Origin of the sequence: Pseudopedobacter beijingensis (assembly GCF_042678145.1) — a bacterium.
Classification (GTDB): Bacteria; Bacteroidota; Bacteroidia; order Sphingobacteriales; family Sphingobacteriaceae; genus Pseudopedobacter; species Pseudopedobacter beijingensis.
Genome location: NZ_JBHUDG010000015.1, coordinates 230,686 through 288,356, shown reverse-complemented (window position 1 = coordinate 288,356; position 57,671 = coordinate 230,686). Strand labels below are relative to the sequence as shown.

Annotated in this window: 41 protein-coding genes and 1 tRNA gene (2 of these 42 only partly in view); 26 read left to right on the top strand and 16 right to left on the bottom strand. The window is 36.4% G+C overall.

The features are described from left to right. Positions 1 to 366: the 5' end (the start) of a hypothetical protein gene (locus ACFSAH_RS10660; RefSeq protein WP_379662717.1), read on the bottom strand. 639 nt of this gene lie to the left of the window's left edge; 366 of the gene's 1,005 nt are visible here — the first part of the coding sequence; it begins with the start codon at positions 364 to 366; the stop codon falls past the left edge of the window. Positions 367 to 703: 337 nt separating this feature from the next. On the opposite strand from ACFSAH_RS10660, the gene ACFSAH_RS10655 reads away from it, so the two are divergent. After that, on the top strand, positions 704 to 1,921 hold the full coding sequence (locus ACFSAH_RS10655; RefSeq protein WP_379662716.1) for a helix-turn-helix domain-containing protein: 1,218 nt from the start codon (positions 704 to 706) through the stop codon (positions 1,919 to 1,921). A gap of 289 nt (positions 1,922 to 2,210) precedes the next feature. Here the strand turns inward: ACFSAH_RS10655 and rpsA are convergent, their stop codons facing one another. From rpsA to ACFSAH_RS10635, 4 genes are all read right to left on the bottom strand, one after another. Next, positions 2,211 to 4,124 carry a 30S ribosomal protein S1 gene (rpsA, locus tag ACFSAH_RS10650; RefSeq protein WP_379662715.1) on the bottom strand — a complete coding sequence of 638 codons (1,914 nt, stop codon included), beginning with the start codon at positions 4,122 to 4,124 and terminating at the stop codon, positions 2,211 to 2,213. A 299-nt stretch (positions 4,125 to 4,423) separates the two neighbouring features. Then, positions 4,424 to 5,101, bottom strand: coding sequence for a (d)CMP kinase (cmk, locus tag ACFSAH_RS10645; RefSeq protein WP_379662714.1), 678 nt, complete (start codon positions 5,099 to 5,101; stop codon positions 4,424 to 4,426). A 66-nt stretch (positions 5,102 to 5,167) separates the two neighbouring features. Then, positions 5,168 to 6,145, bottom strand: a complete 978-nt coding sequence (locus tag ACFSAH_RS10640) for a lipid A deacylase LpxR family protein (protein WP_379662713.1) — start codon at positions 6,143 to 6,145, stop codon at positions 5,168 to 5,170. A 203-nt stretch (positions 6,146 to 6,348) separates the two neighbouring features. Next, the gene (locus ACFSAH_RS10635; RefSeq protein ID WP_379662712.1) at positions 6,349 to 7,182 is read right to left on the bottom strand and encodes a universal stress protein; all 834 of its coding nucleotides are present in this window, start codon (positions 7,180 to 7,182) and stop codon (positions 6,349 to 6,351) included. 401 nt (positions 7,183 to 7,583) lie between these two features. Here ACFSAH_RS10635 and ACFSAH_RS10630 point away from each other — a divergent pair, with 401 nt between their 5' ends. Both ACFSAH_RS10630 and ACFSAH_RS10625 read left to right on the top strand, forming a co-directional pair. Continuing rightward, positions 7,584 to 9,161, top strand: a complete 1,578-nt coding sequence (locus ACFSAH_RS10630) for a hypothetical protein (protein WP_379662711.1) — start codon at positions 7,584 to 7,586, stop codon at positions 9,159 to 9,161. Positions 9,162 to 9,240: 79 nt separating this feature from the next. Next, positions 9,241 to 10,059, top strand: coding sequence for a helix-turn-helix domain-containing protein (locus ACFSAH_RS10625; protein ID WP_379662710.1), 819 nt, complete (start codon positions 9,241 to 9,243; stop codon positions 10,057 to 10,059). 114 nt (positions 10,060 to 10,173) lie between these two features. On the opposite strand, the gene lon is transcribed toward ACFSAH_RS10625, so the two are convergent. Next, positions 10,174 to 12,645, bottom strand: a complete 2,472-nt coding sequence (lon, locus tag ACFSAH_RS10620) for an endopeptidase La (RefSeq protein WP_379662709.1) — start codon at positions 12,643 to 12,645, stop codon at positions 10,174 to 10,176. A 268-nt stretch (positions 12,646 to 12,913) separates the two neighbouring features. On the opposite strand from lon, the gene ACFSAH_RS10615 reads away from it, so the two are divergent. Then, positions 12,914 to 13,534 carry a tetratricopeptide repeat protein gene (locus ACFSAH_RS10615; RefSeq protein ID WP_379662708.1) on the top strand — a complete coding sequence of 207 codons (621 nt, stop codon included), beginning with the start codon at positions 12,914 to 12,916 and terminating at the stop codon, positions 13,532 to 13,534. 73 nt (positions 13,535 to 13,607) lie between these two features. On the opposite strand, the gene ACFSAH_RS10610 is transcribed toward ACFSAH_RS10615, so the two are convergent. Further along, a complete protein-coding gene (locus ACFSAH_RS10610) occupies positions 13,608 to 14,162 on the bottom strand; it encodes a sugar O-acetyltransferase (RefSeq protein ID WP_379662707.1) in 555 nt (184 codons plus the stop codon). A 178-nt stretch (positions 14,163 to 14,340) separates the two neighbouring features. Between ACFSAH_RS10610 and ACFSAH_RS10605 the strand changes: the two genes are divergently transcribed. From ACFSAH_RS10605 to ACFSAH_RS10510, 20 genes are all read left to right on the top strand, one after another. Further along, complete coding sequence (locus ACFSAH_RS10605; protein ID WP_379662706.1) at positions 14,341 to 14,664, top strand: DUF493 domain-containing protein; 324 nt, start codon at positions 14,341 to 14,343, stop codon at positions 14,662 to 14,664. Positions 14,665 to 15,385: 721 nt separating this feature from the next. Further along, positions 15,386 to 15,793: an EVE domain-containing protein gene (locus ACFSAH_RS10600; protein ID WP_379662705.1), complete on the top strand. Its 408-nt coding sequence runs from the start codon at positions 15,386 to 15,388 to the stop codon at positions 15,791 to 15,793. Positions 15,794 to 15,946: 153 nt separating this feature from the next. Beyond that, positions 15,947 to 16,031, top strand: a tRNA-Leu gene (locus ACFSAH_RS10595). A gap of 79 nt (positions 16,032 to 16,110) precedes the next feature. After that, positions 16,111 to 17,457, top strand: a complete 1,347-nt coding sequence (gene tig, locus ACFSAH_RS10590) for a trigger factor (RefSeq protein WP_379662704.1) — start codon at positions 16,111 to 16,113, stop codon at positions 17,455 to 17,457. Positions 17,458 to 17,708: 251 nt separating this feature from the next. Further along, the gene (locus ACFSAH_RS10585; protein WP_379662703.1) at positions 17,709 to 18,416 is read left to right on the top strand and encodes an ATP-dependent Clp protease proteolytic subunit; all 708 of its coding nucleotides are present in this window, start codon (positions 17,709 to 17,711) and stop codon (positions 18,414 to 18,416) included. Continuing rightward, positions 18,409 to 19,650 carry an ATP-dependent Clp protease ATP-binding subunit ClpX gene (clpX, locus tag ACFSAH_RS10580; protein ID WP_379662702.1) on the top strand — a complete coding sequence of 414 codons (1,242 nt, stop codon included), beginning with the start codon at positions 18,409 to 18,411 and terminating at the stop codon, positions 19,648 to 19,650. Before ACFSAH_RS10585 ends, clpX begins: the two co-directional genes overlap by 8 nt. Before the next feature lie 55 nt (positions 19,651 to 19,705). After that, a complete protein-coding gene (locus tag ACFSAH_RS10575) occupies positions 19,706 to 20,560 on the top strand; it encodes an AMP nucleosidase (protein ID WP_379662701.1) in 855 nt (284 codons plus the stop codon). Positions 20,561 to 20,815: 255 nt separating this feature from the next. Continuing rightward, positions 20,816 to 23,167: a family 10 glycosylhydrolase gene (locus ACFSAH_RS10570; RefSeq protein ID WP_379662700.1), complete on the top strand. Its 2,352-nt coding sequence runs from the start codon at positions 20,816 to 20,818 to the stop codon at positions 23,165 to 23,167. Between the two features lie 54 nt (positions 23,168 to 23,221). Beyond that, positions 23,222 to 24,796: a T9SS type A sorting domain-containing protein gene (locus ACFSAH_RS10565; protein WP_379662699.1), complete on the top strand. Its 1,575-nt coding sequence runs from the start codon at positions 23,222 to 23,224 to the stop codon at positions 24,794 to 24,796. Between the two features lie 238 nt (positions 24,797 to 25,034). Beyond that, the gene (locus tag ACFSAH_RS10560; RefSeq protein WP_379662698.1) at positions 25,035 to 28,061 is read left to right on the top strand and encodes a SusC/RagA family TonB-linked outer membrane protein; all 3,027 of its coding nucleotides are present in this window, start codon (positions 25,035 to 25,037) and stop codon (positions 28,059 to 28,061) included. 11 nt (positions 28,062 to 28,072) lie between these two features. Then, positions 28,073 to 29,593 carry a SusD/RagB family nutrient-binding outer membrane lipoprotein gene (locus ACFSAH_RS10555; protein ID WP_379662697.1) on the top strand — a complete coding sequence of 507 codons (1,521 nt, stop codon included), beginning with the start codon at positions 28,073 to 28,075 and terminating at the stop codon, positions 29,591 to 29,593. A gap of 4 nt (positions 29,594 to 29,597) precedes the next feature. Next, complete coding sequence (locus ACFSAH_RS10550) at positions 29,598 to 30,371, top strand: hypothetical protein (protein ID WP_379662696.1); 774 nt, start codon at positions 29,598 to 29,600, stop codon at positions 30,369 to 30,371. Between the two features lie 3 nt (positions 30,372 to 30,374). Further along, positions 30,375 to 31,985 carry a PKD domain-containing protein gene (locus ACFSAH_RS10545; RefSeq protein WP_379662695.1) on the top strand — a complete coding sequence of 537 codons (1,611 nt, stop codon included), beginning with the start codon at positions 30,375 to 30,377 and terminating at the stop codon, positions 31,983 to 31,985. A gap of 55 nt (positions 31,986 to 32,040) precedes the next feature. Continuing rightward, a complete protein-coding gene (locus ACFSAH_RS10540; RefSeq protein ID WP_379662694.1) occupies positions 32,041 to 33,069 on the top strand; it encodes a glycosyl hydrolase family 18 protein in 1,029 nt (342 codons plus the stop codon). Positions 33,070 to 33,151: 82 nt separating this feature from the next. After that, entirely contained in the window at positions 33,152 to 34,669 is a 1,518-nt protein-coding gene (locus ACFSAH_RS10535) for a glycoside hydrolase family 10-like protein (RefSeq protein WP_379662693.1), read from the top strand. A 116-nt stretch (positions 34,670 to 34,785) separates the two neighbouring features. Further along, positions 34,786 to 36,630, top strand: a complete 1,845-nt coding sequence (locus ACFSAH_RS10530) for an outer membrane protein assembly factor BamB family protein (protein ID WP_379662692.1) — start codon at positions 34,786 to 34,788, stop codon at positions 36,628 to 36,630. 237 nt (positions 36,631 to 36,867) lie between these two features. Next, on the top strand, positions 36,868 to 38,568 hold the full coding sequence (locus ACFSAH_RS10525) for a glycoside hydrolase family 3 protein (protein WP_379662691.1): 1,701 nt from the start codon (positions 36,868 to 36,870) through the stop codon (positions 38,566 to 38,568). 33 nt (positions 38,569 to 38,601) lie between these two features. Then, on the top strand, positions 38,602 to 39,411 hold the full coding sequence (gene murQ / locus ACFSAH_RS10520; RefSeq protein WP_379662690.1) for an N-acetylmuramic acid 6-phosphate etherase: 810 nt from the start codon (positions 38,602 to 38,604) through the stop codon (positions 39,409 to 39,411). Between the two features lie 149 nt (positions 39,412 to 39,560). Further along, entirely contained in the window at positions 39,561 to 41,024 is a 1,464-nt protein-coding gene (locus ACFSAH_RS10515) for a sodium:solute symporter (protein WP_379662689.1), read from the top strand. A gap of 199 nt (positions 41,025 to 41,223) precedes the next feature. Further along, positions 41,224 to 44,046 (top strand): FAD-binding and (Fe-S)-binding domain-containing protein, encoded by a 2,823-nt coding sequence (locus ACFSAH_RS10510; RefSeq protein ID WP_379662688.1) that lies wholly within the window; start codon positions 41,224 to 41,226, stop codon positions 44,044 to 44,046. A gap of 228 nt (positions 44,047 to 44,274) precedes the next feature. Here ACFSAH_RS10510 and ACFSAH_RS10505 read toward each other — a convergent pair whose 3' ends face one another. Together ACFSAH_RS10505 and ACFSAH_RS10500 are read right to left on the bottom strand one after the other, a co-directional pair. Continuing rightward, positions 44,275 to 44,601, bottom strand: coding sequence for a DMT family transporter (locus tag ACFSAH_RS10505; RefSeq protein ID WP_379662687.1), 327 nt, complete (start codon positions 44,599 to 44,601; stop codon positions 44,275 to 44,277). Between the two features lie 134 nt (positions 44,602 to 44,735). After that, positions 44,736 to 45,302, bottom strand: coding sequence for a Crp/Fnr family transcriptional regulator (locus tag ACFSAH_RS10500; protein WP_379662686.1), 567 nt, complete (start codon positions 45,300 to 45,302; stop codon positions 44,736 to 44,738). A 198-nt stretch (positions 45,303 to 45,500) separates the two neighbouring features. On the opposite strand from ACFSAH_RS10500, the gene ACFSAH_RS10495 reads away from it, so the two are divergent. Next, the gene (locus ACFSAH_RS10495) at positions 45,501 to 46,445 is read left to right on the top strand and encodes an aldo/keto reductase (RefSeq protein ID WP_379662685.1); all 945 of its coding nucleotides are present in this window, start codon (positions 45,501 to 45,503) and stop codon (positions 46,443 to 46,445) included. A 133-nt stretch (positions 46,446 to 46,578) separates the two neighbouring features. On the opposite strand, the gene ACFSAH_RS10490 is transcribed toward ACFSAH_RS10495, so the two are convergent. From ACFSAH_RS10490 to ACFSAH_RS10465, 6 genes are all read right to left on the bottom strand, one after another. Next, on the bottom strand, positions 46,579 to 47,667 hold the full coding sequence (locus tag ACFSAH_RS10490; RefSeq protein ID WP_379662684.1) for a family 16 glycosylhydrolase: 1,089 nt from the start codon (positions 47,665 to 47,667) through the stop codon (positions 46,579 to 46,581). 65 nt (positions 47,668 to 47,732) lie between these two features. Continuing rightward, positions 47,733 to 49,601 (bottom strand): hypothetical protein, encoded by a 1,869-nt coding sequence (locus ACFSAH_RS10485; RefSeq protein WP_379662683.1) that lies wholly within the window; start codon positions 49,599 to 49,601, stop codon positions 47,733 to 47,735. 19 nt (positions 49,602 to 49,620) lie between these two features. Beyond that, complete coding sequence (locus tag ACFSAH_RS10480; protein ID WP_379662682.1) at positions 49,621 to 51,138, bottom strand: RagB/SusD family nutrient uptake outer membrane protein; 1,518 nt, start codon at positions 51,136 to 51,138, stop codon at positions 49,621 to 49,623. Between the two features lie 20 nt (positions 51,139 to 51,158). Next, on the bottom strand, positions 51,159 to 54,455 hold the full coding sequence (locus ACFSAH_RS10475; protein ID WP_379662681.1) for a TonB-dependent receptor: 3,297 nt from the start codon (positions 54,453 to 54,455) through the stop codon (positions 51,159 to 51,161). 396 nt (positions 54,456 to 54,851) lie between these two features. Further along, positions 54,852 to 55,949 carry a FecR family protein gene (locus ACFSAH_RS10470; RefSeq protein ID WP_379662680.1) on the bottom strand — a complete coding sequence of 366 codons (1,098 nt, stop codon included), beginning with the start codon at positions 55,947 to 55,949 and terminating at the stop codon, positions 54,852 to 54,854. A 231-nt stretch (positions 55,950 to 56,180) separates the two neighbouring features. Beyond that, positions 56,181 to 56,783: an RNA polymerase sigma factor gene (locus ACFSAH_RS10465; RefSeq protein ID WP_379662679.1), complete on the bottom strand. Its 603-nt coding sequence runs from the start codon at positions 56,781 to 56,783 to the stop codon at positions 56,181 to 56,183. Positions 56,784 to 57,225: 442 nt separating this feature from the next. Here ACFSAH_RS10465 and ACFSAH_RS10460 point away from each other — a divergent pair, with 442 nt between their 5' ends. Further along, complete coding sequence (locus ACFSAH_RS10460) at positions 57,226 to 57,408, top strand: aldo/keto reductase (protein WP_379662678.1); 183 nt, start codon at positions 57,226 to 57,228, stop codon at positions 57,406 to 57,408. 100 nt (positions 57,409 to 57,508) lie between these two features. On the opposite strand, the gene ACFSAH_RS10455 is transcribed toward ACFSAH_RS10460, so the two are convergent. Continuing rightward, positions 57,509 to 57,671 carry the end of a DUF4139 domain-containing protein gene (locus ACFSAH_RS10455; RefSeq protein WP_379662677.1) on the bottom strand. 1,736 nt of this gene lie beyond the right edge of the window, so the window shows 163 of its 1,899 coding nt (coding positions 1,737-1,899); the start codon falls outside the window, past its right edge — the gene reads right to left on this strand; it ends in the stop codon at positions 57,509 to 57,511.

Sequence of the window (57,671 nt, the reverse complement as noted above, 5' to 3'; positions counted from 1 at the left end):
ATACTGGTCGGTGTTTTTGTATTCATCGCTTAGAGAAATACCATTTGCTTTCAGTTTTTCTGCTAACAACTTGTAGTATTCGTCTGTAATTTCCTGCATCAAATTGTCTTCAATACCTTCTAGAAAGCCCCAGGTAATAACATTACCTACACCGCGTTTTTCTTGTTCCTGTCTGGTGGCTAGTTTAAACTGGATATTTACGCTGGTAAGACATGCTTCATTTGCTTTCTTAAAAGGGGCCTTATATGTCCCTTTAGGTGCAAAAGCTTTTTTGATTTCTTTCTCGTCTGGTTGCTGTGCATATACATTGAAACAAATAAACATTGTAAGCAGTATAGTGGCTGTCTGTTTTGAAAAAATATTCATATCGTTTTTTAAATTATTGATTATACAGATTTGTTTTTTTGAGATATGTTTTATGTCTCAAAGAACTATTAAATCCAATTAAAGAACCAGAAAAAGTAGGTGTATATGGTCTCAACTTCTAAATAAAGTAGTCTCAATTTACTTTTTTGTTTTATTTAATATTTTGTAAATGAGTTGTTTGTGTGTGTTTTTTGATGCTAGAGGAGGATGGGTTGATTATGAGGAATTGAAAAAGAATATTTTTAAATATTGCATTGCAGCAACTTTGAGACTTTTAGTATTATTGTATTTTTAAATTAAATACTTATACCTTTTATAACCTCCAGAGATAGATGTTATGTATATATCAGACTCGTTTATTTTGCAGTTAAATCTGTTAGCAATTATTGTATTACTTACTATAGTGTGCAGTCTGTTATTCAGAAAAAATAATGCAAAAGCGAATATTTTTCTTGGTATTCTGGTGTTGTATCCTGTTTCTACTATTGCCCATAATGTGGTTTCTATTTTTTTAGGTAAGCCAGAACTCTTATTTCTAAATCCAATTAATGGCGGAATTAACTTTACGTTTGGACCTGTATTACTGGTTTATTTATCGTTGATACAAGGTAAAAGTATTAAATCCGCACTCAATAGTTTTTGGCATTTTGTACCGTCTGTACTAACTTTTTTGAGTACTATATATTATATTCTGATTCCATATACAGAAAAAGTAATAGTAATGGAGAAGGTACAGTCAGGAGAGGAGCCCTTTTTCAATATAATGTCTTTGTTACTGCTGCTTCATCTTTGTTATTATCTGTATTTAGGGAAGAAAAGGATCGACCTGTATAAAGAGAAAGCTATGGATTTGGGAATGTATGAGGCAGAGATTTCTGTGAAATGGCAAAGAGCATTTTTGTTATGTCTTCTTTCGTTAAACGGATTTTTATTCGTGGCTTACTTTACACCGATACTTATTATAGGAAAATCACATATTTATCTGGATCTGATAGCGGTACCTGTAGCCTCTTTACTTATGTATGCTTTTATGATATATAAAGGTTTGTCTTACCATGTTATATTTAACAAGCCGGAATATCAGGCCTTTGCCAAATCCGTTGCGCCACTCAACCATTTTATGGAAGAGATCGAAATCCTTCAAAAAGAAAAAGCATTATATAAAGATGAGTTTAATAGAGAAAGTAATCTGAAGAAGGAGTTAGAACAGCTTTTTACAGTTGAAAAAATACACACTAAACCAGGTTTGAAATTGTATGACGTAGCAGAGCTTTTGAATGTTCGCCCGGCAGTATTGTCTACTTTTATCAATACCTATTTAAAGATGTCTTTTTTTGAAATGTTAAATAGGTACCGGGTAGAAGAAGCTAAAAATATGCTGATAAATGAGGATTATGAACGTTACAAAATAGAATATATTGGCGAAATATCAGGCTTTAATTCCCGGGCATCCTTTTTTAGAGTATTTAAAAAATATTTGGGTAAAACTCCACAGGATTTTAGAGATGAGTATTTTATAATGGATAAAAAAGAGACCGTACAAATTCGGGAGTAATATAATAACTTTCGTATTGGTTTTATACTTCTTTGCTTTTTGAAGTCATAGAGTCTCTTAAGCTGATAAAACCACATCGTTTCTGAAAGAACAACGGCCATAGAATCATTGATAAAGGGCGTACTAAGTTAAGAGTGTTGTTGCTTTATTGTGCTTCCATATTTAAGATGAAACGTTCCTTGTGGAAGATATTGCAGAGAAAGGGAGAAGAACTTCATCTTTAAAAAGTCATAAAAAAACCTCTCCGGAATTCCGGAGAGGTTTTATATAATCATAAAATTAATTCAGATTATTTTTTAGCTTCCAAATCAGCTTTTAATTGAGCTAATACATCTAAGTCGCCTAAAGTAGATTTCTCAACAGAATCTTTTACTTTTTTCACTGCGTTATCTGCAGCTTTAGCTTCTTTTTTCTTAGTAGCTCTTTCTTCAGCAACTGCTTCAGCTTTAGCTTCTTCCCAGATGCGAGCGTGAGAAACAACGATTCTTTTTGAATCTTTGTTGAATTCAATGATTCTGAACTCAGCAACATCGTCAACTTTTAAGCTAGTACCATCTTCTTTAGCCAAATGTTTTGTAGGAACAAAACCTTCAACACCGTAAGGTAGAGCTACCAAAGCACCTTTGTCGGTTACTTTAGTTACAGTTCCTTCGTGTATAGAATCTAAAGTGAAGATAGTTTCAAAAGTATCCCAAGGATTTTCTTCTAATTGTTTGTGACCTAAGCTTAGTTTTCTGTTTTCTGCATCAAGTTCTAAAACAATTACGTCTAATTCTTCACCAACTTTAGTGAATTCGTTAGGATGGTTGATTTTTTTAGACCAAGAAAGATCAGAAATATGGATTAAGCCGTCGATACCTTCTTCGATTTCAACAAATACACCAAAGTTAGTCATGTTTTTAACAACCGCTTTGTGTTTGCTGCCAACAGGGTATTTCTCAGCCGCTTTTTCCCAAGGATCAGGAGTTAATTGTTTAATGCCTAAAGACATTTTACGCTCTTCTCTGTCAAGAGTTAAAACAACAGCTTCAACTTCGTCACCAATTTTCATAAACTCTTGTGGGTTACGCAAGTTTTGAGACCATGACATTTCAGAAACGTGGATTAAACCTTCAACACCAGGGATGATTTCTAAGAAAGCACCGTAATCAGCAACTGTTACGATTTTTCCTTTTACTTTAGAACCGATAGCTAGTTCAGTATCTAAAGATTCCCAAGGATGAGCAGTTAATTGTTTTAGACCTAAAGCGATACGTTTTTTCTCGTCATCAAAGTCAAGAACAACAACGTTAACTTTTTCATCTAAAGAAAGAACCTCTTTCGGATGCTCGATACGGCCCCAAGAGATGTCAGTAATGTGAAGTAAACCGTCTACACCACCTAAGTCGATGAACACACCGAAATCAGTAATGTTTTTAACAGTACCTTCTAGTACTTGTCCTTTTTCTAGTTTAGAAACGATTTCAACTTTTTGTGATTCTAAGTCGTCCTCGATCAATACTTTATGAGATACTACAACGTTTTTGAATTCGTGGTTGATTTTAACAACTTTGAACTCCATTGTTTTACCTACGTAAATATCGTAATCACGGATAGGTTTGATGTCGATTTGAGATCCTGGAAGGAACGCCTCAACACCCATAATATCAACGATTAAACCACCTTTAGTTCTGCTCTTAACAAAACCATTGATAATTGTGTCGTTTTCTAGGGCTTCGTTGATCATCTCCCAAGAGCGTTGAGTTTTTGCTCTTTTACGAGATAGAACCAACTGACCGTTAGCATCTTCTCTTTGTTCTACGAATACATCAACAACATCGCCTTTTTTAAGTTCTGGCATGTCGCGGAATTCGTTTAATGGTACAAGTCCATCAGATTTAAAACCGATGTTTAATACCACGTCTTTGTTGTTAATAGTAACAACAGTACCAGCAATAATTTCGCCTTTTTCAACAGAGTTGAAAGTTCCAGCGTACAATTGCTCTAGTTTTTCTCTTTCGGCTTGGCTGTAGTTGCCAAAAATTTTGTCATCAGCATCCCAGTCAAAATCTGCAGGATCCGCCTGACGGCTAGATGATTTGATTTCGTCGATAGACAATGAATCAGCCTCTGATTCGAATGTCTCCTTAACTCGACCTTTGGTGTCTTGAAGTTCTGCTTCTTTCGCTTTTAACTCCTTTTCTGCTACTTGTTTTTTTGCCATTAAATAATTTATCTCCTTTTTCCCCGCTTTGGGGATGGCAAAGGTAAGAATATATATTCTTAAATAGAAAATAAATTTGATTGATTTTGAGAGGATTGTATGTTTTTTATGTTGGTAGTTAGAACTACCTGGGTACAGTTTAGTCTGTTTTTTATTGATAAACTGTTTTGTTCTCCTGTTAATGCTAGTATAATTATTGTTCAAAAATACCGACCCTGGAGGAGTAAATAGCATATAAATAGCTCTAGTTCGCTATCAAAATATTAAAAGTTAACAGACAGATGTTTGGTAGTATTTTATTATGCCATTTTAAGAAAAGGAGTAACCTTCTCAACTGCAAAATTTAACTGTTCTGCCTCTGTTAAGTTTGTATTGTCTAAAATAATGGCATCTTCAGCTCTGGTTAAAGGGCTTTCTTCTCTGGTAGTGTCCAGGTAATCGCGATGAGCCAGATTGTCAAATACTTCCTCCAGACTTACTTTTTCGCCTTTACCCAATAGCTCTTTGTATCTTCTCTCTGCTCTGATTTTAGGATCAGCAGTCATAAAAAGCTTTATTTGGGCATGAGGAAATACCGTAGTGCCTATATCTCTGCCGTCCATCACTATATTTTTTAACTGCCCCAGTTTTTGCTGTTGTTTTACCATGGCAGTTCTTACTTGTTTGAGTGCAGATACGGGACTTACCTGCTCTGAAATATGCATCTGTCTTATCTCTTCAGATACATCTTCTCCATTTAACAATACATGAGAATTATAGTCTTTTGCATCAAAACTAATATCTATGTGTTCTAATGCGTTTCTAACCTCGGTATCATTCGTCAGGGCTACCTGATGGCGTAAAAAATATACCGTTACAGCCCTGTACATGGCTCCGCTATCAATATATATGAAGTTTAGTTTTTTTGCCAGCGCTTTAGCTAATGTACTTTTTCCACAAGAAGAGTATCCGTCTATTGCAATTACTATGTTTTCCATGCCGGAGCAAAGTTATAACTATTGATGGTAACTTTAGCCTTGTTTTTTTATTTACTGCAGCCAGATTTAGTTAAATTGGTAACCAAGGGTTATTGATCCGTACTGATGTGGTTTAGCTGTACTTTCTATTTCTTTAGTTTTAAATAATAGGGCAAATCCCAGGTTTATTCTGTTTTTGGAAAAGGCAAAACCTACTTCGTTCGATAAAACAAGTGGAGTGCTGTCAAAAGTAACTTCCTTTTTGTCGCTGCCCATTAAGCTTCCCGATATAGTAGAATCATAAGCCACCGCATCAATTGCAGGTTTCATATAGAAAAAAAACTCGTGATTAACCGTTTTATTCGTGTTTAAATAAGATAAATTGCTTTTGGTAGCTATAGAGTTATTTAGTTTGTTAATTTTTCCCCATCTAAAAAGTAAAGCTGCATTTGTACCAGTGAAAAAATTACCCAATCTGATAGATAAAGGCATGCTTAGATCTATATTTTGTGCTTTATTTCTGAAAATTTTATGCTGATAAGATGTAACGACATTTATCCCAAAATTATCGTGTATCTGGTATTTCCAGCCATTTATTTCATAAAACCTAAAGGTCTTATGAATGAATTTTTGCCCTTGTTCGCCCAAAGAATACTTACCAATGGTGCCCATCTGTATTTCTACTTGTAAGCTGCTTTCATTTTTGTAAAGCCATTGGTGGTTATAAGAACCAAAAAGATAACCTGCAAAAGGTCGGTCTATAGCTCCTTTATATGGTATAAAACCAGAATAAGGATTAAACATCTTTTGCCCTATGCTTATTCCCCATATTTTCTTTAATACTTTGTTACCATTGGTCGCAACAGGATTTTGTTTTGCTTTTCTAAAAGACAAAAATAGACCGTTGGTATAATATCTGTCCTGTGCTATAGCCAGATAAGCATCGTTATCACTTATAAGGTTAATTTCATTTCGGAAACCCTGTGCCTGTGCAGAGAGGTTGGCAAAGAAAAGAATGAGTACAAATACATTATAGAAAACACGTTTTAATTTGTGTAACCACATAAATACGCTGTTTATAGAGGGGAGTGGGAGCGTAGAAACGAAGACGTTTTTTATATGTATATCGTAGGGCAATGGTTGTGTTTTTTGAGAAAGTATTAAAGAAGGTGTCCAAAAACTCTTTTCTAGTAAGATCCATCAGTATCCGGATGAAGTTCCGGGTAACAAATTTAAGAACTTTTTGGACACCTTCATTTTGCTGTAGCTTAGTTTGCTTTTTTAAAAACTAGTAAAGGAACATTGGCTTTTAACGCCATTCCCTCTGTATTACCAGAAAAAATCAGCTTCTCTATAAATGATTTATTAGGATCCGTAAACATCACCAATAAAGAAGGAAGATGTTGGGTAACGTAATCGTTAATATTAGCAACAACCGGTTTTAAGGCATTATTGTCTACAACCGTTACTTTAATGTTTTGACTGTACTCTTGCTTAATTCTAAGTGCCTGACTCTCTTTTTGTGCCGTTTCGGAAGGAAAAGCAAAATGTATGATTTCTATTTCCGCATTAAGCTTTTTGTCAAAATCCAAAACTTTTGTCAATTCGGTGTCTACATCAGTAAAATCAGAAGCGTACATGATTTTGTTAATCTGTCCGAAAGTATAGTTTATAGGGATGGCCAAAACCGGGACTTTAGATTTATTGATAATATTAACTGTATTGGTTCCTAAGAATTTCTCTAGTTTGCCGGCACCTCTGGCCCCAATACATATAAAATCGTATTTTTCTTTTTCGGCCAGATTAATGATGTTGCCATCGGCAATAGAAGATTCTATAACCACCAGCTCGTTATTTTTAGGGACAAGGTTAAGGCTTTTATATATATCGTCGATAAAAAGCTTCAGGTTTTGCTTGCCCTCTTCTGTTTTCTCTATTTCAAATTGAGCGAAATCAGCATCGCTCAGGTTGGTGGGCTGAGGGATGTGTAACGAGTGAAAAAAAGAGACCTTAACATCCGGGTTTTGTTCCGCAAGTTGGATGGCAAATTTAATGGCCGATTTTGAGTTTTCAGAATAATCTGTTGCAGCTAATATTCTCATGGTTTCCTTTTCTAGAATAGATTCTCTTTTAATTTTGGTGTTAAAATAACTATAAAAAACTATTTATAAAACTGGTGAGAGATAAGTGTAAAATAAATGACAAGAGTCTGTGTTAATTCCCTGATTATTTTGTTTGAAAAGGATATTGTAGCCTTGATTTATCAGAAAGCCTTACCTTAAAATAAGTTAGTAGAAGAGTTGCCTGTGTGCAATTAAGTAGCTTCGTTTTTATCAATACCATAAAAAATGCTGTTTCTCTGGTGTTAACTTCATAGAAAGAGCTGTATAATGTCGTTTTTTTCCTATAGACCCCAAAAAATACCCGTTAATTTTGGCTTGTACATCTAACCCAAAACAGAAAGTATTATAGACAAGACTATTTGAAAACTAAAATAAAAAACATGAAAAAGATATATTTACTATTATTCATGCTGGCTATAGGAATTGCCTCATGTAAGAAAAAATCTGACCATCCGGAACCTATTACAGATCCCGAAGAACCAGGCATAGAAGTACCTCCGGCGCCAGAAGCCAATACTTTACCTGTAAAAATGAGTATAAATGCAGATGGTAAATCTGAAGTTTATACCATTACCTATCAGTCGGGTACTAAAAAAATAGCCAAAATAGAAAAAGCAAATGGTGAACAGGAAACCTATCAGTATTCAGGAGATTTGATTGAACGGATTAATTATGGTAGCAGCGGTGATGATTATACCAAATTTGAGTATAATGAAAAAGGAGCACTTATCAGAGAAATTCGCTACAGATCTTCTGTTGCAGCAGCAAAAACTGAATATAGTTATCCTGCTGAGAATAAAGTGATTTTTATTGAATCGGAATATAAGAATAACAATTGGGAAGCCGGTGATGCTGCAATCTTAGAGTTTGACAGCAAGGGAAATGTTGTAAGTGGTAGCAGTAAAGAAGTTCAGGTAGCGGTTTCGTATGATAACAAAAACACCCCGTTTTTAAATGTTACAGGTTGGTCTAAAATACATTATAAAGGAGGTATTCCTTTGGGTGATAATGTTGATGTAGAGGATGTGGTGGGTAGACGTAGTAATCCAATAAAAACAAAAGTGACAGGTGCTATGGCGCTGGATCTGGATTTTAGCTATGAATTTGGTGATAATAACAATGCTAAGTTCCCCACAAAAATAACTGGAAAAGAAGGGGCAGAGACTGCATTTGTTGTGGAGATATGTTATAGCACTGATTGCGGCATAACAGACAATTCTAACAACCCCGGTGGCGGAGAGCAACCCAATCCCGAAACCAGCACTTTACCTGAAACTATTGTGATGACGGTAGATGGAAAAACTAAAAATTATACGATAACTTATCAGGGGAATTCTGCCAAAATTGATAAAATACAGGAATCAGGCGGGGCAATAAGGGTATACGAATATAATCAAGATCTTATAAAGAAGGAGTACAGTGAGAGCAGGCCAGAAGATTATGAGTTATACGGATATAATGGAGATAATCAACTGACAAAAGTATCAAGTTATAGGCAGGGAGTAAATAATCCCGGAGAGATAATATTTACCTATTCCGGAACCAAGACTATTGCCACAGGAGATGAATTAGACGGCCGACTAGAGTTTAACTATGATAGCAAAGGAAACCTGACTAATCTGGATATGTTTGAAGAAGGAAAAAGTGCATCAGCCGCTCAGATATCAATTACCTATGATGATAAAAATGCACCTTTTATGAATGTGTTAGGATGGAAAAAGATCCGTTATTTAGTAGGAGTTCCGTTAGGAGATAATATAGACTTCGAAGATATTATAGCTGTGGCTAATAATCCCAGTAAAGTGACAGGGAACCTGACAGGAGAAAACGTAGAAGTTACGTACAGTTATGAATTTAAGGATAGTAAAAACCCGAAATTTCCAACCAAAATAACCGGAACAGTAAAAGTAGGAACGGCAACCCGTACCTTTACAGCCGAAATTACCTATAAACAATAATTATCCTTTTTGGAGTTTTATAAAAAAACTGCTATATTAACCTAAATGGTTGTATGGTAGGTTTTTGAGTGTGTTTTAAATGATGAGATTAGAATATTTGAAATATACAGAAGTAGCTCCACATATCAGTCTCAGAGGGATTGTAACGCATTACAGAGTAAAAAGAGCTAAACTTTACGAGCCCTTTGTGTTTCCTAATTACTCACCTATATTTCAGGGATTAATATTTAATATCGATCCTATGGATGATATTATTCTTACCAAAAAAGAAGATATAAACCTACGACATAAAGTATACTTTGTAGGTCAGGCAACTTCGCCCAGTGTTTTAGCCAGCAGCTCCTTAAGCTTTAATGTAATAGCCGTAAATTTTACTTCGACAGGTGTTTTCCAACTTACCGGTATCGATATGAATGATTTTACAGATCAGATTATAGATGCAGAAATGCTTTTTGGGCAAGAGATTAATGAATTGTATGAAAGGATTATTACCGCAAAAAATCTAAAACAGGCAGTTGGCATTATTGATCATTTCCTATGTGTTAAAGCCAACCATAAAAAGAAACAAAATAAACCCTGTATATTAATGTCCCTGTCAGTTCTGAAAATAAAAGCCGGAATGGTAAATGTTAAAATGCTTCAGAAAACTACAAATACCAGTCCTAAGACATTAGAACGTTCTTTTAAAGCAGAAATTGGAATGACACCCAAAATGTATCAACGTTTACTTCGTTTTAACCAGGCCAAGCGCTACATTGAGGAGAATGGTTGTACAGAGTGGTGGGAAATTGTTGTCCGCTTTGGATTTTACGATCATTCGCACCTTATTAATGAATTCAGGTTCTTTTCCGGAAAAACACCTGTTCAATATGTAGATATGCGCAATTTTGGTTTGTAATGAAAGAAAGTTGGGGGCTATAATAGGACTGTCTCCTACATTTGCTTGATACAAACATAGGAGACAGCCCTGTGTATAAGATGTTTTAAAAACTATCTTCTGATAAGAAAGATATTAATCTTCTTTAGATGCTTTTTTGTAAGCAGTATCTAAAGCATTTTTTACTTTCTTGTCCAGTAAAGCCAGCTTAATAACTTCGCTCATTTCTGTTACATAGTGGAAGTTAAGATCTTTGATATAATCTTCCTTAATCTCTAGAATGTCTTTTCTGTTAGACTTGCATAAGATAATATCTTTGATGTTTGCTCTTTTTGCAGCTAATATTTTTTCCTGAATACCACCTACAGGTAATACTTTTCCTCTCAAGGTAATCTCACCCGTCATCGCTAAATGAGGTTTTACCATTCTTTGGGTAAATGCAGAAGTTAATGCCGTTAGCATAGTAATACCCGCAGAAGGTCCGTCTTTAGGAGTGGCACCTGCCGGAACGTGGATATGGATATCCCACTGATCAAAAATGCGGTAATCTATCCCAAACTGTTCAGCATGAGCTTTCAGGTAAGCCATTGCAATAGAAGCAGACTCTTTCATAACATCACCCAGGTTTCCAGTAAGCGACATTTTTCCTTTACCGGGACTTAAGCTTGCTTCAATAAACAAAATATCTCCACCAACCTGTGTCCATGCCAATCCTGTTACTACACCTGCAACATTATTACCTTCGTAAAGGTCTTTGTCAAAAATAGGGGCACCTAATATCTCTTCTACCTCTTGTAATCCAAAACTGGTGTTGTACTCTTCTTCCATGGCTATTTTGGTAGCAGCACCTCTTACAACAGCTCCTATTTTTTTCTCTAATCCACGTACACCGGATTCTCTGGTATAATCTTCGATGATTTTTTCAATCACCTGATTTTTTAAGGTAATATCCTTAGCCTTCAGTCCGTGTTGCTCTTTTTGCTTAGGTAATAAATGCTTTTTAGCTATTTCTATTTTTTCTTCTACAGTATAGCCATTCACCTCAATAATTTCCATTCTGTCCAGTAATGCCGGTTGTATACTGCCTAAAGAATTGGCTGTGGCAATAAACATGACATTAGATAAATCGTAATCCAGTTCAACAAAATGGTCATTAAAAGCATTATTTTGCTCAGGGTCAAGAACTTCCAATAAAGCAGAAGACGGATCGCCTCGGTGGTCGTTTCCTACTTTATCTATTTCGTCCAATACAAAAACAGGGTTAGAGCTGCCTGCTTTTTTAATAGACTGAATAACTCTACCCGGCATAGCCCCTATATAAGTTTTTCTATGTCCTCTTATCTCAGCCTCATCCCTAACTCCGCCTAACGCCATTCTGACATATTTTCTTCCCACGGCTTTAGCAATAGATTTTCCCAACGAAGTTTTTCCTACTCCCGGAGGGCCAACCAAACACAAAATAGGTGCCTTCATATTATGTTTTAGCTTTAGAACAGCTAAATACTCTATAATACGTTTTTTTACCTTTTCGAGTCCGTAATGGTCTCTGTCTAATATTTTTTGTGCCCTTTTAAGGTCAAAGTTATCTTTGGTAGTCAGGTTCCACGGCAAATCAAGCAATACTTCCAGATAATTGATCTGAACAGAATAATCTGCTGCTGCCGGGTTCATTCTTGCCAGTTTATCCAGTTCTTTCTGGAAATGTAAACCCGTGTCTTTGCTCCAAAGTTTCTTAGCCGCTCTGTCACGCAGGTTTTCAATCTCCATATCCGGAGAGTTTCCTCCCAGTTCTTCCTGTATCGTTTTGAGTTGCTGGTTTAAGAAATAGTCCCTTTGCTGCTTATCTAAATCTGTTCTTACTTTGTTTTGTATCTGGTTTTTAAGTTCCAGCATCTGTAATTCCAGGGTCAGGTGCTCCAATACCAACTCCGCTCTTTTTCTTAGATTAGCCACTTCCAGCATGCTTTGCTTGTCTGCAACGGAAGCATTCATATTCGAAGAAATAAAGTTGATCAGAAAAGGAGTGCTTTCTATGTTTTTTATGGCAATACCTGCTTCTGAAGGAATGTTTGGAGAAAACTGAATGATTTGCATAGCCATCTCTTTTACAGAAGAAATCATGGCTTTAAATTCTTTATCTACCTTAGGTCTTACTTCCTCAAACTTTTTAACAGTAGCCTTAAAGTAAGGTTCTGTTTGTAGTTCTTCCTGTAATTCAAATCTGTTTTTTCCCTGAATAATTACGGTGGTATTTCCGTCTGGCATTTGTAGCATTTTGATAATGACTGCTACAGTTCCTACGTGATTAAGATCGGCAAAAACAGGATCTTCAACGTTAACATCCCGTTGTGCCACCACTCCAATAATCTTGTCGCCTTTATAGGCATCTTTAATCAGTTTTATGGATTTATCTCTGCCTACAGTAATAGGAATAACTACTCCAGGGAATAAGACCGTATTTCTTAAAGGTAATATAGATAAAACTTCCGGAGTCTTCTCATTATTCATTTCCTCCTCGTCCTCTTGCGATATTAATGGAAAAAACTCAGTGTCTTCATTAATCAGTGGTAATGCCTGGTTGAAATCGAATTTATCGAATTTGCTCATATATATTGATTTGTAACGCCAATTTGGCAGTTAAAACGTATAGTTGTGATTTTTTTTATCTCATGCTAGAGAAGTCAACTGTTATGCCATTATTAAAATAAGATTATTATGGCGTTGATTAATGCTTTAGAAGCGATGAAATATTTAAAACGGCTGTAATTTAGTCAGTATTTGGAAGATTATGAAATAATTGAATTTTTGTAGCGTTGAATATTTGTCACATATTTAGATCTTTTCCTAAATTGTGTTTTGAAATATTCATGATTAGATGAGACGATTAGTTGTATTATTTAGTTTATTAATGCCTGTTTGCGTGTTATCGCAGGAACCTTTCGACAGGTTGGGCCAAAGGTCTATGATGAAAGGAGATTTTGAAAGTGCAGCTAATTATTTTGAAAAAGCTTATGCTGCGGATAAATCGAATATGAATGCACTTTATCTGATGGGCTACTCTGCCTATCATGCTACAGACTACAAACGGTCTATTAAAGCATTTGATAAATTGCTGGCGTTTAAACCAGATGAATCTATAGCCTATTACTATCGTGGAAAAGCGAAGATGAACTTATGCGCACTTATCAAAGAAGTTGCATCCACAGATAGGGAGTCGCTTTTACAGGGAGCCATCAGGGATTTTTCTTTTGGAATAGACTTAAGTCCCGGAGATCTGAAGTTTTATCAAAACAGAGGGTTGGCTTATCAGGAATATGGGATGTATAAAAGTCAAAAAGTAAATGGGGTATATAACAAAAATATAGCATTAAATTCTGCTAATGCCTCTATCTCTGATCTGCGGAAAGTTCTTGACGAAAATTCTGGCAGAAGGGATATTATCAATCAGATAGATCGGTCTAAACAACTTTTAATTGATATTAACAGACAACCTTAATTTTTATGCTATTATTAGCAGGTATAGATGTTGTCCCACGAATAACCTATACGTTAAATAAGGCAGTTTTTATTTAAGGCTTCAAACTTTTAATCACTTTAGCCGGATTACCGACTGCCAAAGAGTCATCAGGAATGTCTTTAGTGACTACAGATCCGGCTCCAATAACACATCTGTTACCTATTGTTATGCCCGGACAAATTGTGGTATTGCCACCAATCCAGCAATCATCGCCTATGTTAATGGGTTTTCCTAATTCGTATTCCTGTCTTTCTTTAAAATCCAGAGGGTGGGTAGCTGTATATATTTGTACATGGGGGCCAAACATTACGTTATTGCCAATAGTTATTTTACACGCGTCCAGTACCACACAATTAACATTGAAATATACATTTTCTCCGCAATAAATATTATAACCATAATCGCAATGGAACGGAGGTTCAATATATAATTTGTTACCTGCATTTGGTACCAGTTGCCGCATAATGCTTTTAGCAGTTTTGGTAACCAGGTATTCGGATATATTAAGCTGTCTGAGCAGGCGTTTTGCCTGTCTTCTCTCTTTTGTTAAAGTATCGTCCAAAGCATTGTAAGGCAGGCCAGCAAGCATTTTTTCTTTTTCGGTCATGTCTACTTATGAGTTGTAAAGTGCTTTAAATATAAAAATGACTGACAAATTAGCAATTTTTAGAACAGGTACACAGTTTGATTGTTAAATTAAAAACAGATGAACTGCGAAGCACTTAAAGAGAATATTTTATTCATGGATAATTTAGTGTTCTTTGTGGTTCTAAAAATAAAAAATTATGGAAGATCAAAATAAGATAGTCAATTTTCAGAATATAAACGATGGTTTAGAAAAAGGCGCAGATTTCTATGTTACTTTCAAAGAAAAACTTGAGCAGGTGCAAGCTTTTCCGGGAAAATACAACTTTAAATTTATTGTGAAGAACGGAGAAGGTAAGGTTGAGGATTTAAAGATCATCTTTCCGGAAGATCACCTGCAAATAAATGAATCTAAAAATGGTAAATATGTATCGGTAACTATCTTAAAAGAAGTTAAAGATGCAGATGAAGTTGTGGCTTACTATAAAAAAGCCGGAGCTATAGAGGGTATTATGATGCTTTAAAGGTAATAGGCGTCGTTGCTGCTGAATTTATGGAGAATTATTGTTCTGCATAGCTGTATCGTTTGTTGTTCAGTTTGTCAGAACTGCTTATTACCAAGGTCTCTGCTGATTTGTCGTTTTACCTGCATTTTTCTTGCATTTCTCCTATGTAACGTAAGAGCCGCGTAAGAGAAACGTAAGCCAGACGTAAGAAAAACGTAGGAGAACCGTAAGCGAAACGTAAGAGAATTGTAGGTGTTGCAAGGGAGATGGTACGGGTTAGTGTAAGTGGATTGAAGGAGAAATGTGAGAGGAGTGTAAGGGGGTATGAACAAGGAACGATGGGTTATGAACTATGAATGATGAATAAGGAACGATGAATGGAGATGTTTTAAAGGATGAAAGAACCTGATAGATTACAAGACAGAAGCTGCGCTGTATAGTTTAAACCTATTTTGAAATACATTTAGACTCGATGAAGATAAAAGATAATTATTGTAACAGTGGATTTTTTTTTCTGATTTGTTAGCTTTGGAGTTGAAAAAATAGAAAAAGATAAAGGGTTTGTTGGAGCCTTTGAAGTTTTGTGGGATGTTTAAATAAAATTCATAATCTTCCCAAATATGTATCAATTGCGACTGCTTTAATCTTTTCATAAAAATCTATTTTGTCGCCACTTTTGTTGCCATTTAGAAAAATGAAAAGAAAAACCCTCTTAAACGTGTCATAAACAAAGAAAAAAATGAATTATTGGTTAGTAAAATCAGAACCTTTTAAGTATAGTTGGGAGCAATTTAATAAAGATGGTCGTACTTTTTGGGACGGGGTACGTAATTATCAGGCCAGGAATAATCTGAAAGGGATGAAAGAAGGAGATCTGGTGATGTATTATCATAGTAATGAAGGTAAGTGTGTGGTGGGGGTGGCTAAAGTGGTTAAGGAGTTTTATCAGGATCCTACTACAGATGATACCAATTGGGTAGTGGTAGATTTGGTGCCTGTAGAGACTTTAAAAACTCCGGTAACTCTAGAGACCATTAAACATGATGAGTTTTTACAGGATATTGCTTTGGTTAGACAGGGACGTCTTTCTGTAATGCCTTTGAAAAAGCATGAGTTTGACCGTATCCTTGAATTGTCTTCAAAATAAAGTAAAAATTAAATTGTTGATAACTAGACTTTTTGCTTTTTTATAAAGGTGTTGTGATAAAAAGCTTGAAAAAAAGTGAAAAATAGTTTGAAAAATTAAAGTACGATTGTATCTTTGCAATCCCAAATCGGTAGAAACTGGTTTAGAGGAAACGCGGAAGTGGCGTAATTGGTAGCCGCACCAGACTTAGGATCTGGCGCCTCACGGCGTGGGGGTTCGAGTCCCTTCTTCCGCACCAATGTAAAACCCACTACCCGAAACAGGGTAGTGGGTTTTTTGCTTTATGCACTATATAGTTTATTATTAAAGTCATCATAATGAATATTACAAAGGAAAAGATCGGCGATCTTAACGCAATTGTAACAGTGAAAATCTCTCCTGAAGACTATCAGGATAAGGTAGAGAAGGCAATAAAAGACCAGGCTAAAAAAGCTAAATTACCGGGTTTCCGTCCAGGAATGGTTCCAGCTGCACACATTAAAAAAATGTACGGCAAAAGTATTCTTGTTGATGAAATTAATAATTTACTTTCTGAGTCTGTTAACAATTATATCCAGGAAAATGACCTGCAAATCTTAGGACAGCCTCTACCAAAGGAAGATGATACCGAATTTAACTGGGATTTTAACGATGAGTTCGTTTTTAATTACGAGTTGGGTCTGGCACCTGAGGTAACTGTAGAGTTCTCTTCAAAAGATAAATTGGTTTCTTATGATATCAAGGTAGATGATGAGACTTTAGAGTCTAGAATTAAAAATATCAGAAGAAGCTACGGAAAAATGACTAATCCTGAAGTTGTAGAAGCAGGAGATGTTATTTTTGGTGATATTGCTGAGTTGAATGCTGATGGTTCTGAAAAAGAAGACGGAATTAAAGCTACAACTTCTTTGAGATTAGAATTAGTTGATGAGAAAGCACAGAAGAAATTAATTGGCTTGAAAAAAGAAGATGTAGTAGAGGCTTTTGATTTAGTGAAGTCTGTAACTGATCAGGCTCAATTAAAAAGAGTTTTAAAACTAGAGGATGATGCAGAGCTTCCAAAAGCTAAATTTAAAATAACCGTAAAAAACATCAATAGATTAGAAGAAGCAGACCTTAACCAGGAGTTCTTTGATAAATTGTTTGGTGCTGACGCAGTGAAAACTGAAGAAGAATTTAGAACAAAGATAAAAGAAGAGGTTGAGTCAATGACTTCTCAGGATGCAGAGCGTAAATTGGCTGCAGATCTTTATCAATATGGTTCTGAGAAAACAGCGAAGCTTGATTTACCTGACGAGTTTTTGAAAAGATGGTTGAAAGTGGTAAATAAAGAAATCACTGAAGACGAACTAGAGAAAGGTTATGCTGATTTTGCTAAAAACTTGAAATGGACTTTGGTTGAAAACAAGATTATGAAAGATAATAACATCGAAATTAAATATGAAGATGTATTGGATCTTGCTAAACAACGTTTAGATGCTCAGTTCAGAATGTACAGCCCGCAAGCTTTAACTGAAGAACAATTGAATCAGTACGCTGTTCAGTTCTTACAAGATAAAGAAAATGCAAACCGTATTTTTGATGAGGTTAGAGCACAAAAAGTTTTTGATTATTTGAAAACGGTAATCACTTTAGATAAAAAAGGTATAGATTATACAAAATTCCAGGAACTGGAAAGCAAATAATCTGTTAGCTATACAGGCATTAAAAGCAGTCTTTTACAGACTGCTTTTTTTGTTTTAAATAAGAACTAATTTCGTTGTCAGTTGTTTAGTAAAGAAAGTGGGCGTGGCTGGCTGCCTGTATGAAATTAGCTCTTTAATAGTTGAAAAATATTACATAATATTGAACAATAAAGAATGCACAAAACGTTATAATGTGTACCTTGTAATATCTTTAATGGAATAAATATATAACGGACTTATTTTAATGAATTATGAAGATAGATAAGAATGAATTCAGAAAATATGCAGTAAAACACCATAGAATTGGTGGGATGCATGTAGATAGATATATTAATAATGTTCAGGGTTTGCATGTTCCTCAATCAATGACTCCTTACATTATAGAAGAGAGACAGTTGAATGTGGCGCAGATGGATGTTTTTTCCAGATTAATGATGGACCGTATCATTTTTTTAGGTGATGCCGTATATGATCAAAACGCAAACATTATTCAGGCGCAATTATTGTTCTTACAATCTACAGATGCTAAAAGAGATATTCAGATTTATATCAATTCTCCGGGTGGGTCTGTTTATGCTGGTTTAGGTATTTATGATACCATGCAGTTTATTTCGCCGGATGTTGCAACTATTTGTACCGGAATGGCGGCTTCTATGGGAGCGGTATTGATGTGTGCAGGAGCTAAAGGTAAAAGAGCTGCTTTGCCACATGCCAGAATCATGATTCACCAACCTTCTGGTGGTGCACAAGGCGTGGCAGCGGATATGGAAATAAACCTGAGAGAGATGTTAAAGCTGAAGCAGGAGCTATATGATATTATTTCTAAACACTCTGGGCAATCTTATGAGTGGGTTGAAAAATCTTCGGACAGAGATTACTGGATGAAGGCGGATGAAGCAAAACAATTTGGGATGATTGATGAAGTATTGGGAGTAAACACAAATAAAACAAATGAATAAGAAAGATAAAGAAATAAGGTGTTCGTTCTGTGGTGCCAATAAGCAAGATTCTTTAATGCTTATAGCCGGTTTGGATGCTCACATTTGTGATAAATGTGTGACTCAGGCCAATGATATACTTTTAGAGGAGTTTTCTTCGCGTAAAAGTAAATCTGCGCAGGCAACCCTTACTTTACTAAAGCCATCAGAAATTAAAAAACACCTGGATCAATATGTGATTGGTCAGGATAGTGCTAAAAAGGTTCTGTCGGTAGCGGTTTATAATCATTACAAAAGACTTAATCAGAAGATTGGTGCTGACGAGGTGGAGATTGAAAAATCGAATATCATGATGGTGGGGGAGACAGGTACGGGAAAAACTTTACTGGCAAAAACTATTGCTAAGGTATTGAATGTTCCTTTCTGTATCTGTGATGCAACGGTATTGACAGAGGCAGGATATGTTGGTGAAGACGTGGAAAGTATTTTGACTCGTTTGTTGCAGGCTGCAGATTATGATGTGTCGGCAGCAGAAAGAGGTATTGTTTATATTGACGAAGTAGATAAGGTTGCCCGAAAAAGTGACAATCCGTCTATTACACGGGATGTTTCAGGAGAAGGTGTACAGCAGGCTTTGTTGAAAATACTTGAGGGTACTATTGTAAATGTACCACCGCAGGGAGGTCGTAAGCATCCTGATCAAAAAATGATACCGGTTAATACCAATAACATCCTGTTTATTTGTGGTGGAGCGTTTGATGGTATCGAGAAAAAAATAGCTAACAGGTTAAGAACCCAGACTGTGGGTTATAAGTTTGCTAAAGATCAGGAAGATATAGATCTTTCTAATCTTTACAAGTATATTACTCCGCAAGATCTTAAATCTTTTGGTTTAATACCAGAGTTGATTGGTCGTGTACCGGTATTAACCTATCTGAATCCATTAGATAGAGAGACACTTTTGAGTATTCTTACGGAGCCTAAAAACGCATTGATAAAGCAATATCAAAAATTGTTTGAGTTTGAAGATATTGAGCTTGAATTTACCAATGAGGTGTATGAGTTTATTGTAGATAAAGCTCTTGAATTTAAATTGGGCGCAAGGGGCTTGCGTTCAATTTGTGAGGCTATTATGATAGACGCTATGTTTGAGGTTCCGTCTCAAAAACAAAAAAATAAGAAGCTGGTTGTTGATCTGAATTATGCTCAGGAAAAATTTGAGAAATCGGATCTTAAGAAATTAAAAGTTGCTTAGATAATCGCCCCGGGAAATCTGGGGCGATTTTGTTTATACCCATTATTCTGTGATTATGAACGAAGAGAAAAGAGTGAAGAAAGAAAATGTTAACAAACCTGCTCATGAGGTGGATACACCTTTGAAAAAAGGGTTGAAAACCAAAAAAGAGATTGTTGATAACTGGTTGCCCCGGTATACGGGAAGACCATTGGAAGAGTTTGGAGAGTATATTTTACTGACTAACTTTTCGAGATATCTTACACTGTTTTCTGAGTGGAATGGCCATGCACCTATTTATGGTTTGGAGAAGCCTATGCAAAGTGTTTCTGCTAACGGGATTACCATTATCAATTTTGGAATGGGGAGTCCGCTAGCGGCCACCATTATGGATTTATTGTCCGCTGTTTCTCCAAAGGCGGTTCTTTTTTTAGGTAAATGTGGAGGCTTAAAAAAGAAAAATAGTATTGGCGATCTTATTTTACCTATTGCTGCTATTAGGGGAGAAGGTACATCTAATGACTATTTACCTCCGGAAGTTCCGGCCTTGCCAGCCTTTGCTTTACAGAAAGCTATTTCTACCACAATAAGGGATCATTCCCGTGATTATTGGACCGGAACTGTTTATACTACCAACAGAAGGGTGTGGGAGCATGATAAGTCTTTTAAGAAATATCTGAAGACCTTACGGGCAATGGCTATAGATATGGAGACGGCTACCATATTTACTGCTGGTTTTATGAATAAAATACCTACCGGGGCTTTGTTGTTGATATCTGACCAACCCATGACTCCCGAAGGGGTGAAAACTGCAGAATCTGATGCTAGCAGTAAGGCAGAGTATTTTGTAGAAACCCATCTTAAAATAGGTATTGATTCTTTATTGCAGTTAGTGACCAATGGATTGACTGTTAAACACCTGAAGTTTTAAGGTGTTTAAGTAATACCTTTTTATGTTTTCTTTCCTGATGTTTTCATAACATCCCCTCAATATATATAAACGATGTACTATATGTAATTCTTTAGGGGATTATGCAGTCTTTTTTTTAAATATGCTCTTGGAGGGCCTATTGTATCCAATATGCTGTTTTTTATGCATTTATTATCGTGTTTGTGAGTTTATTTTTGCTTTTTATTGCGTTTTTAAAATATATTCACTAATATTATTGCATAAAACTGCAATTGTATGCCAAAACTATTACTAGTATTTTCTTTATTTTTTGCTTTAACTGTGTCTGCTCAGGAAAAATTGGTGAAGAGGGAGTTGCGTGGGGCATGGATTACGACGGCTTTTAATATCGACTGGCCTGTTAAGGGGCAAAGTCCTCAACAGCAGAAAGATGCGTTTATTTCTCTGATTGACAGATTGAAAGAGAATGGCATTAATGTAGTTTATGGTCAGGTAAGGAGCGAGTCAGATGCGATGTATAAGAGTGATATAGAACCCTGGTCTGCGGCTCTAACCGGAACTCAGGGGGTGGCTCCATCGCCTTTCTGGGATCCGCTACAATTTATGATAGATGAATGCCGGAAAAGAAATATTGAATTTCATGCCTGGCTAAACCCTTATCGGGCTGCGAGTAGTTCTCAGAGTATTCCGGGGTTTAGTGCTAATCATGTTACTAAGAAACATCCAGAATGGTTGCTGGAGTCGGGGCTTTTACGGATATTAAATCCAGGACTATCGGAAGTGAGAAATCATGTGAAAGGTGTAGTCAATGAAATTCTCGATAAATATGATGTGGATGGTATTCATTTTGATGATTATTTTTATCCGAATGCTAATGTAAATGATGCCTCTACATTTGCTGCTTATCCCAGAGGTTTTACAAATATAGATGATTGGAGACGGGATAATGTGAATTTAATGGTTAAAGATATTCATGATCTCATCAATCAGAAAAAGCCTTATGTTAAATTCGGGATATCTCCTTCCGGTATTTACCGAAACAGTACTAACCCTGCTATAGGTTCAAATACAACTGGTTTACAACATTATTCGGCCAACTTTGCGGACTCTAAAAAATGGTTGCAGGAAGAGTGGATAGATTATCTGATCCCTCAGGTGTATTGGCATATAGGTCAGGCGGGTGCGGATTATAGTATTGTGGTTCCGTGGTGGAACAATAATGCTTTTAACAGGCATATTTATATAGGTTTGGCCGGTTATAAAGTGAATGATGCTAGTTTAAATCAACAACCCTGGTTAAGTAATAAACAGATTCCAGATCAAATACGGCTTAACCGTAAAAATGCCAATGTTATGGGGCAGGTGGTGTTTAGTACTAAAGATATTTTAAATAATAAGTTGAATTTTGCCGATTCTATGCGTGTACGGTTTTATCAAAAGCCAGCACTTCTGCCTAAAATGGCATGGAAAGATAATGTTGCTCCGCAAGCACCGGTTAATTTGCAGGTTTTTGCTGTGTCGGCCAATAAAATAAGTGTATCATGGGGTGCACCTGCTTTAACTAATGCTACAGAGTTTGATAAGATAAGAAGTTATGTGTTGTATAGGGCAGAGGCGGGGAATATTGATATTGAAGATCCAAAAAATATCCTGACGGTTCTTCCGTCTACGGTCTTAACTTACGAGGACAATATAACGGACCCTACAATTACCTATTATTATAAGGTTACAGCGTTGGACAGGTTCCATAATGAAAGTGTGCCTACGCAAGAGAAAACATCAATTCCAGAGAAAGTGTCAGATTTTGTTGCTACCCAAAGTGCAGATAAGATTTTGGTAAGGTGGAAATCTTTGTCAGAAGGTGACGTAAGTAAGTTTGATTTGTACTATGCGGCAGGAGATGGTGCTTTCTCTCTCTTTAAAACCGTTAATAAGCAGGCTAATAACAATACTTCCAATAATTATGAGGTAGAACATCCGGATCCGGTATTGGGGAGAAATAGATTTAAGTTGGTGCGTACTGCTACCGATCAGACTACACGGGATTATGAAGGGGTAGAGGTTAATTTTATTGCACCGGAGATAGTTCGGGATTTGGTGGTCAAACAAGAGGGAGATGAGGTGCTGGTAAGTTGGAAAACTACTCATGAAAAATACCATCAAAAATTTATACTGGAAAGAACCGTAAATGGTGTGGATTATACTTTACTGAAAGAATTTATTAAAACTGATGATACAGGTAAAAGCTATTCTTTTGTGGATGAACAGCCTTTAAAAGGAAGAAGTTTTTATCGTTTAAGACAGCAGCTGATAGATTTTGGGATAAGAAATATAGACCGTATTGAGGTTAATATTAATAATGATGTTGAGCAGGTTGAAAAACCAGTGCTGTATCCTAATCCTCATTTGGGAGATTTTACAGTCTATTTGCCTGAATTTAACGATAATTCTGTTGAAATACAGGTTTTAACTATTGATGGAAAGCGTGTTTATAGTAAGAAGCATGCTTTGGGGGAAGATAAGCTTACTGAATTGAAATTAAAGGGGAAATTGTCCAGAGGAGGAATTTATTATGTGATTGTGAAAGGGGCGACCAACAGAAAGGTGATAAAAACTATTGCTAATTAAGTGTGTTTTAAATTAAAACCAAATACTAATAAATCTATATCAAAAATAAAAATTATGAAAAAACGATTACTTTATCTTTTTGTGCTGGTAGCATTAACTGGGTATAATGCGAAAGGACAGGTGACATTCACTAAGGATTGGGAAATTAAGCCTGCAGCAACCGGATCTTTGATTGGGATTGCTGGTTCAGAAACAACTATTGCTTATAATAAAGTTACCCATAAACTTTATTTGCCGGAAAGAAATAATAAGATAAGTATTTTAAAGCCAGATGGTACGTTAAGTAGTCCGGCTACTTTGACTACTTTAACACCTGCAGACCATGAGGGCTGGGGTAAAAGCTATAAATACACAAAAATAAGGGTTACTTCAGATGGTGTTATTTATGCTTGTAATATGACTACAGGTGCTGGTGTTGTTTATATTTATAGATGGGCATCAGAGACAGATGCAGCTCCAACTGTTTCTTCTATTAATGTAGATGCTCGTACGGGAGATTCTTTTGCAGTAAGCGGAACGGGGACTGGTACCATTATTTATTTAAGCGGCTCAAGTAACAATGAAATTTATGTTTGTAATACTGTAAATGGTAAGGATTTTGCATTACATCATAAAATTACTGGGATAGGAGGCTCTGGAACTGCTACTGAAGCCAGGTCATCAATTTCTCCAGTAACCAATTCTTTAACCTCAGATTTATGGATAAATACATTAAATGTTGAAGCCAGAAGGATTTCAAGTAATGCGGCAGGAGTGATTACTGATACTAAGTCTATTGCAACTTCATTAATAGACCAAAAATACAGTAATGCAGAGTATTTTGAAGAAGGTGGAGATAAATATCTAGCAGTTTCTGGTGCGCATGACGCTGTTTTAGGTTTAAACTTTAAGTTATATAAAATAACTAGTTTTGCGATGCCATCAACAGCAAGTGTTACTGAAGTAGGGAGTGCTGTTTTAGCTCCAACAGCTTATACCGCAAATTTAAATGCTTATGCAGATGTGGCTTTTGTTAAAAATGTAAATGGAACTTACACTTTTTATCATTTAGATACTAATAATGGTTTAGCTGCTTATACATCTGAGGGTGCTCTTCCAGTTTCCCTTTCCGATTTTACCGCTTCCATTAAAAACGGTAGAAATACGCTGATTTGGAAAACTCACAGTGAAAGTAATAACGATAAATTTGAAGTGCAGCGTTCCGGAGATGGTCAAAATTTTGAGACTATTGCTACTGTTTACTCAAAAGCAGAAAACGGAAATTCCAATACAGTACTGGATTATCAATATATAGATGAAAATCCGTTGAGTGGAATTAATTACTATCGTTTAAAGCAGTTGGATAAAGATGGATCGGTTAATATACATGCTGTAAAATCAATTAATAATGGTTTAAGTGCTATAACGGTATCGCCTAACCCAACCAAAGACATTGTGTTTATTTCGAATGCTGCTCAGGTAGCTTTAGATTATCAGGTGACGGATATTGCAGGAAAGGTGATTTTAAGTGGGAAATCGGTAAATTCAAAAATAGAAGTGTCTTTAAAAGATTTGAAACCAGCTATTTATCTTGTGAAAGTATTGGATAGCGGGCAATTAACAAGCACTTTCAAGGTTATTAAGCAATAATTGGTTCAGTAAGCGCCAAAACATACAAAGATAATTACGCATGTAAATGTGTGTTGTCTTAGTTGTTTGGCGCTTTTTTATGCTACTAGTTGCGTGTTTTTAATTTTTTAAAAATTAAAAACGCATAATATTGCATATTTGGTTTTTTCTGTTTAGATTAGCTATAGCGAAAACAAAATTATTTACCTAAAAACGCATAATTAAATTTTAACTGTTTATAAGAATAAATCACACAAGTATGAAAAGAGGATTACTCGTAGGGATAATTGGCCTTTTTTTCATGTCTTTGCATGTTTTTGCCCAACAGGTTAATGTTACAGGGCGAGTAACGGCAGCAGATGATGGAATGCCTCTTCCCGGTGTATCGGTTTCGGTAAAGGGGTCAAAATCAGCAACCCAGACAGACATTAACGGCAACTATAAAGTTTCTGTAGCTAAAGACGCTGTATTGGTGTTCTCTTTTATGGGAATGCAAACACAGGAAAAAACAGTAGGGGGTGCTACTACTATTAATGTGGTATTGGCTAGTGATGCCAAAGCACTGAATGAAGTTGTGGTTACCGCTTTAGGGATAGAACGTGATAAAAGAACGTTAACCTATTCTGTGCAGAATGTAAAAGGAGAGGATTTGAGAGAATCTAATCAGTCTAACATTATCAATGCTTTACAGGGGCAGATTGCTGGGGCACAGATTAGTTCGTCAGGAGGGTCTCCTGGTTTGCCTTCGGAGATTATTTTAAGGGGGTCTACCAGTATGAATGGGGATAATCAGCCATTAATGATTGTGGATGGTATTCGTGTTAATAACTCTTCGTCTAATGGAACAGTTAATCGTTTGGCCGATTTTAACCCCGAAGATATCGAAGATGTATCTATACTAAAAGGAGCTGCTGCTGCTGCGCTTTATGGTATTGATGCTGCCTCTGGTGCAATTATTATTACTACTAAGAAAGGAAAAGCAGGGGCATTGCAAATTAATGGTTCCTATAAGTCTTTTGTAGAGACTATGGGGAGAACTGCTAAACAGCAAGGAATATATACTTTAGGGACTGGAGGGGTTTTTGATGAGTCTGTGGCTTCTTCATGGGGGAGAAAGTTTAGGTATGACGAATCTGTATATAATAACGTAGATAGGTTTTTTCAAACAGGTGTGACTCATGATGTAAACCTGAACCTTAATGGTGGGACAGAAAAATTAAATTATTATGTTTCAGGAGGCTATAGAAACGCAGGGTCTATGGTGCCTAATACTAATCAGGAGAAAATAAACCTGATGTTAAAAGGTACTGCAAAGATTAGTTCAAAAATGGATTTTACTACATCCATGAGTTATATAAGAAATGATATTCAAGAGGGATTGGGAGGCGCTAGTGCAGGTGGATGGATTAACAGTATTTCTTTATATCCTTTGATGTATGATATTTTGGAATATGAGAAGCCTAATGGGGAACCTCTTTATACTTATCAGGAAAATGATCCTCGGAATGCTAGAATTTCTCCTATGTGGGGTGTAATGCGTAATCCGAGAGTGAATGATGTAGAACGTTTCTTGATCAATGGTAATTTGGTTTATAAACCATCTAATTGGATTACGTTGAATTATAGGTTAGGGCAGGATTTAACAAATTCTAAATATAGGACAATAGTAACTCCCGGAACACCCGGTAGTGCAGATACTTTTAATGGTAGTGTTTCTGAATCTAATGGTTTGACTAAGTTTATTACATCTACATTAAATACTACGTTTGATCGTAAAATTAATCAAGATTTTAGGGCTACTTTAATATTGGGGATTAACAGTGATTATTATGATGGTCAGAGCGTAGCTTATTCAGCCAGAGAATTTACTGCAGATGGAATTTTTTCTCCTAATGTTGCTGATAAGACTACTTATAACATTACTGATAGTTGGTCAAGGCGTCAACGCTATGCTGTTTATGGTGATTTTAAATTAGAATATAAAAATATATTCGCTATTGGTATTACCGGAAGGAACGATTGGACTTCTACGTTACCTAAAGATGCCAGAACATTTTACTCTCCTTCTTATTCGGCAAGTTTTGCATATAGCGAGTTGTTGGAGGCAAAAGATTGGTTTGGAAAGCTGAGGTTTAGCTATGCAAAAGTAGGAAAAGATGCGCCTATATATCGGACAAATACAAATCTGAATCAGGTTCAAACAGTCGGAGGGGGATATGTTAAGTCTGCATTGAGCGGGAATCCTTATTTAAAGCCAGAGCGTACTTCTGAAACTGAGTTAGGTTCAGAATGGAGCTTCTTTGGCAGGCGTCTGAATTTGGATGTGACATATTATAATAGAAAAAGTATTGATATGATTATGACCACCCGTGTTCCTTTACCTTCTGCAAACGTTCAAATGACTTTTAATATAGGGTCTATAGAGAATAAAGGGTATGAAATATCTCTAAATGGTATTCCGGTAAAAACTAAAGATTTTACCTGGAGTGCGACATTAAATGCATGGAAAAATACTTCTAAAGTGTTAGAGTTTCCTGGTGATATCATAACATTCCCTTATACTAACGCTCAGCTTAATGGAGGAAAAGCAGCCTCAACCTTAAATAAGCCAGTATTAGGGGTTGTTGGTTATGATTACAAGAAGAATGAAGATGGTTATACAATAATTGATAAAAATGGTTATCCGGTTATAGCAGGGACTAAAGATGATGAGAAGTATATCGGAAACAGGGAGCCTGAATTTAATATCGGACTTATTAACAATTTGAAATATAAACAATTTAGTCTTTCATTCCTGTGGGATTTTAGGTTTGGTGGTGATATTTTTAATGCCAGTCGCCAAAGAATGATGTCTGTAGGAACAGCTTATGACGTTGGACAATGGAGGGATAAAGAATTTGTATTTAATGGGGTAGTGCAACAAGATGATGGCTCTTATGTGAAAAATACGAAGACAGTGGTGTTGGATTATAGTTTTTTTGCAAATAACTACTATCAGGTAGGGACTAATTTTATTGAAAAAGTGAATTGGGCGCGTGTAAGGTATATTACTTTAGGATATTCTATGCCTAAAAAACTGTCTTCCAGATTAGGTTTACGTAATATAGGGCTAGAGTTCTCTGCTCAAAATCCAATTATTATTACTAATTATTCTGGCGGAGATCCGGAAGTTAATAGTGCGGGGCCTAATGCAGGTGGTGCAGGAGGTGCAAGTACTATGGGAGTGGATAATGGAGCTATTCCATTGCCGAGAACATATTCATTAGGTTTAAATATTACGTTATAGGGATTGAGCATATGAAAAAGAACTTTAAATATTTATACGTTGTTTTATTGGGTTTTCTTATTGTCTCATGTAATAAGTTGGATTTAAATGAGAATCCAAAACAACCCACAAATGTAGGAACTAAATTGAGGCTTCCTGCTATTGAGGCCAATTTGGCTTATAGTCTATATTCGCAGGCCAGATTTGCTGCTTATCATAGTTACTACTTTACAATGAGAACAGGAAACAATGATGCTATTACAGATACCTGGAATTATAATGGAATCCTTAGACAAGCTTCCTGGCGTTTTCATTATTTTGATGTAGGGGCAAATGTAAATGATATGCTGAAGAAGGCTATGGAAGAGAAGTCTAATAACTATGCGGGTGTGGGGAAAATAATTTTAGCGTATAGTTATCTGACGACAACTGATGTGTTCGGAGATTTACCGTTCAGTGAAGCGTTTACGGATTCATTTAATCCAAAATATGATTCTCAGGAGCAAGTATTACAAGGTATTGAAAAGCTTTTGGATGAAGGTATAGCTGATTTAAACAATGTAAGCGAGCTGGCTTCTACAATGAATGATAAATCTGATCTTATTTATAAGGGAGATCTGAACAAATGGAAGTCTTTTGCTTTGGCGACTAAGGCTCGTTTGAAATTGCGTACGGCGAATTTTAAAGGGGGGTATCAAGAGTTATTAACAATTGTAAATGATGCATTAGCCGGGTTTTCGGATGCGATATTTATGTATCCTTTGGATAGCAAAGTTACCTGGGAGAGAAATCTTTGGGGACCTGCCAGATCACAACCAGAATGGAATTTTGCTGTAATTACCAATAAGTTGAACGAAACGTTGCCAACGGATGTTTTTATGAAATCTTTGACGGTTGATGCTGCTAATAATATATACGATCCCCGATTATATAAATTAACTACTCCCGGAGATAATAATAAGTATTTAGGAGCTAAGTTGACAGAGGGATTGAAGGATGCTTCTTTACCAAATAAAACAGATCAAAAAGATTTTGCTAATTTATACGGAGGGCTTTGGACAAAGGACGATTCCCCTTTTCCAATTCTTTTAAAGGAAGAATTGTATTTTATTAAAGCTGAAGCTCAATTTTATTTAGAGGATTATGATGGTGCACTAAAGTCTTATCAGGAAGGAATCTCTTTAAACATGAAAAGATTAGAAATTCCAGATGGTCAGATTATTAATTTCCTAGGATCTTCCAAAGTAGCACAAGACGGGGGGAGTCTTAAAATCAGTCATATTATGATGCAAAAATATGTAGCTCTTTATTTGCAACCTGAAACCTGGTCAGACATTAGGAGATATGGTTATAGTACAACTGCTTATCCGGATTTTTATTACCCTAAATATGCTCTTAATGAATGGCAGGGCAGATATATTCAAAGATTTCCGTATGATCCTGAAACTGAATATGTATATAACCCAAAAGAAATAGCAAGATTAGGTGCTACAGCTAGGAATTGGTGCTTCACTCCGGTATGGTGGGCAGAGATGTCAACATTAAAAAACTAAGTTTATGAGAAAGAGTTTGTATAAATATGTGTCTGTTCTAATGGTAGTTTTCTTTGTTGTTTCTTGTAAGAAGAATGATCCTATTGCAGACTTAGGAACGACAAATAACGAATATGCCGCTCAATTACGAGTATCTTACAATAATACAAAAGTTAACTTTGGAGATACTTTAATAGTTACGGCTTCTACCTGGCAGAGAGATGATAGGTTTCAGAAAGTGGGAATCTATGATAATATAGTAGAGTCATTTGGTATAGATATGACCTTGAAACAAGGTACGCATATTATTACTAAATCTGATGATGTTTCTACCTTGACTGTTGTAGATTCAATTGTAAGAAAGAATGTATTACTCGAAGTAGGTAGCGCTCAAATGGATAATTATTGGGTTACCCATACAAATAATTATGTGATTCCATATGAGTATGAAGTAGAACATAGAGACGGATCTTATCCTAATGACCCTTCATTAATCACTAAACTAAATGATCAGGAATGGGATATATTGAAAGGATTGTTAGCCTATAATATTACCAAAGCCGATTATTTGTTGTTGTTTCCTACAGCAACACCAGATCATTTTACTAATGGAGGAACTTACGTACTATCGGCCAAAGGGATGGCTAACCTCAAGGCAGAGCTAGAGAGGGATATGTTGGTGCCTATTGTTACAGATTTGAAAAAAGTAGGTAATTATTCTATTGTGATAGATGTGGATGCGGTAACACCTACAAATACAAAAACATCAAGTTCCAGAACTTTTGATATAAAACTATAAGTTATGAAGAAATTTCGTTTATTATATTTTTTGATGGGCTTGGTTTTGCTAAGCTGTTCAAAGCAGGAGATTTCGGGTATTGGACAACAAGGAGATTACCTTGCCAATTTCGACTTCCCAAAAGGTGTACTAACAGCGCCTGCAAAAGTTGTTATAACCAATAGGTCTAAGAATGCTGATAAATTTCATTGGCAGTTCCCTGGAGGAAAAGTATTGGATAAAAAAGGTTTACATGATATTTCTGAATCAGATAAAATGGTTCCGGATACAGTTTATTATGAGTTGCCGGGTGAATATACCGTTACATTAAAAACATGGCAGGGTGGAAAAGAAGCTGAAATGATTAAAAAGATTAAGCTTGAAAAAATGTTGCCGAAGATTATAGTACCGGAAAATATTGCAATTTATGAAGATGTAACCTTTGATGCAAAGGCGTTTAGTTATCCGGGACAGGATCTTACCTATTCCTGGGATTTTGGAGAGGGTGGTACTTCAACAGATAAGAGTCCTACTGTGCAGTTTGTTACAGAGGGAGACCATCTGGTAACATTAACGGTTAATGATGGTGTAGAGCAACTGACTTCTGAAGTTACTGTTAAGGTAAAAGGAGAGCTCGCCAAGACAATTTATTTTGCTGATGCTTTTACTAAAAAGATTTACAGGTATAAATTAACAGTAAACACTGCACCACAAGTAGAAGATTTAGGGATTAGTACCGGGTTTAATACTTTTGGAGTTTCCGTTAAGGGAGATAAACTTTACGTTTCTGAAACAGGTTTAGGGACTTCCTATGTAGGTAGTGGGGCAGCTCTTATTGCTGATGGCTATCTGAAATCATTTAATTTGGATGGTTCCAATGAAAAACTTATAACTAAACCTGTTGCGACAACTCTAGATTATAGAGATGATCCGTGGATGCATACCGTTGATCAGTATGGCAATATTTGGTGGACATGTAGAAACTGGGGAGTAAGAGTTGTGAATGCTTCTTCTAATGAAGCTGTTTATCCTGCTATAAAACTAAAAATAGATGCGACTATTGCTGGCGAGGCTATTTCGACATACTTCTATTCAGATATTAAAGAGGTAGGAAGTGAGATGTGGGTTTCTATGGCGGGTACTACAGGAAAGGGAATCTTTAAGTTTAACCAGGCAGGGGATTATATAGGTAAATTTACTACTGATATTTCTAAACATGCAATTAGATCTTTTGTGGTAGATAAGCAGCATAACTATATATATTTTGCAACAAACCGTGAGGATGCAGGGCGTTCAACAGGAATTTATAGAGCTAACATTGATGGTTCGAATGTTATATCTATAGATAATGATGCCAGTATGAAGATAGAGGCAGCGAACTACAGCATTCAAGGGGCTGCGGGAGAATATATTTATGTAACAGGTTTAGATATAGACGTAAATGCAGATGGAGAAGGGTATTTGTACTATGGTTACAGACATAATTCTACCGTTGCAGGAAACAATCCACCTACGTTTGGTGCCTCTGCAGCGAATTCAGGAATTAAGCGTTATAACTTGAAAACGGGTGTTGTAGATTTCTTAATCAAAGGCTATGCGCCTTATGGTTTGGCTCTTGATCAAGTAAAAAGATAGATTTTTATTCCTTCCCCTAACTATATAGTTGGGGGAAGTCAATAGACAATAAATTATGAAAAGACTTTTAATTTTGAGTATTGCGGCAATAGCGTCTTTTTCTTCCTGTAAAAAGGATATTGCCTGGGTTCCGGATGGTTATGGTGCGGGACAATTGGAGAAACCAACTACTCCCTACAAGCCGGATGAATCCTTTAAAAGAGTGATTTATTATCCTGCATATCGTGCTATTGCAGATATAGATACTACTAGTTTAGATGGCGCCACCCATGTGATCTATTCTTTTCTGAAGCCTAAAGCAGATGGTACTGTGATTTTGGATAATTCGAAAAATGGTTTAAAAGAGGTAGTGACATTAATTAAGCGACATAAAGCAAAAGCTATTATTGCGCTTAATGGGGATAGTAAAATTTATACCACTCTTCTGTCAAATCCTGTTAGTAGAAAAAGCTTTATTAATAATATAGTAAAATATACTCTGGAAAATCAGTTTGATGGAGTGGATATGGATTGGGAGTATCCCGATGCGAGCAAAGGGAATGATGTTAGTTTTGGTATATTTATGCAAGAGCTGGCTAATGAATTAAATAGCTGGCATAGAAGCTTAAGTATGGCAGTTACTGCAGGGGTATACGCCGGACCTATCAAAGATGGAATCACTCAGAATGCCATTGATGCTTGCGATTTTGTGAATCTGATGGTGTATGATGGTGCTGGCTGGGCAGGAGATTCTAATCATTCTTCCTATAAAATGGCGGAAGATGTTTTGGATGTATGGTTGCTTCAAAAAGGATTACCGAAGAAGAAAGCTGTTCTAGGGCTGCCAGCATACGGAAAAACAAGTGATAATAAAGATGCTGTGTCTTTTAGAGATTTGTTAAGTAATGGTGCTGACAAGGATGCTAATATACATACCTATACAGTAGATAGTAAGGTGTATTATTATAATGGCTTTCCATTGATTCAGCAAAAAGTTCAATTGGCAAAAGACAGAGCTAATGGTATTATGTTTTGGGAAATCGGGCAGGATGCAAAAGGAGATTTATCATTAATTAAATTCGCTTACAAAGAATCAATTAAGTAATCCATAAAATCAACTTAAAGGTTATCGGAAAAGCATAATGATAGCTTTTTTGGTAGCCTTTTTTAAAAATAAATAGCATAACATGGTATTAGCTATCAGGAAAACTATTGTCTTTATTTTCTTATTTATACTAGCTTTTTCAAAAGTTTTTTCGCAAGATAACCCTAAAAGAGAATTTCGTGGTGTATGGGTAGCCACCGTGAAAAATATTGATTGGCCATCTAAACCCGGTCTTTCTACGGAGCTACAAAAAGAAGAGCTGATCTGGATATTTGACGAGCACCAAAAAAATGGAATGAATGCCATTATGTTTCAGGTACGACCATCTGCAGATGCTTTCTTTGCTAAAGGGCAAGAGTTGTGGAGCGCATTTCTGAGTGGAGAGCAAGGTAAAGCTCCTCAGCCTTTTTATGATCCTTTGGCTTTTGCGATAGAAGAAGCTCATAAAAGAGGAATGGAATTGCATGCCTGGTTTAATCCGTACAGGGCAACTACCGATAATAATGAAAAACTGGTTAGTAAAGATCATATCACCTTTAAAAAACCAGAATGGTTTTTTACCTATGGGAACAAAAAATATTTTAATCCGGGATTACCAGAGGTAAGGCAGTATATCAATAAGGTAGTCATGGAAGTAGTCCGTCATTACGATATAGATGGAGTGCATTTTGACGATTATTTTTATCCATATCCGGATAAAGAACTTATGCCTGATACTTTAACATTTAAGCAGTATGCTTATGGTATTAAAAATATAGCCGATTGGAGAAGGCATAATGTTGATTTGTTAATTAAAGATATAGGCGATAGTATCAAGTCTGTAAAGAAATATGTGAAATACGGTATTTCACCGTCGGCTATTTATAGAAATAGTCAGGATCCTGAAATAGGGTCGTCTACTTCAGGTTTTGAACATTATTCGCAATTGTATGCCGATACCAAAAAATGGATTAAGGTAGGCTGGATAGATTATATTAATCCTCAGTTGTATTTTCCTTTCAATTACGCCCCGGCAGCGTATGAGAAACTGGTGGATTGGTGGGCTAAGCAAAGCTATGGTCGTCATGTTTATATTGGACATGGGATTTACCGATTAAACGAAAAAAAGAATGGTTGGGATGATCCAACACAAATGCCAAGACAGATTCGTTATTTAAGACAAAACTCCAATATCGGTGGAAGTCTGTATTTCAGTTCCAAATCTTTAACCAATAATATGGCTGCTTTTCAGGATTCGTTAAGAGCCAATTTATATAATACCGTTGCTTTGGTTCCGCAAATGCCCTGGTTAGACCATACACCTCCATTACCTCCGCTTAAGCTAAGGAAATATAAAAATACATTGGTATGGAATAAACCCTATACGGTAAGAGACGGAGAAAGTGCTTATGGTTATGTAGTTTATCGTGTAAAATCAGGAGAAAAAATGGATATCACTCAATCCCGGAATATCTTAAAAGTCATATTTGGAACAGAGAATACCAATTTTACAGATACAACAGCAAAGCCTTATCAGAAATACATTTATACTGTAACCGCAATTGATAGATTGAAAAATGAGAGTCAGCCAGCTAATGAATTAAAGGTGAAAGTAAAATAATTGCAAATAATTGCGTTTTTATAAAATATTAACGCATAAATACGCATAAATAAAAATGCATTTACTAAATTTGAGTGCAGGTTCTATGGTTTACATGAACAAAAACTTAGAAACGGATGAATAAAAAATTGTTTTTACTGTTGTTGTTAGTGGTTGCTGCAATAGGTAGTTATGCGCAGCCTATCAAATTTGCTTTGGTAACTGATACCCATGTGGGGAATGCTACCGGAGCTGATGACCTTGAAAATACAGTAAAAGATATTAATTCAAATCCGGAAATAGAGTTTGTGATTGTTTCAGGAGATGTTACTGAATTTGGTGCTGATGAGGAATTGAAACTGGCGAAAAATATTCTGGATCAATTGCAAAAGCCCTGGTATGCTATACCGGGAAATCATGATACCAATTGGTCTGAAAGTGGAAGTAATTCGTTTAACCGCATTTTTGGTTCCGGCACTTTTTCGTTTGAACATAAGGGCTTTGTATTTCTGGGAACAGGTTCTGGTCCCAATATGAGAATGGGGCCCGGGCAAATTCCAAGAGAAGATATTGTTTGGCTACATCAAAAACTTAAAACTGTAGGTAATAAACCTATTGTATATGTAAACCATTATCCGCAAGATTCATCATTAAACAACTGGTACAGTGCAATAGATCTGCTAAAGCAGCATCAAATAAAGTTTATGATATGCGGGCATGGTCATACCAACAGATTGTATCATTCGGAAGGTATAAATAATGTCATGTGCCGTTCTAATCTGCGAGCTAAAGATACTGTGGGAGGCTATAATATAGTCAGCCTGGATAATCAAAAAGTAAGGTTTGAAGAAAAAAGACCTTTTCAATCAGCTTCCAGGAAATGGCTGGAGCTTTCTCTGGAACACGTTGGAGATTGGGATAAAAAAGCTTATAAGCGGCCAGATTATTCCATAAACTCCAAACAAACTTCAGTCAGTAAAGTCTGGGAATTTGAAGATGATAGCGATTTAGGAACAGGTATAGCATTATATAAAAAGTTTTTGATTACGGCTAATACTAAAGGTGAGGTTTATGCGCTTCACGAGAAAAACGGTAAAAAAGCATGGCAATACCAAACGCAAGGAAAAATATATTCTACACCGGCTGTTTATAAAAGTTATGTGGTGGTTGGTTCTTCAGATGGATTTATTTACGGTTTATCAGCGGATAAAGGTAAACTTCTGTGGAAAGTAGCAACACAAAAAGCAGTACTGGGAAGTCCGGTTATAGCTGATGGTATAGCTTATATAGGTAGTTCTGACCATGTGTTTAGGGCGATTAATGTAACTAATGGTGAACTGGTTTGGCAATATCAAGATGTAGAGGGTTTTGTGGTAAGCAGGCCCTTGCTGTATAGGGATAAAGTTTATTTTGGAAGCTGGGGGCGGCATTTATATGCACTGGATAAGCATACAGGTAAAGAAGTGTGGAAATGGAACAACGGATCGGCAAATAGAATGTATTCGCCGGCTGCCTGTTATCCTGTAGCTAGTGAAGGAAAAATATTTATTGCCGCACCGGATAGGTTTTTAACAGCATTTGATGCAGAAACAGGAAACGTAGTATGGCGACATACCAACCCTGAGAACAGACCGCGGGAGTCTATAGGCATTTCTCAGGATTCGTCTATTGTATATGTTAAAACTATGGATGGAAAGGTGTTCGGAGTATCGACATTGGGAGATGAATATCGGGAGACATGGAAATCTTCATTGCAGTTGCCGTATGAAATCAGCCCAACGGCTATAACAGAAAGTGGAGGGTTAGTTTTTGTGCCATCGCATTCTGGTTTGGTTAGTGCACTTAGTAGAAAAGATGGAGAAGTGATATGGCAGTATAAAACATCCAATAGTTTGGTAAATACCATACAACCTATTCGGACAGGACAGGTGGTGGTGAGTACCATGGACGGAAAAATAACAAAGTTAGTATATATACAGTAGCAGTAGGATATGAATAACTTGAGTTCGGTTATAAAAAGGTTATGAGAGTAATGCCAAAAGAGATTGCTTCGTTCCTCGCAATGACAAAAATAGGAGCGTCTTCCGAATTTACTTCGGAACTAAACATGAAATAATGTACAAATCACTCAAAAACAATGAAATATGAGTCGAACTCAGGTAGATAAATATATCCTGTAGTTTTTAGACTTTAAACTTTTGATTTTTATAAAGAATATAATGAAGAGATATTTGCTTTTAGCCGCAGTTGCTTTTTCTGTACAGGCACAGGGCCAAATGTTTTTAGAGAAAACTCCGGAAGCAAGGCATTGGGCAGATAGTGTACAAAGGAAGCTATCAAAAAGACAAAAAATAACCCAGTTAATGGTAATCAGGGTGTCAGAAAAACAGGGTGGTAAAGATGTATTCTTTGAGGAAAAAGTGACCCGTGATGTGAAAAAATATAAAATTGGTGCATTATGTTTATTCCAGGGCGAGGCTTTAAAACAAGCAGAAATTCTGAATAAACTGCAGGCTATGTCACGTATTCCGCTTATGGTTACTATTGATGGAGAAACCGGAGTAGGTATGCGTTTTTCTGATGTAAAACCATTTCCAAATCAATTAACTATTGGAGCAACACACAATCCACAACTGGCATATCTTACCGGAAAAGCTATTGCAGAACAGTGCAAATTAGCGGGTATACACGTTAATTATGCGCCAGTAGTAGATATAAATAATAATCCTGCTAATCCGGTAATTAATGTCCGTTCTTTTGGTGAAGACAAAAATATGGTAGCCAATATGGGAGTGCAAATAACCAAAGGTATGCAGGATAATGGTGTAATGGCCTGTGCCAAGCATTTCCCCGGACATGGCGATGTAAGTGTAGACTCGCATTACGATTTACCGGTAATCTTGAAATCGAAAGAAGATTTAGAGAAACTGGAGCTGTATCCCTTTAGAAAGTTGACCGAAGCAGGTGTTGGTAGTATGATGATGGCGCATTTGTATATTCCGGCTATTGATGCCGAAGAAAACAAGGCAACCTCCATATCTAAGAATAATGTAACAGACCTTTTAAGAAAAGAAGTCCATTTTAACGGATTAACTTTTACCGATGCACTGGAGATGAAAGGGGTAGCTAAATTTTATCCGCAGGGCTTAGCGGCAGCTAAATCTATTATAGCCGGAAACGATATGCTTTGCCTTCCCGGAGATATTAAAGGAGCCATCAAAAAAATAAGACAGTCTATTAGAAAAGGCGAAATGAGCTGGAAAGATATAGACGAAAAAGTAAACCGGGTATTGCTGGCAAAATATAATCTGCAGGTGCAAAAGCATCATGTGGTTGACACCTTTCAGCTTGTACAAAAATTAAATAAAGATGTCTATAATGTAAAAAGAGAAATATATGAACAGGCCATTACATTGGCAGATCAAAAAGATGAAGATATTTTTAATTTTTCAGATAGCTCTAAAGTAGCTTATGTAGCTATAGGAGCAGCAAATGAAAACGATTTTGCTAAGGCATTGAACAAAGAATTTAAGGCAGATGTATTCCTTTTTAGTAATATATCTACAGAAAATCAGCAATTAGAATTGCTGAATAAAATAGGTGTTAATTACAATAAAATTATTGTGGGTTTACATGGTTACAGCAAAAATCCGGCAAATAATTTTGGTATTAGTACGGCATCGTGGTCGTTACTACAACAATTACAACAAAAAAATAACGTTTTAAATTTTGTATTTGGTAATCCTTATGCAGCAGGCAATATAGTTAATGCAAAAAATCTGGTGGTGTGTTACGAAGATGACCCTATCATGCATGAAACAGCTATGAAGGTATTGAAAAAAGAAATAAATACATCGGGTAAATTGCCGGTAAGTATATCAAAAGCTTATTCGTACGGAACGGGCTTAAGTGTGAAGTAATATAAAAGTGAACATAAAAATCATTAAGTGAATATGGAATTTACAACCGAAAGCGAATCAAATTATAATGATTTAGATAAAATGTCTATCCATGATATTTTAACAAATATCAATAAGGAAGATGCTACTGTAGCAAATAGTGTATCCAAATCTTTGCCACAGATAGAAAAATTGGCTACAATAGCTACAGAAAGGATGAAGAAGGGAGGGCGGTTGTTTTATATAGGAGCCGGAACCAGTGGTAGGTTAGGGGTGTTAGATGCCTCGGAATGTCCTCCGACTTTTGGTGTTCCATTTGACTGGGTTGTTGGAATTATTGCAGGAGGGGACACTGCTATCAGAAAAGCAGTTGAAAATGCTGAGGATGACTATAATCAGGCCTGGTTAGATTTACAGGAATTTGCTATTAACGAAGATGATGTAGTGGTAGGTATTGCGGCCTCGGGAACAACACCTTATGTTATTGGTGGATTGGAAAGTGCCAATAAGAATGGTATAGTTACCGGCTGTATTGTGTGTAATTCGGGGAGTCCGGTTGCTGCGGTAGCACAATATCCTGTGGAAATTGTTGTGGGGCCAGAGTTTGTGTCAGGTTCTACCCGTATGAAATCGGGTACAGCGCAGAAAATGGCGTTAAATATGTTAAGTACCACCGTAATGATTCAGTTAGGTAGGGTAAAAGGAAATAAAATGGTGGATATGCAGTTAACTAACAATAAATTATTCAGTCGTGGTATCAGAATGATTATGGCAGATACCGGAGCAACACAAGAAGAGGCTGCCCAATTGTTAGAGCAATTTGGTAACGTTAGAAAAGCTATAGAAAACTATCAGCACCATTAATTTTTTGAATAATATTTCTCATCTTGTGGGTAGCTTTTGGGCCTGTTTAAAGATTTAGGGAAAGCCTTATTTAATACAACATCCTGCTATTTATGAGGGTAGGTAATGACTAATTTTTTAAGAAGTTTAAACAACGATAAATAAGTAATATGTCTCCAGCTCTATTATTGACCTTTTTATTGGTGTATTTTTCTGTACTGATAGTGATATCTCACTTTACGTCGAAAAAATCATCGGATAACTCTACTTTCTTTATAGCTAACAGAAACTCCAAATGGTATTTTGTTGCCTTTGGTATGATAGGAACTGCTCTTTCCGGAGTAACGTTTATTTCGGTTCCCGGTGCTGTAGAAAAAACTGCTTTTGGTTATTTTCAGTTTGTACTGGGTAACGCAGTGGGCTTTTTGTTAATAGCAACGGTTTTATTGCCGTTATACTATCGTCTGCATCTGATTTCTATTTATACTTATCTGGAAAAACGCTTTGGTTATTGGAGCTATAAATCGGGCGCCATGATATTTCTGGTATCCAGAACCATCGGGTCAGCCTTTAGGTTATATCTGGTGGCTATTGTATTGCAAAAGTTTATTTTTGATACCTGGAATGTCCCTTTTTGGGTAACTATAGTTATCTGTTTAGTGCTGATTTGGTCGTACACTTTTAAAGGAGGACTGAAAACTATTATTATCACAGATACTTTGCAAACTGTTTTTCTATTGCTATCTGTGGTATTATCCATTTATTTTATATCGAAAAGTTTAGACCTTAACCTGGCGCAAACTTTTGAAGCGGTTAAAGAAAGTTCTTATTCAAAGATATTTTTCTGGGATGATTTTGGAACCAATAAAAACCATTTTATCAAACAGTTTTTAGGAGGGATATTTATTACCATTGCCATGACCGGACTGGATCAGGATCTGATGCAAAAGAACCTGAGTTGTAAAAACATTAAAGAAGCACAAAAGAATATGCTTTCTTTTACAGGGATATTTGTGGTTATGAACCTTTTCTTTTTAAGCGTAGGTGCCTTGCTTTATATTTATGCCCATGCAAAAGGGATAGATACTGCGGCATTAGGTACACCCGATCATTTATTTCCCGAAATTGCCTTAAACTATCTGGGTGTTGTTCCGGCAATAGTATTTATGTTAGGTTTAACGGCCGCTACTTTTGCTACCACAGACTCGGCACTAACAGCACTTACAACATCTTTTTGTGTAGATTTTCTGCATTTTGATAAAAAAGAAAACACCAATGATCCGCAATTGGTAAAAACCAGACATTGGGTACATATAGGTTTCTCGTTCCTTATATTTTTAGTGGTATTGGTATTTAAATTAATCAATGACGATTCTGTTGTAAATGCTATTTTTAAAGCTGCAGGTTATACTTATGGACCATTGTTGGGGCTATTCGCCTTTGGTATGCTCTCTAAAAGAGCAGTGAAAGACAAGCTGGTACCTTATATTTGTATACTTTCTCCTATCCTGTCTTTTATAGTAGATAAAGAATCATTGAACTGGTTTGGGTATTCTATAGGATTTGAGCTTATTATTATCAATGCTCTTATTACTATGATTTGTATGCTTGCGGTAAGTAAAAAAGCCGATTAACAGAACTTATTTATAGTTAATAATCAGGCCTTGCCAAGGCTGGCCGATTTATCGGCGTATTAATGAACACTTCTTGTGAAAAATGGTTATATGTAATGTGTCTGAGTGTGGCAACTTTAGATACGTTACATATTGCGTTTTTTATTTTTTTCTTAAAAAACTCTTTATAGTTTGCATCCGAATATCTAATTGTGTTAAAATGAATATTGGAGAACTCTTAACCTCAATTATCCCTAAAAACCGTATAAAAGACCGTTTAATTGATGTAGTAGCTTATGCTTCTGATGCAGGGTTTTATCATCTGACACCTAAGGCTGTTGTGCAGCCTGTGTCGGTAGATGAAATAATAGCCTTATTTAAGTTTTCTCATCAGCATCAGGTTCCTTTAACTTTCAGGACCGGAGGAACCAGTCTTTCCGGACAATCTATCACAGACGGAATTTTAGTAGACCTGAGTCAGTATTGGAATAAAGTAAAGGTAGAGAATAATGGAGCACAGGTAAGAGTTCAGCCCGGAGTAATTGGGGCTGCGGTTAATAACTATTTAAAATCATACGGTAAAAAAATAGGACCCGATCCGTCGAGTATTAACTCTGCGATGATGGGGGGGATTTTATCAAACAATTCCAGTGGAATGTGTTGCGGAGTACATCATAATTCTTATCATACTACCCAATATATTCGTTTTATACTTCCCAATGGGAAAACATTCAGTACCGAAACGCAGGCAGATTACGAAAGGTTTCAATTAGAATGTCCGGATATTTACGCGACCTTAAAAAGTTTGAGGGAGCATGTGTTAGCCAATCAAGAGCTTTTTGATATTATCAGACACAAATACCAGACAAAAAACACCGTAGGTTATTCTGTAAACTCCTTTGTAGATTTTGAACATCCTTTAGATATATTGGCTCATTTGCTGATAGGAGGCGAGGGAACTTTAGGTTTTATTGCCGAGGCAGTGATGAATACAGTGGATGATTATCGCGAAAAATCGACTACTTTATTGTATTTTCCAAATATCTACGAGGCCTGTAAAGCAATTGTACCTTTAACCGATACGGGCGCCGAGGCAGTTGAGCTAATGGATAGGGCATCTTTACGGTCTATAGAAGATATCAAAGGAGTGCCGGATATTTTGAAAACTTTGCCCGAACCAGCGGCAGCTTTATTGATAGAATATCAGGCGGATTCAAAAGAAGAACTGGAACAAAAAATCAATCAGTTTTTAGAGCTATCTGCAGACCTTTCTTTGTTAAGTCCGGCTGTTTTTACAACTGTACCAGCAGAACAAGCTTTTTTATGGACCTTAAGAAAAGGTATGTTCCCATCTGTAGGAGCAGTGAGGGCAAGTGGTAGTACAGTAATATTGGAAGATATTGCTTTCCCTGTACATACATTGGGCGATGCTATATTGGATTTGCAAAAGTTATTTAAAGCTTACGATTATAGCAATGCCATTATATTTGGTCATGCTAAAGACGGAAACATCCATTTTGTAGTTACACAATCTTTTAGCACACCAACAGAAGTAGAACGTTATGACAGATTTCTGAAAGATGTGGTAACGCTGGTGGTAGATAAATACAAAGGCACTTTAAAAGCCGAGCATGGAACGGGCAGAAATATGGCTCCGTTTATAGCTACAGAGTGGGGAAATGATATTTACGAGATCATGAAACAATTGAAGCAGGTTGTAGATCCATGTAATTTGTTAAATCCGGGTGTTATTATCAACGAAAATAAAAAGGCGCATATTACCCATCTTAAAGATCTGCCAACCGTAGAGCAGGAAGTGGATAAATGTATGGAGTGTGGTTATTGCGAACATGTTTGCCCAAGCAGAAACCTGACGTTAACACCAAGACAACGTATTGTAGTACGGCGTGAGTTGCATACTTTAAAGAAAAAAGGCAAAAAAGCAGATTATGATACTTTATTGGAACAGTATCAGTACGATGGTCTAGATACCTGTGCTGTGGATGGATCTTGTGCATCGGCTTGTCCGGTTGATATTAATACCGGAGACCTGGTAAAACGGCTGAGACGAGAAAATCACAGTGATTTTGCCAATAATGTAGCGTTGCAATTAGCCAAAAACTTTGGAATTACCTCATCGGCAACAGAGTTTGCAGTTAAGGCTGCCAATGGTTTAAATCAGGTATTTGGTAAGAATACTACTGTGAAAATTACCAAGGTATTGAGAAATATTGTTCCTGCCACACCGTTATGGTCTAATCAGATCAAAACAACAGGTAATATCCAGTCTAAGTATGTGAAAAGTACTGCCGAAGATGCTGTGGTTTATATGCCAACCTGTATTTCAAGAATGATGGGTGGACCGGCTATAAGCGGCAAAAAGAATATGATAGATACGATAGCCAGTATTTCGGCTAAAGTAGGCATAAGTTTCATTATTCCAGAAAAGATAGCTTCTTTGTGCTGCGGACAGATGTTTTCGTCAAAAGGTTATCAAAAGGCCTTTACATTTGCGGCCAATCAATCTATAGAGCAAATTTGGTTAGAAAGTAAGCAAGGAAAGTTACCTGTAATGTTAGATGTAAGTTCCTGTACACATACTTTACAAGAGAGCCGTAAATATTTGACAGAAGAGAATAGGCAACGTTTAGATGCGATGCGGATTATTGATAGTATAGATTATATTGATGAGTTTATTATCCCCAGAGCAAAATTGCAAAGGAAGAAAAAGAATATCGTATTGCATCCTGTTTGTTCATTGAAAAAGATGGGACTGAATGCTAAGTTTAATAAAGTAGCAGCATTTTTTGCCGAACAGGTAACTGTACCGTTTAATGCTAATTGTTGTGGAATGGCGGGAGACAGAGGTTTTCTATTTCCTGAATTGACACATTCGGCAGCTGAAATGGAGGCTAAAGAAGTGAATGCCTCTGGTTTTTTTGATGGATATTATTCGTCCAGTAAAACTTGTGAGATGTCTTTGTCTGATGCCGTGGGAAAAAATTATGAATCAATTGTTTACCTTGTAGATGACTGTTTGTAAGAAAAGCTGAAAAAGTAAAGTGCTTCAAAAAGTCAATTCTACATACTATTTTGATATTTAGGTAAACTTAATATATACGTTAGAAGTTTGCTCCAATTTATTATAGGTCTGTCTCCTGTATTTGCTTGCTGCAAATATAGGAGACAGACTCATAAGATTGAGATACCAAAGTTTTTTACTGTGCTTAGGCTTCCTTTTGTAATACAACAAAAACTGTTTGTACTGTTTCTAATTGGAAACAGCTTTTAAGCCAATAATAGATGCTATTAGTGTAGTTATAAAAAATAGTCTCCAGAAGCTTGCAGGATCTTTAAATACGAATATTCCAACCAATACCGTACCTACAGCACCAATTCCTGTCCAAACAGCGTAGGCTGTACCAATAGGTAAAGTTTGTGTGGCCTTAATTAACAAGCCCATACTAATGGTAAGTGTTACTAAAAAAAGTCCGTACCATAAATACGTTTCATTTCCAGTTGTTTCTTTTGCTTTTCCCAGGCAAGAAGCAAATGCTACTTCAAATAATCCGCCAATAATGAGAATAATCCAGTTCATTGTTTTTATTTTAATTTGGGCAAAGGTCAGCAACAGAAAGCTGCCGGAATTTTACAAATGATAAAAAATAAAAAATAAAAATATTTAAAGATAATTTCAGTTAAGATTTATGGGGGCAGCCAGAGGATATATATTTACTTTATATCTGCTCTTATTCTGCTTAAACTTACCTGCGTAATACCTAGATAAGATGCAATATGCCCTAATTGGACTCTTTGCAATAAATGTGGATGATCTCTCATGAGCTCTTTATAGCGTTCGGTTGCATTTTTAAACTGTAGTGAAATCAAACGTTCTTCTGTTTTTATCAGCTCCTGTTCAGCAAACTTTCTTCCCCAATTAGCTATGTCAATATTTTGTTTGTACAGTTGTTGCAGCTCTTGGATTTTAATTTCGTAAAGCTCGCAATGTTCCAGTAGCTCAATATTCTCGTAGCCCTTTTGATTTTGTACATAGCTTTTCATAGAAATGGCGGTGCTTCCCTCATGCCCAAACCAAAAAGTTATTTCGCTATCAGGAGTCTGGGAAAACGCTCTGACAATACCCTTTTTAATAAAGTAGATTTTGTTTTCGATTTTGTCCGCTCGCAACAGAATATGTCCTTTTGGGAAATCAACTTGCTTGATATGAGCGTTCAATATAGATTTTGAATCCGGTGGTAAGGGGTAAATATTGTCTAGTATTTCGTCCAGGGTCATCATTAAATCAAAGGTATATGCATTTGAGGAAATAATCCTTTAGTATTTGAAAGTTTTTCTGAGGACATTTACTTTTTACTGACTAAAATAGGATTCCAAAACTATAAATTGGTAAGCATTGCGTTAAAGTTTACAGCAGGTTGGCATATTATTGTTGCTGTTGAGCTCTGTATTTAGTTATTAAAATTTAATTACTTCGTTATGGAAAAAAGAGAATTAGGACAATCCGGTATTAAAGTGGCTCCAATAGTATTTGGAGGTAATGTTTTTGGCTGGACCATTGATGAAAAGAAGTCCTTTGAGATTTTGGATGCTTTTGTGGCCGCAGGTTTTGATTTTATAGATACGGCAGATACTTATTCTTATTGGGTAGATGGTAATACAGGTGGGGAGTCTGAAACTATTATCGGAAACTGGCTGCATAGCAGAAAAAATAGAGATAAAGTGGTTATAGCCACAAAAGTGGGTTCAGAGAATAGAAGTCACGGTCGTGATATTAGTAAAGCTTACATTCTTAAAACTGTAGAAGAGTCATTAAAACGATTGAAAACAGATTATATAGATCTTTATCAAACACATTGGGATGACGATAAAACACCTGTGGAGGAAACTTTATCTGCCTACGAACAATTAATCAGAGAAGGGAAAATTAGAACTATCGGCGCTTCTAATTTATCTGCGGAAAGAATGAAAGCTTCTTTGCTGGCAGCAGATAGCGGATTACCTAAATACCAGACTTTTCAGCCTCACTATAATCTTTATGCCCGGGAGACTTATGAAAAGGAGTTAATGCCTGTATGTGTTGAAAATAATATTAGCAGTATCACTTATTTTTCTTTAGAATCTGGATTTTTGACCGGAAAATACAGAACAGCATCAGATTTTGTCAAAAGTGTAAGAGGCGGAGGGATGGCTAAGTATTTTAATAATCGTGGTTTTGCTATTTTGGATGCTTTGGATGAAATAGCAAAAAAGCATCAAACTCAACCAGCCACCATTGCTTTAGCATGGCTGTTACAAAGACCAAGTGTTGCTGCCCCTATAGTAAGCGCCACTTCTGTACAACAATTGGAAAGTATAATAAAAGCACCTTCGGTGGTTTTGGATGCGGAAGATATTGCAAGGTTAGATAAATCTAGTAGTTGATAATTTGTTGAAAATGTAGAATTATAGTGTGTTTAATCGAGAAGGAGGAAAGTCTTATTACAGATATTGATAAGACTTTCTCCTTCCTGATACATACTGAGTTGTTTTTTAGATAACTATTGTTTTTTAATCATTATTTGCTTTTTTGAAATACTCTTACATAATCGATATCATAATTAGCCGGTAGTACAGATTCATCTATTCCCATAGCACCACCCCAATTACCCCCCCAGGCAAGGTTTAGTTTTAGATAAAAAGGATTATAAAATGGCCAGGTGTCTTTATTGCCTGTTTTGTCATTTTGAAAGGTGAAATAGTTTTCACCATCCACATAACCTTTTATAAAATCCGCTGTCCATTCCACCGCATAAACATGGAACTCATCCTGTGCAGTTGGAATGAGTTTTTGTGCAGTTTTTTGTGTCCCAATAGAATGATAATATGCTTTACTATGAATAGAAGAATGGATTTGATTAGGATCGTACCCCACGTGTTCCATGATGTCTATTTCCCCATCATCAGGCCAGGCTGTATAATTTTTCGGCATCATCCAGAAAGCAGGCCAGGTTCCTTTTCCTTTTGGAACCTTTAACCGGGCTTCGAAATAGCCATAAGTCCAGCTTTTATTGGTGTTCATGCGAATAGAGTAAACGGTTCCATTTATCTTTTTTGCAGTAATACGCAGAATGCCATCTTTTACTACGGCTAACTGATCGCCGTCTTTGTCGCCGCTAACATATGTTTGAAGTTCATTATTCCCCCAGCCATTACCTCCTGTTTCGTAAAACCACTCAGAACTTGGTCGAGTACCTTCGTCAAATTCGTCATTCCAAACAAGTGTATATCCTTCGGGTGTATTTACATTAGGAATTGGTTTACCCTTTTGTGTTACGGGGATACTTATCCTGGTGTTTCCTGCCTTAACAATAACGGATCCTTCACGAGTACTCGTGTTGGTGTTTGCGGCAATGGTTACTCTTACTGTTTCTGTGGTATTAATGGACCCCTTTGGGGTGCAGTTTATCCAGTTTTCATTACTATATATCATCCACTCACGGTCAGCTTTAACATCAATAGTCGTTGTAGATTCACTATAATCTACATTGATTTGGGAAGGTGAGCAGGAAATATTACTACTTGCTTCAACTCCGTTGTTTTTACTGCTGCAAGATGTGGAGTAAAGTGCTAGTATAAGTAATATAAACAAATTGATTTTATTCATGATTTTTATAATTTATTGGCATGTGTAGCAAAATGATTATACTACACATGCTAAGGTTGGGCAATTTATTGATTACATGTGGATTCTTTTAAAATAATATTGCGAATGGTGACCTCTGTATTTGCAGGGTTTCCACCAAAGTCAAAAACCAGATTTATATTTTCTATATCTAACCCAGGCATAGCCGGCATCTTAAAAACATAGTCTTTATATGCTTCCAGGTTTGTGTTTTTAGTAAAAAAGAATATACTATCATCATCAACTTTTGTAAGTTTAATAGTTACACCATTGAGATTCTTTGTTGAGTTTAATACGCAGCGGAAATCATAGGTTTTGGTACTTTGGGTGCTTATGTTACTGGTTTTAAAGTGTACTTGTGCTTGCCACTGTCCATACGTTTCTGTGGGTAAGATAACTTTATATTGGTTACCATTTGCCTCTATAACAGGATTTGCTATTGGCGTATGCCCTGGAGCGTAGTATAAAAAGTTTGTATAAGCCACTGTTTTCCATTTGTTGCAGTCCGAGTCAGGTAACCAGTTTACGTTGTCTTCCTCGGGTTCTTCAATGATAGTACCATCGTTACAGCTGTTTTCTTTTAATACAATGCGGCTTACGTCAACAGTTGTTCCGGCCGGATTGCCTCCAAAATCAAGTACAAGTTTTACTACATCTATATCTATACCAGGTAAATTGGTTCTGATAAAAGTGTATGTCTCGTTAGCCTTCAAATCAACCTGTTCCTCAAAAAGGAAGATATTGTCATTTTCTCCGCCACCGTTTTTTACCAGTTTGACGGTTACGTTCTTTATATCTTTGGATGAATAAAGGATTGTAGAGAAGTCATAATTTGTAGCTGCATTAGTACTTATATTAGTCTTGAAAGCTACCTGTGCCTGCCATCTTTCAAATGTTGCTTCAGGTAATTTTATATGATAAGAATTACCGTTAGCAGTAAAGTCCGGATCAGCAATCTCATTCCATCCAGGTGCATAATAAAATTCGTTTGTAAAGTCTGCTGTTTTCCACAGGTTACAGTTGTTGTCAGGATCATAACCCCCAATTTTAGTTTCTCCTTCGGCCGACAGAATATAATGCCATGCAATAGTTCCGTTGTCGGATACTAACTCGATCTTATTCGGTGAAATACCCACCACCTTATACTTTGGTGCATTATAGCTTTCATCGTTGGCGATGTAGGGAAATAGGGTCTGTGCGGGAAAAGTCAGAAAGACATCTTCGCCTTCACCAATAAAATTGTATGAGGTCGTTTGTTCAGGAACAGGAGCCATAAAGTCAACTTCATTATGAGGGTTATGTTCACTAAACAAGGTACTGCCTGTATTTACATAAACTGTTCCGCCTTCGCCCGGATTGTAGGTGTACTTCATGTCGTTTGTAAACGTCAGTATATCATCATATAATCCCCAGTCGGCCTTATCGTTTGGTACAGCACTCCACCACTCAAGTCCATCGGTACCTGATGGTCCACAGCCCAAATGGCCTTTTTCTAATCTGGCAATCGACCATTTTTTGCTCTCGTTACCGGCTAATAGCCCGATGTATTTGTCAAAATCTACTAATGAATTATTGATAGTAAATGTTTTGGTTATAGAGCCATCGCTAATACCATTTGCATTTCCTATTTTTACTTCTACTGTATAAGTTCCCGCTGTATTATAAATCTTGGTGAACTTGTTAATTGTAGAATAGGCATTTTTGCCTTGTCCTTCAAAAATCCATACCGGATAGACACCTTTGTTATTCATGGTAAAAGTTACCTGGTTAATATCCTGGTCAACATTGATACTGATATCGATATCTGTAGCTAAAGGAATTCCTCCTTCAGAAGGGTGAAGGATATTTTTTTTACACGCTACCAAAGTTACGAGTACAATCAATAGCCCCCCTAAATAGTTATATATCCTTTTCATGTTTTTACACTGTTTAAGGTTAGTAATTATTTTGTGTTAATGTACCTGCTGCCGCATCAATTTCTGATTGTGGTATGGGAAGATACTTTTTTGCCACTGTCCATGTGTTTGTCCTATACAAACCATCGGGTTTTAAGTAATTAGGGGCGTAGCCCGAGCGAACAAGGTCCCAATAACGTTTGCCTTCTCCAATAAATTCCAGTCTCCGTTCCTTAATGATGTTTTCGACAGAAGGAGAAATATTATCAAGATTAGCTCTCTTACGTACTTTTTCGAGATAGGTTTGTGGACTTCCCAATCCGGAGGCACCACGCGCTAATAGTTCTGCTGCATTTAACAGTGTTTCTGCGTATCGGTAAACCCGAAAGTTATTGTTGTAATTGAGGTCACCATCAGCTGAATGGTTAGCATTTCCATTTTTTCGGGCCATATACTTTCTTAAAAAATAGCCTTGATCCTGATATCTTGGTTCATATTTAGCGCCTGTTTGAGCACTATAAGTGGCAAAATTAAGGATACCTCCATCACGTCGTTCGTCTTTGGCCTCATATAGCTCATAAGTGCTGGCCTTTACGGGTTCAAATCCCCATCCTCCATCATATTCGGGACTGCCTGATAAATTATAAAGGCCAATGAGCTTTGGATAAACAGATCCGCCTGAAGACAATGGATTGTTCCAGGAACGAGTACCATTGCGACTGAAATAGTTGATTTCGAAAATAGATTCTTGCGACCATTCACCGTCTTCTTCCCATATTTTTGAAAAATCATCCATCAAATCGTATTGCTCAGATTTGATGATCAGTTCCATATACTGAAGAGCTTTATTGAATCGGCTCTCGTCATTCTTGTACATGACAACTTCCGCATACAGCATATAAGCCATGGCTAAGGATACACGTCCTTCTTGTCCGCTGGGCACTTTCATAGGTAATCCTCCGGTGCTAATAGCATCTTCCAAGGTAGTCACAATGCCTTGATATACTTCATCAGCTGTATTTTGATCTTTGATGTAGGGATATGTTAAATTAGCCTCATAATAAGGGATATTCCCCCATAGCTTCCAAAGCCATGTATAATAAAAAGATCTTAGTACCTTGGCTTCTGCAAGGTATAACGCTTTTGATTTTTCGGGGATATTTTGTACGTTATCCATATATTGCAAGACAATATTAGAGCGGTTTATACCTGAATAGAAAGCCGTCCATAAATCACTAACTACTGATGTAGGAAGAGCTTCGTAATTAGACATCCTGTGAAGATAGATACAGTCATTGGCATCTGAACCTCCAACATATACATCATCGGCCATTACATCTGAAACCAATCCCAGATGTGTATATTGTCCCCATCCATAGTCGAACCATTGTAGGGGATCATAAGCGGCTACCAGAGCTTCAAAAATTCTGCTTTCGGTAGTGTAGTATTCGCCTACGTACAGTTTGTCTGGCGACTCAAGGTTAAGAAAATCTTTAGAGCAAGAGCTGGGTATAAGAACAGCACAAATTGCTATGGTTATATAAAATAGTCGTTTCATGTTTTTCCGTTTTTATTTGTTTAAAAGGATATGTTTAAACCAAAAGAATAGGTTCTTGCTTGCGGATATATACCTCTGTCTATACCAAGAGAAGTTCCACCTGAAGAAATTTCAGGGTCTAAACCTTCATATTTGGTGAGCGTTAACAGATTTTCTGCAGAGGCGAATATTCTAAGGTTTGAAACGAAGTATTTACGGGTTAAATGATTGGGAAGGCTATATCCTAAAACTAAATTCTTGAGTCTCATATAAGAGCCGTCTTTAACAAATAGGCTTGATGAAAGCCAGTTTCCATTTTCATCTGTAAAGGAAAACCGAGGGATTGTGTTAGATGTTCCTTCGCCAGTCCATCTATTAAGCATATAACTAGGAAGGTTAATATAAGATATATCGGTTCTACGGGTGGCATCATAAATGTCGTTGCCTATAGTTCCTTGAAGCATAAAGCTGAGGTCAAAACCTTTCCACGTAATATTGGTGTTAAATCCAAATGTCCAGTCTGGATTTCCATTACCAATAATGGTACGATCATCGTCCGAAATTTTGCCATCTCCGTTAATATCAATAAACCTAACATCACCTGGTACTGCTTTAGGTTGTATTACTTTTCCTTCTTTATTGACATAGTTATTTATCTCATCCCAATTCTGGAAAATTCCGTTAGCCTGATAACCGTAAAAGTATGGAAAAGGATATCCGTTTTCTGCCCGACTGATTGTCCCCACATTCTGATAATAGTCATAATTTGAAAAACCTTCTTCATTTCCTAGCCTCAGCATCTTATTCTTGATGTAGGAAGCATTGGCGCCTAATCTAAAACCCCATTTTCCAGTATTAAATCGATAGGTTGTTTCAAACTCTACTCCCTTATTATCCATTTCACCCACATTACCTATGGGCTTTGCTTCGCCAACATATGAAGGAATAGACATAGTCATTAACATACCATTGGTTTTTTTATAAAAATAATCTACGGTAAAGTTTAATGCATTGTGGAAAAAACCAAAGTCTAATCCTACGTCTGTTTGCACAGATTCTTCCCATTTTAGGTCAGGGTTTGCTAGGCCGCTGGGTTTTGTGCCTGTATATAATACCCCGTCACCTTTACCAAAAGGATAGTTGTTTCCAGAAGAGGTTAAGGCTATGTATCTAAAAGCTCCTATACTTTCGTTACCATTTTTACCCCAGGATGTTCTTAGTTTTAGAAAAGATAACCAATCAGGCCGTTCATCCATAAACTGTTCATTTGTTATGTTCCAGCCGGCAGATAGTGAAGGGAAAATAGCATATCGGTTGTTGGTGCCGAAATTAGAAGAGCCATCCCTACGTATAGTGGCCTGAAATATATAACGTTCATTAAAGTTGTAGCTAATTCTCGAAAATAAAGAAGCTAATGTGTGAGGATTAAAAGCTCCGCCATATACACTTTGATCTCCATTGGCAGCGGTACCTGTTGCAAAATTGATATTAGCTTTGTTTCCATTTTCTTCAATTAAATCGCGATTTGCTCCACCAATATTACGACCTGTTGTCTTTTTGGCTGATTGACCTATAAGCACTTGAATATTGTGTTTGTCTAAAAAGCTTTTTTCGTAGGACAATACATTTTCTAATTGCCATACAATTGAACGGTTCATACTAGACCATACGCTGGAGTGATCGGCATATCTGGACTGCCCTAGATAATACTTAGGAGTCCATCCATCATTTCCCCAAAATGCCAAATCTGTACCAAAGGATGATTTGATTTTTAGATTATCCCATAGACCTAATTCTGCCCAGAAATTAGAAATAAATTTATCTGAATTTCCTTTTTCTCCTGGTAGTGCTAGTTGTGCTAAAGGATTGGTTATTTCATTATAATCGGAACCTGCAATAGTGTAAACCTGACCTGTCTTGGGGTCTTTTACAGCGTATGGGTGTTGGGCCAAGGCAGCGTCCGGATTTTCCTCATAAGCACCTAAAAGGGGAGAAAACACAATTGCACTGCCTAGTGGTGAACCATATTCTGAATTGGTAGCAATTCCGATTGATTTAGTACGGGCGTAGGACACATTCACTCCCAAAGTGAATTTATTCAGGTAATTACGTTCTTTGTTGTCTAATAAATAAAATAATGTATTAGAACGAAGAGTCATTCTATTGTAGTTAGACCTATCCCAGTTTCCTCCAACAATACCTTCCTGATCAAAATAACCGGCAGAAATAAAATAGTTTACTTTTTCATTGGCTCCACTAACGCTTAGCTGATGATTTGAAACCGGTGCATTTTTGTTAAATACTAAATCTTGCCAATCTGTACCATTACCATAGGAATAAGGATCGGGATAACGAATATTTTGTCCGGAGTTTAGTAGGCCTTCATTCATAATAATGGCATACTCTGTGGCATTCAGTACATCTCTTTTTTTCCAGGGGTTTTGATATCCCATTGAAAAGTTATAGTTAACCTGTGTTTTTCCAACAGTTCCATTTTTAGTGGTAACCAAAATCACGCCGTTAGCAGCTCTTGCCCCATAAACAGCTCCCGAAGCAGCATCCTTAAGTACTTCAATCGAGCTTATATCGCTGGGATTCAGATAGTCTATCCCGCCCTCTATCGGCATTCCATCTATGATATATAAAGGGTCACTATTATTAATTGTCCCAATACCCCGGATTCTGACTTTAGAACCTTCACCTGGTTGTCCAGAAGATTGTGTTACAATGATACCGGATGCAAGTCCTTTTAATACGTTGTCAACCCGCACAGGAGCGGTGTTTTTGATGTCATCAGCAGATACACGTGAAATGGCTGCCGTTACTACACTTTTCTTTTGAGTACCATAGCCAATGACTACTATTTCGTCTAAACGACTTTCCATCACTTTCAGTACAATCGAAATATCTGTCTTTTCTTCTATGGATACCTCCTGGGTTATATGTCCTACTAGACGAAATATCAATATATTACCAGGGGTAGGAGAGACGATGGTGTATGAGCCATCCTGATCGGTATTTGTCCCTATAGTGGTACCTTTTATTAAGACTGCGACACCGGCAAGCGGCTCTCCTTTTTCGTCAGTAACACGCCCCCTAATTAGGTTTCCCTGTTCTGACTTTAAGGGTTGTTTTAAGTTTTGAGATGGTAATAGTGCTTTGTATGTAATGGCTATTGATTTACCTCTTACCTGATATTGTAATGGCTGCCCTTCGAACAGAACATCCAATGCTTCTGCTACCGTTTTGTCTTTCATTTGGATAGAGATAGACCGTATGTCCGTTAAATCCTTCTCGTCATATATGAAGGTATAGCCGGACTGTTTACTAATTTCCATTAGTATCTTCTTTAGCTGCACATTATGTTGATCAATGCTAATACGTTGTGCATGAATATTGCCAAAGGAGACCATAATGGAGATAAATAATAGAGTTACGGTCAATTTCATGATCAAATAAGCTTGTGAAAAATTCAAATATTTGCTATCATATTTAAGGTTACTTATGTTCATTTCTTTGCTGATAAGCAAATGCATTCCAGAGAAAAATATACAATGACCCTATCTAAGTAGATTGGTATTTTGTAGTATAATTCTTAAGTTTGCCTTGCGGGGTTTATAACTTTTGTTTAATACTCGAATATTTTGTTCGAAAAAAGTTACTCGGTACAAACTGTCGGGGAGCTCGACCTCCTCGATAGTCCTTTTCTACCAAATAACAGGCTATTTACTTTACTACATTGCCGTAACCCTCCTTCCTTCTATTTTAAATTTTACACCTGTTTTTAGTGTGATAGCCTGTAATACTTCAGAAAGCTTGGCATCACGGGGGATAATAGCAGATAAGTGCTTATTACCCTGTTGTTGAATATCTATTTTTACATCATACCAACGCTCAATTTTTTTGGTGTACTGAAGTAATGGTTCATTGCTAATGATATATAAGCCATCTTTCCATGATGATATTTCTTCTGTATCAACTTGTTTAACAACTATAACTTCTGAGTCCGTAACAATAGATTGCTGGCCTGGCTTTAAAACTACTTTATTGTGGAATTTGTTATCGGTTACCCGAAGACTACCTTCCGTTAGTGTGGTTAGTATTTGTCCATTGTCTTTATAGGTGTTAACATTAAAGCTTGTTCCCAGTACTTCAATCTCCTGGTCTTTTGTATGAAGTATAAAAGGATGTTTAGGGTCTTTGGCTACTTCAAAATAAACTTCACCAGTGATACTAACTCTACGTTCTTTGTCTCTAAATGAAGTAGGGTAGCGGATGGAAGATAAAGCATTCAGCCAGGCCTTGGTGCCGTCAGGTAGTGTGATTTGATATTGACCGGCTACAGGTGTAGATAATGTAGCCATTTTAATATCTTCTATTTGTCTAACCGTAGTGCCATCTGGATATATGATAGAAGTATCTGTGGTAACCAGACCTTTTTGTAAACTACTCAAAGAAATATCTTCTTCTCCCTCCAGTGAAAGGGTAGCTCTATCACCTCCTGGTAAAATGTCGTGATTTATAATAGTTATATCAGTATTTATATTGTTTGTAGCTATTCTATTCCATAATATACCTATCGTTAAAAATATTAGTATAACCGCTGCTACCGTAGCAATGCGTTTTATATGAAGGGATTTTCGTTGTGGTATATTAGATAATCTTTGTTCTAATACAGATAAGTCTGTTATGATTTCTTCATCTTTTAACAGATAATTGTTGTCCTGTATCGCTAAATACCACTCCTCAATCAGGGCTTTTTCCTGTTCATTACATTCTCCTTCCAAATATTTTTTTAAAAGAGCTTTTGCTCTGAAATGATGGTTTTCCATTGTAATTGGTCTTGTTGTATGTATATGACGGACAACTATCAACCATGGGGGGTAAATAGAAAAAATATTTTCCTTTATAAAAGATCAATAAGAAATCGGGATTGATATATTGGGTAGTTATAAAAATTGAAATGTCCTTAAGTTTTTGACAGAATTGTATATTCTATAGAAGAAGATTAGGGGGTATACAAGTAGAGTCTCTTAAATAATAAGGAAACGTGAAATAGATATTTACTTTGATAAGAAATTAAAAAAGTTGATAGCGGATAAAAGCAATATCCAAGGAAAAGCACTTAATCGCATGCGTAATACTTTTAAAGAGTCTTTAATATAGCTGCGGACGCTTTGTTCAGATAAATTAAGTTTTTTTGAAATTTCTTTATGGCTAAGATAATGCACCCGGCTGAGCTCAAAAACTTCTCTCACTCGGGGAGAAAGACTGCTCAATACTTTTTCAATTTGTTCTTTAAGCATTTTTTCCCTAAGCATGTAATCTGTGTCAGATCGCTCTGCTTTCATGTGTACAACAAAAGAATCTAAGTAATGAGATTTAGATTGTTCTTTAGAAATATGATCTAAAATTCTGTTACGCGTACTTGCATACAAGTATGAAGACAGCTTGCCATTAATTTTTAATGTTTCTTTTTTTTGCCAGATATTAGCAAATAAATCATGTACGATATCTTTGGCAGTTTCCCGATCTCTCAATTTTTGATAAACATGCAGATAAAGTACTCTATAATGTTTTTGATAGAGGATATGGAAAGCCTTTTTATCTCCCTGCTGTAAGTTTTTTAATAGCTCATTGTCATCTGTGGTTAACGAGATTTCCATTAGGCTTATAAGGTTTATGCTAAGTCTAAGGTAATAAAAATAAATAAATCGCAAAAAAATAAATAATAATGATTAGCCACTCCATGCAGTGCTTGTTTTTAGGTAGATCAAAATAATGTAATTTGTTAAATTTAAATTCTTTTCAATAAGTAAAGACCCAAAAAGTAAGACCAGTTATTTGTAAGTTTTTCACATTAAACTTTAAAGCTTCTTTAAAGCATCTCCAAGGGAGCTTCTAACGAAAGATGAACGAAGGATGGAATGGCGTTTCTTTTGCTTGATTATAAGAGTGTTGAGTGGCAGTGCTAGTTTAAGAGTTTATTTTTGTATTGCAAAATGTATACGAAATAAAATAGTATTGTTCATGAAAAAATATGGAAACGTTGTCTGTTTAAAAAAGTGATGCTGGGTTAAGTATTTTAATAATCGTGGTTTTGCTATTTTGGATGAAACAGCAAAAAAGCATCAAACTCAACCAGCCACCATTGCTTTAGCATGGCTGTTACAAAGACCAAGTGTTGCTGCCCCTATAGTAAGCGCCACTTCTGTACAACAATTGGAAAGTATAATAGAAGCACCTTCGGTGGTTTTGGATGCTGAAGACGTTAGAAAGTTGGATGTTTAAAATATTTTGAATTCGGGAAATTCTAGTTTGTTGTTCATCGTTGTCCGCTTATCGTATAACGATGAACGGACAACGATTGACAACAATCCCGGTTGGTTATTTATTCCAGATTAATAATGCTGTTACGTGGAGACCTAACATTGTATTTAATCTTTAATTTCTCTTCTGTTTGAGGTTTAAGATTAAGCTTCCATAATAATTTACCATTGTTTTCATCATACTTTGCATTAGATATATCCTGTCTTTCAACCGTAATATCATTA

What these genes read in the sequence shown, in the direction of transcription:
- ACFSAH_RS10535 (WP_379662693.1), top strand. Translation starts at nt 33,152, where the DNA reads ATGGTATTAGCTATCAGGAAAACTATTGTCTTTATTTTCTTATTTATA.
- clpX (WP_379662702.1), top strand. Translation starts at nt 18,409, where the DNA reads ATGAATAAGAAAGATAAAGAAATAAGGTGTTCGTTCTGTGGTGCCAAT.
- ACFSAH_RS10505 (WP_379662687.1), bottom strand. Translation starts at nt 44,601, where the DNA reads ATGAACTGGATTATTCTCATTATTGGCGGATTATTTGAAGTAGCATTT.
- ACFSAH_RS10605 (WP_379662706.1), top strand. Translation starts at nt 14,341, where the DNA reads ATGGAAGATCAAAATAAGATAGTCAATTTTCAGAATATAAACGATGGT.
- murQ (WP_379662690.1), top strand. Translation starts at nt 38,602, where the DNA reads ATGGAATTTACAACCGAAAGCGAATCAAATTATAATGATTTAGATAAA.
- ACFSAH_RS10635 (WP_379662712.1), bottom strand. Translation starts at nt 7,182, where the DNA reads ATGAGAATATTAGCTGCAACAGATTATTCTGAAAACTCAAAATCGGCC.
- ACFSAH_RS10655 (WP_379662716.1), top strand. Translation starts at nt 704, where the DNA reads ATGTATATATCAGACTCGTTTATTTTGCAGTTAAATCTGTTAGCAATT.
- ACFSAH_RS10480 (WP_379662682.1), bottom strand. Translation starts at nt 51,138, where the DNA reads ATGAAACGACTATTTTATATAACCATAGCAATTTGTGCTGTTCTTATA.
- ACFSAH_RS10600 (WP_379662705.1), top strand. Translation starts at nt 15,386, where the DNA reads ATGAATTATTGGTTAGTAAAATCAGAACCTTTTAAGTATAGTTGGGAG.
- ACFSAH_RS10625 (WP_379662710.1), top strand. Translation starts at nt 9,241, where the DNA reads ATGATGAGATTAGAATATTTGAAATATACAGAAGTAGCTCCACATATC.
- ACFSAH_RS10465 (WP_379662679.1), bottom strand. Translation starts at nt 56,783, where the DNA reads ATGGAAATCTCGTTAACCACAGATGACAATGAGCTATTAAAAAACTTA.
- ACFSAH_RS10510 (WP_379662688.1), top strand. Translation starts at nt 41,224, where the DNA reads ATGAATATTGGAGAACTCTTAACCTCAATTATCCCTAAAAACCGTATA.
- ACFSAH_RS10555 (WP_379662697.1), top strand. Translation starts at nt 28,073, where the DNA reads ATGAAAAAGAACTTTAAATATTTATACGTTGTTTTATTGGGTTTTCTT.
- ACFSAH_RS10515 (WP_379662689.1), top strand. Translation starts at nt 39,561, where the DNA reads ATGTCTCCAGCTCTATTATTGACCTTTTTATTGGTGTATTTTTCTGTA.
- ACFSAH_RS10570 (WP_379662700.1), top strand. Translation starts at nt 20,816, where the DNA reads ATGCCAAAACTATTACTAGTATTTTCTTTATTTTTTGCTTTAACTGTG.
- ACFSAH_RS10640 (WP_379662713.1), bottom strand. Translation starts at nt 6,145, where the DNA reads ATGTGGTTACACAAATTAAAACGTGTTTTCTATAATGTATTTGTACTC.
- ACFSAH_RS10530 (WP_379662692.1), top strand. Translation starts at nt 34,786, where the DNA reads ATGAATAAAAAATTGTTTTTACTGTTGTTGTTAGTGGTTGCTGCAATA.
- ACFSAH_RS10615 (WP_379662708.1), top strand. Translation starts at nt 12,914, where the DNA reads ATGAGACGATTAGTTGTATTATTTAGTTTATTAATGCCTGTTTGCGTG.
- rpsA (WP_379662715.1), bottom strand. Translation starts at nt 4,124, where the DNA reads ATGGCAAAAAAACAAGTAGCAGAAAAGGAGTTAAAAGCGAAAGAAGCA.
- ACFSAH_RS10495 (WP_379662685.1), top strand. Translation starts at nt 45,501, where the DNA reads ATGGAAAAAAGAGAATTAGGACAATCCGGTATTAAAGTGGCTCCAATA.
- ACFSAH_RS10540 (WP_379662694.1), top strand. Translation starts at nt 32,041, where the DNA reads ATGAAAAGACTTTTAATTTTGAGTATTGCGGCAATAGCGTCTTTTTCT.
- ACFSAH_RS10630 (WP_379662711.1), top strand. Translation starts at nt 7,584, where the DNA reads ATGAAAAAGATATATTTACTATTATTCATGCTGGCTATAGGAATTGCC.
- ACFSAH_RS10610 (WP_379662707.1), bottom strand. Translation starts at nt 14,162, where the DNA reads ATGACCGAAAAAGAAAAAATGCTTGCTGGCCTGCCTTACAATGCTTTG.
- ACFSAH_RS10545 (WP_379662695.1), top strand. Translation starts at nt 30,375, where the DNA reads ATGAAGAAATTTCGTTTATTATATTTTTTGATGGGCTTGGTTTTGCTA.
- ACFSAH_RS10525 (WP_379662691.1), top strand. Translation starts at nt 36,868, where the DNA reads ATGAAGAGATATTTGCTTTTAGCCGCAGTTGCTTTTTCTGTACAGGCA.
- ACFSAH_RS10475 (WP_379662681.1), bottom strand. Translation starts at nt 54,455, where the DNA reads ATGGAAATTAGTAAACAGTCCGGCTATACCTTCATATATGACGAGAAG.
- ACFSAH_RS10560 (WP_379662698.1), top strand. Translation starts at nt 25,035, where the DNA reads ATGAAAAGAGGATTACTCGTAGGGATAATTGGCCTTTTTTTCATGTCT.
- ACFSAH_RS10470 (WP_379662680.1), bottom strand. Translation starts at nt 55,949, where the DNA reads ATGGAAAACCATCATTTCAGAGCAAAAGCTCTTTTAAAAAAATATTTG.
- lon (WP_379662709.1), bottom strand. Translation starts at nt 12,645, where the DNA reads ATGAGCAAATTCGATAAATTCGATTTCAACCAGGCATTACCACTGATT.
- ACFSAH_RS10575 (WP_379662701.1), top strand. Translation starts at nt 19,706, where the DNA reads ATGAACGAAGAGAAAAGAGTGAAGAAAGAAAATGTTAACAAACCTGCT.
- ACFSAH_RS10585 (WP_379662703.1), top strand. Translation starts at nt 17,709, where the DNA reads ATGAAGATAGATAAGAATGAATTCAGAAAATATGCAGTAAAACACCAT.
- cmk (WP_379662714.1), bottom strand. Translation starts at nt 5,101, where the DNA reads ATGGAAAACATAGTAATTGCAATAGACGGATACTCTTCTTGTGGAAAA.
- ACFSAH_RS10565 (WP_379662699.1), top strand. Translation starts at nt 23,222, where the DNA reads ATGAAAAAACGATTACTTTATCTTTTTGTGCTGGTAGCATTAACTGGG.
- ACFSAH_RS10485 (WP_379662683.1), bottom strand. Translation starts at nt 49,601, where the DNA reads ATGAAAAGGATATATAACTATTTAGGGGGGCTATTGATTGTACTCGTA.
- ACFSAH_RS10550 (WP_379662696.1), top strand. Translation starts at nt 29,598, where the DNA reads ATGAGAAAGAGTTTGTATAAATATGTGTCTGTTCTAATGGTAGTTTTC.
- tig (WP_379662704.1), top strand. Translation starts at nt 16,111, where the DNA reads ATGAATATTACAAAGGAAAAGATCGGCGATCTTAACGCAATTGTAACA.
- ACFSAH_RS10490 (WP_379662684.1), bottom strand. Translation starts at nt 47,667, where the DNA reads ATGAATAAAATCAATTTGTTTATATTACTTATACTAGCACTTTACTCC.
- ACFSAH_RS10500 (WP_379662686.1), bottom strand. Translation starts at nt 45,302, where the DNA reads ATGATGACCCTGGACGAAATACTAGACAATATTTACCCCTTACCACCG.